Annotated in this window: 59 protein-coding genes, 1 tRNA gene and 2 pseudogenes (1 of these 62 running past the window's edge); 20 read left to right on the top strand and 42 right to left on the bottom strand. The window is 33.0% G+C overall.

Going from position 1 to position 57671, the window contains the following annotated elements; all coding sequences use genetic code 11:
• Positions 1-773, top strand: partial view of a glycosyltransferase family 9 protein gene (locus tag J6569_RS05000; RefSeq protein WP_296301363.1) — the 3' portion only. The gene continues 313 nt to the left of window position 1, outside the view; the window shows 773 of its 1086 coding nt (coding positions 314-1086); its start codon lies beyond the left edge, outside the window; it ends in the stop codon at positions 771-773.
• 65 nt (positions 774-838) lie between these two features.
• On the opposite strand, the gene J6569_RS04995 is transcribed toward J6569_RS05000, so the two are convergent.
• The 17 genes and pseudogenes from J6569_RS04995 to J6569_RS04920 form a co-directional block, all read right to left on the bottom strand.
• Complete coding sequence (locus tag J6569_RS04995; RefSeq protein ID WP_085165028.1) at positions 839-1765, bottom strand: hypothetical protein; 927 nt, start codon at positions 1763-1765, stop codon at positions 839-841.
• Positions 1749-2726: a glycosyltransferase family 8 protein gene (locus J6569_RS04990; RefSeq protein ID WP_296317915.1), complete on the bottom strand. Its 978-nt coding sequence runs from the start codon at positions 2724-2726 to the stop codon at positions 1749-1751. The genes J6569_RS04995 and J6569_RS04990 overlap by 17 nt, the downstream gene beginning before the upstream one ends.
• A gap of 164 nt (positions 2727-2890) precedes the next feature.
• Positions 2891-4639: a lipid A ABC transporter ATP-binding protein/permease MsbA gene (msbA, locus tag J6569_RS04985; protein ID WP_085165054.1), complete on the bottom strand. Its 1749-nt coding sequence runs from the start codon at positions 4637-4639 to the stop codon at positions 2891-2893.
• 45 nt (positions 4640-4684) lie between these two features.
• Complete coding sequence (gene msbA, locus J6569_RS04980; RefSeq protein WP_085165032.1) at positions 4685-6421, bottom strand: lipid A export permease/ATP-binding protein MsbA; 1737 nt, start codon at positions 6419-6421, stop codon at positions 4685-4687.
• A gap of 165 nt (positions 6422-6586) precedes the next feature.
• Entirely contained in the window at positions 6587-8071 is a 1485-nt protein-coding gene (locus J6569_RS04975) for a PfkB family carbohydrate kinase (protein WP_085165034.1), read from the bottom strand.
• Between the two features lie 16 nt (positions 8072-8087).
• Positions 8088-9287, bottom strand: coding sequence for a glycosyltransferase family 9 protein (locus J6569_RS04970; RefSeq protein ID WP_085165036.1), 1200 nt, complete (start codon positions 9285-9287; stop codon positions 8088-8090).
• Between the two features lie 315 nt (positions 9288-9602).
• Entirely contained in the window at positions 9603-10796 is a 1194-nt protein-coding gene (locus J6569_RS04965) for a glycosyltransferase family 9 protein (RefSeq protein WP_085165038.1), read from the bottom strand.
• A 266-nt stretch (positions 10797-11062) separates the two neighbouring features.
• Positions 11063-11371, bottom strand: coding sequence for a hypothetical protein (locus J6569_RS04960; RefSeq protein ID WP_296301358.1), 309 nt, complete (start codon positions 11369-11371; stop codon positions 11063-11065).
• A gap of 214 nt (positions 11372-11585) precedes the next feature.
• A complete protein-coding gene (locus J6569_RS04955) occupies positions 11586-12698 on the bottom strand; it encodes a glycosyltransferase family 9 protein (protein WP_296317913.1) in 1113 nt (370 codons plus the stop codon).
• A gap of 78 nt (positions 12699-12776) precedes the next feature.
• Positions 12777-12939, bottom strand: a pseudogene (locus tag J6569_RS04950) (IS5/IS1182 family transposase); the annotation flags it as partial.
• Positions 12938-13168: a hypothetical protein gene (locus tag J6569_RS11240; protein ID WP_366941245.1), complete on the bottom strand. Its 231-nt coding sequence runs from the start codon at positions 13166-13168 to the stop codon at positions 12938-12940. The gene J6569_RS11240 and the pseudogene J6569_RS04950, both read right to left, overlap by 2 nt.
• 429 nt (positions 13169-13597) lie before the next feature.
• Positions 13598-13696: an HTH domain-containing protein gene (locus tag J6569_RS11235; protein WP_080702376.1), complete on the bottom strand. Its 99-nt coding sequence runs from the start codon at positions 13694-13696 to the stop codon at positions 13598-13600.
• A gap of 179 nt (positions 13697-13875) precedes the next feature.
• Positions 13876-14907, bottom strand: a complete 1032-nt coding sequence (rfbB, locus tag J6569_RS04940; protein WP_296317909.1) for a dTDP-glucose 4,6-dehydratase — start codon at positions 14905-14907, stop codon at positions 13876-13878.
• A 2-nt stretch (positions 14908-14909) separates the two neighbouring features.
• On the bottom strand, positions 14910-16151 hold the full coding sequence (locus tag J6569_RS04935; protein ID WP_296317907.1) for a sigma 54-interacting transcriptional regulator: 1242 nt from the start codon (positions 16149-16151) through the stop codon (positions 14910-14912).
• Positions 16132-17175, bottom strand: a complete 1044-nt coding sequence (gene nagZ / locus J6569_RS04930; protein ID WP_296317906.1) for a beta-N-acetylhexosaminidase — start codon at positions 17173-17175, stop codon at positions 16132-16134. Before nagZ ends, J6569_RS04935 begins: the two co-directional genes overlap by 20 nt.
• The gene (locus tag J6569_RS04925; RefSeq protein ID WP_296317904.1) at positions 17175-17813 is read right to left on the bottom strand and encodes a hypothetical protein; all 639 of its coding nucleotides are present in this window, start codon (positions 17811-17813) and stop codon (positions 17175-17177) included. The genes nagZ and J6569_RS04925 overlap by 1 nt, the downstream gene beginning before the upstream one ends.
• Positions 17814-17820: 7 nt before the next feature.
• Positions 17821-18168 carry an HIT domain-containing protein gene (locus J6569_RS04920; RefSeq protein ID WP_296317902.1) on the bottom strand — a complete coding sequence of 116 codons (348 nt, stop codon included), beginning with the start codon at positions 18166-18168 and terminating at the stop codon, positions 17821-17823.
• Between the two features lie 400 nt (positions 18169-18568).
• On the opposite strand from J6569_RS04920, the gene rpsF reads away from it, so the two are divergent.
• From rpsF to rplI, 4 genes are read left to right on the top strand one after another with little or no spacing between them, the layout of a single operon-like run.
• Entirely contained in the window at positions 18569-18952 is a 384-nt protein-coding gene (rpsF, locus tag J6569_RS04915; RefSeq protein ID WP_065590872.1) for a 30S ribosomal protein S6, read from the top strand.
• Entirely contained in the window at positions 18936-19244 is a 309-nt protein-coding gene (gene priB, locus J6569_RS04910) for a primosomal replication protein N (protein ID WP_065560729.1), read from the top strand. The genes rpsF and priB overlap by 17 nt, the downstream gene beginning before the upstream one ends.
• A 4-nt stretch (positions 19245-19248) precedes the next feature.
• A complete protein-coding gene (gene rpsR, locus J6569_RS04905) occupies positions 19249-19476 on the top strand; it encodes a 30S ribosomal protein S18 (protein ID WP_025314965.1) in 228 nt (75 codons plus the stop codon).
• Between the two features lie 22 nt (positions 19477-19498).
• A complete protein-coding gene (rplI, locus tag J6569_RS04900) occupies positions 19499-19948 on the top strand; it encodes a 50S ribosomal protein L9 (RefSeq protein WP_065590871.1) in 450 nt (149 codons plus the stop codon).
• Positions 19949-20001: 53 nt separating this feature from the next.
• Here rplI and ggt read toward each other — a convergent pair whose 3' ends face one another.
• From ggt to J6569_RS04815, 17 genes are all read right to left on the bottom strand, one after another.
• Positions 20002-21663, bottom strand: coding sequence for a gamma-glutamyltransferase (gene ggt, locus J6569_RS04895; protein ID WP_366941244.1), 1662 nt, complete (start codon positions 21661-21663; stop codon positions 20002-20004).
• 654 nt (positions 21664-22317) lie between these two features.
• Positions 22318-23667 (bottom strand): PTS cellobiose transporter subunit IIC, encoded by a 1350-nt coding sequence (gene celB / locus J6569_RS04890; RefSeq protein ID WP_065590869.1) that lies wholly within the window; start codon positions 23665-23667, stop codon positions 22318-22320.
• A gap of 14 nt (positions 23668-23681) precedes the next feature.
• Positions 23682-24167, bottom strand: coding sequence for a hypothetical protein (locus J6569_RS04885; RefSeq protein ID WP_296301152.1), 486 nt, complete (start codon positions 24165-24167; stop codon positions 23682-23684).
• 15 nt (positions 24168-24182) lie between these two features.
• Positions 24183-24521 carry a PTS cellobiose transporter subunit IIA gene (locus tag J6569_RS04880; protein WP_363319047.1) on the bottom strand — a complete coding sequence of 113 codons (339 nt, stop codon included), beginning with the start codon at positions 24519-24521 and terminating at the stop codon, positions 24183-24185.
• A 14-nt stretch (positions 24522-24535) separates the two neighbouring features.
• On the bottom strand, positions 24536-26545 hold the full coding sequence (locus J6569_RS04875; protein ID WP_296317898.1) for a BglG family transcription antiterminator: 2010 nt from the start codon (positions 26543-26545) through the stop codon (positions 24536-24538).
• Positions 26546-26721: 176 nt separating this feature from the next.
• Complete coding sequence (locus J6569_RS04870) at positions 26722-27039, bottom strand: PTS cellobiose transporter subunit IIB (protein WP_065590867.1); 318 nt, start codon at positions 27037-27039, stop codon at positions 26722-26724.
• A 25-nt stretch (positions 27040-27064) separates the two neighbouring features.
• On the bottom strand, positions 27065-28501 hold the full coding sequence (locus tag J6569_RS04865) for a 6-phospho-beta-glucosidase (protein ID WP_296317896.1): 1437 nt from the start codon (positions 28499-28501) through the stop codon (positions 27065-27067).
• Between the two features lie 214 nt (positions 28502-28715).
• Positions 28716-29000, bottom strand: a complete 285-nt coding sequence (locus tag J6569_RS04860; RefSeq protein ID WP_085164854.1) for a YciI family protein — start codon at positions 28998-29000, stop codon at positions 28716-28718.
• A gap of 83 nt (positions 29001-29083) precedes the next feature.
• Positions 29084-29311 (bottom strand): ChaB family protein, encoded by a 228-nt coding sequence (locus J6569_RS04855; RefSeq protein WP_065590864.1) that lies wholly within the window; start codon positions 29309-29311, stop codon positions 29084-29086.
• A gap of 261 nt (positions 29312-29572) precedes the next feature.
• A complete protein-coding gene (era, locus tag J6569_RS04850) occupies positions 29573-30478 on the bottom strand; it encodes a GTPase Era (protein ID WP_174799066.1) in 906 nt (301 codons plus the stop codon).
• Positions 30475-31149, bottom strand: a complete 675-nt coding sequence (gene rnc, locus J6569_RS04845) for a ribonuclease III (RefSeq protein ID WP_085164858.1) — start codon at positions 31147-31149, stop codon at positions 30475-30477. Before rnc ends, era begins: the two co-directional genes overlap by 4 nt.
• 11 nt (positions 31150-31160) lie before the next feature.
• Positions 31161-32162: a signal peptidase I gene (gene lepB / locus J6569_RS04840; protein WP_174799064.1), complete on the bottom strand. Its 1002-nt coding sequence runs from the start codon at positions 32160-32162 to the stop codon at positions 31161-31163.
• Between the two features lie 48 nt (positions 32163-32210).
• Positions 32211-34007 (bottom strand): translation elongation factor 4, encoded by a 1797-nt coding sequence (gene lepA, locus J6569_RS04835; RefSeq protein ID WP_296317892.1) that lies wholly within the window; start codon positions 34005-34007, stop codon positions 32211-32213.
• A gap of 155 nt (positions 34008-34162) precedes the next feature.
• Positions 34163-35146: a MucB/RseB C-terminal domain-containing protein gene (locus tag J6569_RS04830; protein ID WP_296317890.1), complete on the bottom strand. Its 984-nt coding sequence runs from the start codon at positions 35144-35146 to the stop codon at positions 34163-34165.
• 6 nt (positions 35147-35152) lie between these two features.
• Positions 35153-35731 carry an RseA family anti-sigma factor gene (locus tag J6569_RS04825; RefSeq protein WP_174799053.1) on the bottom strand — a complete coding sequence of 193 codons (579 nt, stop codon included), beginning with the start codon at positions 35729-35731 and terminating at the stop codon, positions 35153-35155.
• Positions 35732-35781: 50 nt separating this feature from the next.
• Complete coding sequence (gene rpoE / locus J6569_RS04820; RefSeq protein WP_034909980.1) at positions 35782-36354, bottom strand: RNA polymerase sigma factor RpoE; 573 nt, start codon at positions 36352-36354, stop codon at positions 35782-35784.
• A gap of 219 nt (positions 36355-36573) precedes the next feature.
• Complete coding sequence (locus J6569_RS04815; protein WP_296317887.1) at positions 36574-39078, bottom strand: class I adenylate cyclase; 2505 nt, start codon at positions 39076-39078, stop codon at positions 36574-36576.
• Between the two features lie 92 nt (positions 39079-39170).
• On the opposite strand from J6569_RS04815, the gene J6569_RS04810 reads away from it, so the two are divergent.
• The 11 genes from J6569_RS04810 to J6569_RS04760 all read left to right on the top strand — a co-directional run bounded on the left by J6569_RS04810 (position 39171) and on the right by J6569_RS04760 (position 48849).
• Positions 39171-39782: a CoA pyrophosphatase gene (locus J6569_RS04810; RefSeq protein ID WP_085164869.1), complete on the top strand. Its 612-nt coding sequence runs from the start codon at positions 39171-39173 to the stop codon at positions 39780-39782.
• A gap of 357 nt (positions 39783-40139) precedes the next feature.
• Positions 40140-40940 (top strand): YdgH/BhsA/McbA-like domain containing protein, encoded by an 801-nt coding sequence (locus J6569_RS04805; protein WP_174799049.1) that lies wholly within the window; start codon positions 40140-40142, stop codon positions 40938-40940.
• Between the two features lie 740 nt (positions 40941-41680).
• Positions 41681-41998 (top strand): ribosome silencing factor, encoded by a 318-nt coding sequence (rsfS, locus tag J6569_RS04800; protein ID WP_034909992.1) that lies wholly within the window; start codon positions 41681-41683, stop codon positions 41996-41998.
• 4 nt (positions 41999-42002) lie between these two features.
• Entirely contained in the window at positions 42003-42473 is a 471-nt protein-coding gene (rlmH, locus tag J6569_RS04795; protein ID WP_065560955.1) for a 23S rRNA (pseudouridine(1915)-N(3))-methyltransferase RlmH, read from the top strand.
• An 18-nt stretch (positions 42474-42491) separates the two neighbouring features.
• The gene (gene ybeY, locus J6569_RS04790; protein WP_174799159.1) at positions 42492-42959 is read left to right on the top strand and encodes an rRNA maturation RNase YbeY; all 468 of its coding nucleotides are present in this window, start codon (positions 42492-42494) and stop codon (positions 42957-42959) included.
• Between the two features lie 116 nt (positions 42960-43075).
• Complete coding sequence (gene corC, locus J6569_RS04785; RefSeq protein WP_174799047.1) at positions 43076-43948, top strand: CNNM family magnesium/cobalt transport protein CorC; 873 nt, start codon at positions 43076-43078, stop codon at positions 43946-43948.
• Entirely contained in the window at positions 43941-45482 is a 1542-nt protein-coding gene (gene lnt / locus J6569_RS04780) for an apolipoprotein N-acyltransferase (protein WP_174799046.1), read from the top strand. Before corC ends, lnt begins: the two co-directional genes overlap by 8 nt.
• A 227-nt stretch (positions 45483-45709) precedes the next feature.
• Entirely contained in the window at positions 45710-46618 is a 909-nt protein-coding gene (locus tag J6569_RS04775; protein ID WP_085164646.1) for a glutamate/aspartate ABC transporter substrate-binding protein, read from the top strand.
• Positions 46619-46709: 91 nt separating this feature from the next.
• Entirely contained in the window at positions 46710-47450 is a 741-nt protein-coding gene (locus J6569_RS04770) for an amino acid ABC transporter permease (RefSeq protein WP_065590847.1), read from the top strand.
• Positions 47447-48127, top strand: coding sequence for a glutamate/aspartate ABC transporter permease GltK (gene gltK, locus J6569_RS04765; protein ID WP_065590846.1), 681 nt, complete (start codon positions 47447-47449; stop codon positions 48125-48127). The genes J6569_RS04770 and gltK overlap by 4 nt, the downstream gene beginning before the upstream one ends.
• Entirely contained in the window at positions 48124-48849 is a 726-nt protein-coding gene (locus J6569_RS04760) for an amino acid ABC transporter ATP-binding protein (protein ID WP_034910011.1), read from the top strand. Before gltK ends, J6569_RS04760 begins: the two co-directional genes overlap by 4 nt.
• A gap of 100 nt (positions 48850-48949) precedes the next feature.
• Here the strand turns inward: J6569_RS04760 and recD are convergent, their stop codons facing one another.
• Positions 48950-50800, bottom strand: a complete 1851-nt coding sequence (gene recD / locus J6569_RS04755; RefSeq protein WP_174799045.1) for an exodeoxyribonuclease V subunit alpha — start codon at positions 50798-50800, stop codon at positions 48950-48952.
• 24 nt (positions 50801-50824) lie between these two features.
• A complete protein-coding gene (locus J6569_RS04750) occupies positions 50825-51043 on the bottom strand; it encodes a hypothetical protein (protein WP_296317881.1) in 219 nt (72 codons plus the stop codon).
• A 237-nt stretch (positions 51044-51280) separates the two neighbouring features.
• Here J6569_RS04750 and nadR point away from each other — a divergent pair, with 237 nt between their 5' ends.
• Together nadR and pnuC are read left to right on the top strand one after the other, a co-directional pair.
• Positions 51281-52513, top strand: a complete 1233-nt coding sequence (gene nadR / locus J6569_RS04745; RefSeq protein WP_296317879.1) for a multifunctional transcriptional regulator/nicotinamide-nucleotide adenylyltransferase/ribosylnicotinamide kinase NadR — start codon at positions 51281-51283, stop codon at positions 52511-52513.
• A 6-nt stretch (positions 52514-52519) separates the two neighbouring features.
• The gene (gene pnuC, locus J6569_RS04740; RefSeq protein WP_065560945.1) at positions 52520-53209 is read left to right on the top strand and encodes a nicotinamide riboside transporter PnuC; all 690 of its coding nucleotides are present in this window, start codon (positions 52520-52522) and stop codon (positions 53207-53209) included.
• Positions 53210-53311: 102 nt separating this feature from the next.
• On the opposite strand, the gene J6569_RS04735 is transcribed toward pnuC, so the two are convergent.
• The 6 genes from J6569_RS04735 to J6569_RS04710 are packed head-to-tail and all read right to left on the bottom strand — an operon-like array spanning position 53312 to position 56826.
• A complete protein-coding gene (locus tag J6569_RS04735; RefSeq protein WP_296209411.1) occupies positions 53312-53938 on the bottom strand; it encodes a protein-L-isoaspartate(D-aspartate) O-methyltransferase in 627 nt (208 codons plus the stop codon).
• A gap of 5 nt (positions 53939-53943) precedes the next feature.
• On the bottom strand, positions 53944-54969 hold the full coding sequence (gene truD / locus J6569_RS04730) for a tRNA pseudouridine(13) synthase TruD (protein WP_366941243.1): 1026 nt from the start codon (positions 54967-54969) through the stop codon (positions 53944-53946).
• Positions 54970-54987: 18 nt separating this feature from the next.
• Entirely contained in the window at positions 54988-55473 is a 486-nt protein-coding gene (gene ispF / locus J6569_RS04725) for a 2-C-methyl-D-erythritol 2,4-cyclodiphosphate synthase (RefSeq protein ID WP_296317874.1), read from the bottom strand.
• Between the two features lie 4 nt (positions 55474-55477).
• Positions 55478-56191, bottom strand: coding sequence for a 2-C-methyl-D-erythritol 4-phosphate cytidylyltransferase (ispD, locus tag J6569_RS04720; RefSeq protein ID WP_065590840.1), 714 nt, complete (start codon positions 56189-56191; stop codon positions 55478-55480).
• Positions 56191-56487 (bottom strand): cell division protein FtsB, encoded by a 297-nt coding sequence (gene ftsB / locus J6569_RS04715; RefSeq protein WP_034910028.1) that lies wholly within the window; start codon positions 56485-56487, stop codon positions 56191-56193. Before ftsB ends, ispD begins: the two co-directional genes overlap by 1 nt.
• Positions 56488-56508: 21 nt before the next feature.
• Positions 56509-56826: a TusE/DsrC/DsvC family sulfur relay protein gene (locus tag J6569_RS04710; protein WP_296317872.1), complete on the bottom strand. Its 318-nt coding sequence runs from the start codon at positions 56824-56826 to the stop codon at positions 56509-56511.
• 194 nt (positions 56827-57020) lie between these two features.
• Here J6569_RS04710 and J6569_RS04705 point away from each other — a divergent pair.
• Positions 57021-57108 (top strand) — tRNA-Ser (locus J6569_RS04705).
• Between the two features lie 204 nt (positions 57109-57312).
• Positions 57313-57540, top strand: a pseudogene (locus tag J6569_RS04700) (transposase); the annotation flags it as partial.
• Positions 57541-57671 lie beyond the last annotated feature (131 nt).

The raw sequence follows: 57671 nt of genomic DNA, 5'->3' as shown, positions 1-57671 counted from the left end.
GACAAACACAGATATTGAAATATTTAGAATGCGATCTTTTTATTGACCCAAATAATAAAACAAGTTACTCAAATTGGGTATTTAAAGTAATAAAAAAAATAAAACCAAAACACACTATAGGTTTTAACTACCCTAAAACGTACCGGATATATGATTCAATTATAAATTATTCTGACTATAGCTCTCATTTTAGCAAAAGATTTATCTACATTCTTAGACATATAAATATTGAAGTTAAAGAAAAGGAATATAAATATGACCTTTATTATCCTAACAAATATGATTTGCAAGTAGAAAGAATCTTATCTAACTATCAAAATAAAAAAATCTGTATCTTTACTCCTTATGCTTCCTCTGAACGTAGAAGTTTTTCTGAAAAGCAAGTTCAAAATATACTCAATTTATTATCAAATTATCCAAATTTAATAACTATAGTTGTAGGTTTACCTGATAAAATAAATAAATTATGCCAATCTCCCAATGTTTTAATAAATTCATTAGATCATTTCTTTTATGCTGTTTCGCTTGTAAAACATTGTAATTTTGTCATTTCAGTTGATACATCAATTGTTCATCTTTCAAATGCATTCAATAAGCCTCTAATTAGTATTTATAGCTCTGAAGTTGATATTTTTGATCCTAGATATGAAAATAACAATGTATATAAACCAAATTATGATAAAGCTATACAGATCATTGCTCCTGGAGATACGGCTAAAAATTTAGACATAAATATTTTACAACAATATATTAATAAATATCTCACTACATAAAAATGAAATCGATAATAATAACAACTTATTAAATAATTAAACAAACTTTAGGATATAAAAATAATTTAGAAATTAAAAATTTCATCATAAGATTTTTTCTCAAATATATGAGAATCAAGTGCACTATCTAAAGACATATTTTTAACTTCTACATTTAATTTTTTCATAACCTCACTAGCATGTTCAAAAGCTGGAAGTATGTTTTTTTCAAAATCCAATGCTAACTGTGAGTAAGTAATATTATCTGGTGTTTCGTAAAATCTTGGTAAATGAAAATTATTTAAATCAACTCCAGCCAAATATAGTTGTTTAAAGCCTAAGTATATAGCAATTTGAAGGGTCCAATAAACCACAGTTTTGGCAGGAAATACACCATGAGCTATATTGGTTTCAAAAGCCAATGGTTCATGCTCTTTATTTTTATTGTTATAAAAATAAATGCTTTTATTTCTTTGAGGATCATTTTCTATTTCAGATAATGTTCTCAAAGGTTCATAAGTAAGTTTAAATGCATCTTCTATCAATGCTATTTTACAAAGAATAGATTTGTATCCAAATAAATTTATTATTTTTACTAATCCATCAACTTGTAAAAATAATAAAAGTTTTTTATTAGATATAATTTTTTTAACTATATCTGAACGCTGAGAAAAAAAATGAATATCCGTTATAACATACAAATTAAAGTTAACTTTGTCTTTTAGACAGTATGAACCATTAACACCAAGAGTAGAAATCAATTGAGAGTGCTTAAATGTTATTTGATTAATCGAGGGACCAGAGGCTATAATAATCAGTTTACCTCTATAAGAATTTTCTAACGATTTAAGATCAACTATGGGTACTTTCCTTCCTTTGTAGGAAAAATCCACAATCTGCCCACACTCTCCACGAGAAATTTTTATATATGGCCAACGCTTTCGATTATGTTTATAACGTTTTGAATGAGCTAGCCTATATATTAATTTGAAAAATTCATCTTTTAATTTCATTATCATTAATATTATTTTTTAATTTTAACTTTAAATATAAAAATGCATATTTTATAGTCTCAAATACACGACCTTGTTTTAAAAATCTTTTGGCATATATTCTATAATCAGAAATTCTCATTTTATCTTTATAACTTTCAAGCGGGCAAGATCTCCATGAAGTAAAATGTTTATAAAAAACATACCAATCTTGAGCCATACCTAAATGTTCTAGGTACCAAGGTTTTCTTGCTCCTGTAAAATGAATAAAATAAGGTATTTTTTTTTCGGTTTTCAAAAATTTATTTTGGTCTTTCTCTGAAATCCAAGTAAATAAATAATTCCAATCATGATCAATGATTAATACATTGTTCTGCAATACTATGTTAAGAGCATCTTGATCGGGATAAAGTAACTGTTTCCTATGCTCTAATAGAATGTTATTAATTTTTTCTTCAGTATGAAAATCATTCCATTTTTTTACATTTATATATAAAAATCCCGAATTAAAATAATTGCTCGTAGATAAATTTAAACGTTGAACATTGTTTTTTATATTTTCTTTATTTAAGGAGTCAACACTAGCAGCGCAAACAACATTATCTATATTAATATTATTAATAGCTGAAATATCTTTAAAACAGAGTATATCAGCATCTAAATAAATTAACTTATCAACCTTTTCTTTTAGTAATCTAGGAACCAAAAGTCGAATATACATTGAACGGTTTAAATGCTTTATAGCATACTCATTATCATACTTATCTAAAAAACCCTCAGGTATAGAATAAACGCTAATATTTAAATACATTCTATTCAATTTATCTATATCTTCTTGTGAAACATCATAAAGAAAAACATGGAATTTTAAAGAGTTATTCAAATTATTAAAATAAATTGATTGAATAGCTATAGCTACGTACTTCAAATAGTTTCTATCAGAGCAAAAAGCAATATTAATGCTATCTTTTTTATCATTCATTTAAGTTTATTTCCACCATCATTCATTTGCTACCGATAATATCTTTATTTGGGCATACTAAAATTATTATTTTCCACCTAACAATATAATTACCATACCCTTTTCTAGATTAAGAAAGTTAATAAAATGTTAATTTTGTATGATAGGAAACCACTATAATTAGACTATTTAAATTGCTTTCCAGTGTATAAATTATAATATATCCCTTTTTTATTTAACAATGTCTTATGATTACCTTGTTCAACAATATGTCCATTATCAAGCACTAAAATTTCATCAGCATTTTCAATAGTCGATAACCGATGAGCAATGACTAAAGAAGTTCTACCTTTTTTTAATTCATCTAGTGCTGTCTGAATAGCTCGTTCTGATTCGGTATCTAGTGCTGATGTTGCTTCATCTAATATTAAAATTGGACTATCACGTAATAATGCCCTTGCAATTGCAATACGTTGCCGTTGTCCTCCCGATAATAGTACACCACTTTCTCCGATTTTTGTGTCAAATCCATTTTCAAATTTCATGATAAAATCATAAGCAAAAGCTTTCTTTGATGCCTCTTCTATCTGAGATCGCGAATAGTAACCAACGCGACCATATGCTATATTATTAGCAATAGTATCATTGAAAAGATAAACATTTTGAGATACTAAACCAATCTGATTTCTCAAGCAAAACAAAGTTAGATCTTTAATATTACATCCATCTATCAATATTTCACCTTCCGTAATATCATAAAAACGTGTGAGTAAACTCGTGATGGTTGTTTTTCCAGAACCTGAACGACCAACAAAAGCAATAGTTCTTCCCGCTGCTACTGAAAAATTAATATCTTGTATCGCTAGTTGCTGCCTAGTTTCATAAGAAAAATTCACATGCTTGAACTCAATATTTCCTTTTACGCGTTCAATATTTATTTTTCCATTATCTTTTTCTATAGGTTGATCCAATATAGCAAATAATGTTTGACAAGCAGCCATACCTTTTTGAAAGCTTGCATTGACACTTGTTAAGCTTTTGATAGGTTGCATAAGTGCTACTAATGATGAAAAAACAACAGTAAACTCTCCAGGCGTAATATTTAAATCAGGATTGCTTGCAGTTAGCAAAACAAAAGCTATAGCAAAAGAAATCACTAATTGAACAATAGGTGTTGATAAGGCAGAAATAGAAACTAACCGCATACTATCTCGACGAAATTTATTGCTTATTTTTTCGAAATTTTTTGATTCTTCATTTTGAGCACCAAATACAATTATTTCTCTATGACCTTTCAACATTTGTTCCACTGACATAGTAACATCACCCATAGAGTTTTGCATATTTTTAGCTAATTGACGAAACTTTATTGAAATAAAAGTAATTAAAGCTATTACAATAGGAGTAATAATAATAAGAGATAAAGATAACTGCCAACTATTGTAAAACATGGTATAAAATAGACCACAAATAAATGCTGATTCCCGAATAATAACTATTAATGCATCAGATGACGATGATGCGACTTGATCTGTATCATAAGTTATGCGCGATAATAATCGTCCATTGGAATTTTGATCATAATAACTTACAGGCGAATCAACAAAATGATTAAAAAGTCTTTGTCTAATTCTCATCACGACTTTACCTGAGATCAATGAAAGAAAAACAGAATAGCCATAATTAGCAAGACCACGTAACAACACTAAACCAAAAATATATACTGGTGCTATTAATAAGAAATTCTTATCACCATCACTAAAGCCTCTATCCAGTAAAGGCTTTAAAATTGCAATTAAAGAAGTATCAGCAAATGCACTTAAAAAAAGTAATATAACAGATAGAAATAAAATTAGTTTATGTTCAACAACATATGGCCACAACTTCAAAAAAGTATTCCACGTAGATGAATCTTTATCTATATCGTTGTGAATTTTTAAATTATTTTTAGTCATATTTTTATAAATAAATTAATAATGTTAAGAATTAAATTGCATTTTATACATTTGCGAATAAAGTCCTTTTTGGGCTATAAGCGATTCATGATTACCATCTTCAACAATTTTTCCATCATTAATAACAATAATTCGATCAACTTTTTTTATTGTCGATAAACGATGGGCGATTATAATAGAAGTACGATTTTTTTGTAATATTTCAATAGCATCTTGAACCAATCTTTCAGATTCATTATCTAAAGCAGAAGTAGCTTCATCTAAAATTAATATTGGATTATTACGTAGGAGAACTCTAGCTATCGCAATTCTTTGCCTTTGCCCACCAGATAATAAAACACCATTATCGCCAATTTCAGTATCTATACCATCCTGTAATTTATCAATAAATTCTAGTGCATTAGCTAATTTAGCTGCTTTTATTATAGCTTCTCGAGAATGTAAACCTTTTTCACCATAAACAATATTATCAGCAATACTACCATTAAATAAATGTACGCGCTGAGATACATAACCGATCTGCTCTCGTAACGATTTTAACTTATAATTCTTAATATTAATAGAATCCAAAAGAATTTCTCCTTGTGAAACATCATAAAACCTAGGAATTAAACTTGCAATTGTTGATTTCCCTGCTCCTGATCGACCAACCAATGCCACTGTTTCTCCTTCTTTGATTCTAAAACTAATATCATTAAGCGAAGGTGTGTTTCGTGTAGGATAAGTATAAGTAACATTTTTAAATTCAATACTTCCTTTTACTTTTTCTTTTACTATAGTACCATTATCTTCTTCCAACGGAGCATTTAAAATGCCAAATAAGGACTCACAAGCAATTGCACCTTTTTGTAATTCAACATGTAGGCTAGTAAGTTCCCGAAGTGGACGCATAACAGCTACCATTGCCGAAAACACAACAGTAAATGATCCTGGTGTAATATCTAAGCTTTCACTCGCAACAAGATATAATATGAATCCCAATCCAAGAGTTGCAATTAACTGAATGATAGGCGTCGATAATCTTGATACTAATTCTATTTTTAAAACTCCTTTTCGAACAGTGTCTGTTATATATCCAAAATTGATTTTTTCATAATCTTTTGCATTAAAAATTAAAACTTCTTTATGACCATTTAACATTTCATCAGCTGCAGTAGTTATCTCTCCCATACCTTTTTGCATAGATTTTATTGTTTCTCTAAATTTTTTAGCAATAAATTGTGCAATAAAAATGATTAGGGGAACTATGATGAATAATACTAATGCTAATTTCCAACTACCATAAAACATAACACAACATAAACCAACAGCATATGTAATTTCACGGACTAATATTATTAAAGCATCAGAAGAGGCTTTAGATAATAGCTGTGTGTTAAATGTAATAATAGAAACAAGATCGCCGACAGAACTTTTATCATGAAAACTGACCGGACTTCTAACTAGATGGTTGAAAATCAACTGCCTAAACTTAGTCACTACTTTACCAGATAACCAAGAAAGACAATATGTTGAAGCATAATTAGAAAGCCCTCTCAACCCAATTAGGCCTATAATAGATAAAGCTATTATCATTAAAAGAGAATAATTTTTATCCATTAATCCATGATCTAATAGTGGTTTAGTAAGGGAAATGAGAGTAGCATCCGTAGCCGCATTTAATAATAAACCAAATATTGCAACAATTAATGCTTTTTTATATGGTGCAACAAAAGGCCACAGCAATCCTAGTGTTTTCCAAGTAGTGTATTTATCCGACATAAAGTTAACTAATAATTTCTAAAATAAGATATATTATACTATAATTTAGCATATCTTGTCAGTTTTATACTACTTTATGGCATATGAATAAGTTTTTTGCTTATTCATATAAACCATTTACACAAAATTACATATGTTTAATATACATAATTTCTTTTTATTAACCTAAATATCCTTTTTACATTTAGCAACAAGCTGAGATGTTGAATAGCCGTCAACTCGATCAAGTATTACTACTTTACCTCCATAGCCTATCACTTTCTGAGCTTCTGGCCAATTATCTATAGAATATCCTTCTTTAGCAATGATATCTGGACGAAGTTCATCAACTAAATAATTAGCATTATCTTCATTAAAAATAATGACATAATCAACAAATTCAAGGGATGCAAGTAAAGTAGCTCTTGTATTCTGATCTTGGATAGGTCTATCATTACCCTTGTATTTTTTTATTGATTCATCGGAGTTAACACCAACGACTAAAATATCACATACCTTTTTCGCTTGCTTAAGAGAACTTAAATGCCCTAAATGTAATAAGTCAAAACACCCATTCGTAAACCCAATTTTTTTACCTTGTTTTTTTAAATTATTAATTATTGATTTGGTTTCTTTAATGCTAATGCATTTATCTATATCATTACAATGATTTTGATATTGTTTAGCTAATAATTTATTTTTTAATTCATCGAAAGATACTGTAGCTGTTCCCAATTTTCCAACAACTATTCCTGATGCAATATTTGCTAATTGCATTGCTTTAGGTAAAGGTATTTTGGCCCCTAACGCAATACCTAAAGTAGCTAAAGATGTATCTCCTGCCCCAGAAACATCAAAAACTTCTTTAGCTTCAGTTGGTATTTTAACAATACAGTTTTTATTTTCATATGGTATATAAGCCATTCCATATTCACTCAACGTAACTATAATATTTTTTATACCATATCGTTGAAAGATAATATCCGCTCCTCGCTTCAGATCTTCATCAAAACTAGCATTCTCGGGGCAAAGCTTAATACCTGTTGCATCAAAAAACTCTTTGATATTAGGTTTAATTAATGTAGCGCCACGATACTTAGAATAATCATTACCTTTTGGATCTACAATAACTGGAATATCAAATTTATTACAAAGAGTAATGATCATTTGTGTTGTTTCTTGATTCAAAACACCTTTATTATAATCAGACAACAAAACGATATCAGTCATCTTAATAGCCTGCATAACTAATTTATAGAACTTTGGCAATAGCTCAGGCATAAAAGGGAACAATTTCTCCTCATCAGCACGAAGTAAATGATTGTGATTCGCAATAAACCTTGTTTTAATAATGGTAGGATGTGCCTTTAGGCTATAAAGATGGCTATGACTCCCTGCATTTTTTAATAGTGTTGCGACAAGTTTGCCATTTATGTCACAACCAACAAATCCTAAAAATGTAGGTTTACAGCCTAGATTTGCTAAATTAGCAGCCACATTACCTGCCCCACCTAACATTACTTCCTCACGTTCCAATTTAAAGATTGGAACAGGAGCTTCAGGCGAAATACGATCAACAGTTCCATATAAAAAGCGATCTAACATAATATCGCCAATAACCGTTACTTTAGTACTTTTAAATTTATCTAGATAAGAATAAAATTCATTCATTACAATATCCCTAGTATTATTGTTTCAATACTTTTTTAATTTCTTCAAAAGGAATAGTTGGTTTAATACTTTTAATACAAATACGATCATTTTTTTTATTAATACAATACGATGCCCAATTATCGTTTATCCACTCACAATTAACAGGACATGCATTTGAAAAAATATTTATATTATTTGAATAACCATAAAAATTTGGTGATGTAGGTCCAAAAATAACGACAGAAACACCACCATTCAAAGATTTTCGTAAATGAACCATTCCACCTTCTCCATCAATATGTAAACTTGAATTTTTCAGAATCGATTTTAATTGATTTAATGAAGTTTTTCCTACTAAATTTAGATCAACATCATCAATAAATTCACATCTTTCTGCTGAGACACCTAATTGCACAATTTTATACTCTTGAAATTCACTTTTTATTAACTTAACAAGTGAATTATAATAATCAAGTGGATAAAGCTTTGTTGACTCACTATGAAGATTTGTTCCGTCAACACCTCGATTAAGAGTAATAAATTTTTGATCGTGTAAACCAAATGCTTCTAAAACTTCTTGATCATTAAAAATAGGAGGTATAAATTTATAACTATCACCAGAAATATTTAAATAACCATAAATATCTGGCTGTTGTATTCTATTTTGTCTATTTATAATAGAGTATTGAATACTTAAGGCATCAATTTTTGGTGGATAATAAACAATTTTTTTATTTAATTGATAGAATTCCTCATACAATTTAACTAATTCTTTTATTTTAGGATTTGAATTAGTATCAAGTAATGATAAATGGTTATTAACAATAAAGGGAAAACGATCAATTTTGAAATCTAATAAATAAATAATTTCAGATTTGTTCCATTCTGTTACAGGATAAATATTAAAACAGGAGTCTCCCATTAACTCTTGAACCAAAAATTGATTTTTTACAAAAATATCAATGCATTTAATTTCATCTTTCAAAAATTCTAATAAATAAGAGCAATAATTAAAGCTAATCAATATATCTCCAATACCTCCAGTGATAAAAATCGAAATTCTATCCAATCTATATTGAATTTCGCGTGACTTATTGAACAGCGAACCTAATTTAAATTCGAAAAGCTTGCAGAAATTCCACCATAGTAATTTTATTGCGGCTTTTTTATATTTATTAGAATAAAGCAATTTATATTTATTAATCTTTTTTTGTAATTTATCAAAGTAGTTCATAATTAGTTTTTAATTTACTCATAACGTGTCAATGTTTTAAGCTACTATTAATAATAGTTATTAATACTCATCGTGTTCAAGTCAATTTTGATACCATGACCCTTTTAGTTCTGTACTAAAATCATATTTAATAATATAACAAAATGGCTCGGTCTTAGAGCGAGCCATTATAACTCAACATGCAGAAAATAATTAGAAAAACTATTTAGAATTCAAATTAATTTTTTAAATTAAGTCTACATAAAAATTCAGCAAAATTATTAACACATTAGTTAACAAAAAACTACACTTTAATAAGTTATATTAATCTATTTGTTAGCACGAATTTTCATCATGATTTAAAACTTTTTTCACCTCTTCGAAAACTTCATAAGGACTTATACTTTCCATACAAATATGTTTATTAACACGATTAATACAGGTTTTGCTCCAAGTTTCATTTAACCATTCACAACTAAAAGGACAAGCTTTTGAGGAAATATTTATATTAGTTAAATATCCATAAAAATCTGATAATGTAGGCCCAAAAATAACAATTGAAACACCACCATTAAGTGCTTTTCGCAAATGAACCATTCCACCTTCACTATCAATATGTAATATCGAGTTTTTCAGTAATACTTTCAGTCCTTCCAGTGAGGTTTCTCCCACTAAATTTATATCGACATTTTTTATTAGTTCACAACGATCAGTAGAAGCTCCTAATTGAATAATTTTAAAATTTTTAAACTTATTTTTAATCAATTCAATCAACTTATTGTAACAAACTATATTCCATAGTTTTGTCGATTCAATTACACTGCCTTGACTATCTACTCCTCTGTTAATAGTAATATAGCTTCCTGGTTCTAAACCTAAGTTATTTAAAATTCTTTTTTCATGAGAAACTTTAGGTGAATATTTAAAATCACAACTAATATTTAAAATATTTCCTATATCAGGCTGTTGTATTCTTCTTTGTCCATTAATGAGGGAATACTGATTTGTCATACCATCCATAAAAGGAAGATATTCAAAAAAACGAGGATTATTTGCATAAAATTCGCTATAAACTTGAACTAATTTCAACAATCTATCATTCTTACGATACTTTGAATAAACAATGTTGTCTTCTAATATCTGAGGATATCGAACCAATCCAATCTTTAATAAATATTTATGAGGTTCCTCGCTAGTATTTGAATAAATATTAAAATCAGATCCTCCATCTAGTGCTTTTACCATTCCTGCATTATTAACGTAAATATCAATACTAATATTGCAGTTTTTTAAATATTCAAGCAAATAACAAGCATAGTTAAAGCCTATTAAAATATCGCCAATACCGCCAGAGAAGTATAAAGCTATTTTATTGTATTTTTCCTTAGGTATCTTTTCTTGTTTATTTCTAAAACTAAATAGTTGAACTAAGTTCCACCAAATTAATTTAATGGCTATTTTTTTACTGTTAAAAAAATATTTATTTTTATATTTATTAACTTTTCGCTGTAGCTCATCAAGATAATTCATACTAGATATTAACCTCTTGTATTAATTTAAACTTAACATTACAAATGTACCTTAGCTAAATTTTAGGCTAAACAAGGAAATAGCATGTTTGCCAATACCCCAAACTTAGTACAAGATTCAAGTAGAAAATTACGCTTCCTATTTTAAGGATTCGTATTCAATTGGTGTCATATTATTTAATACTCATGCAGTCTTTCACCAACAAGTGATGAGCTATTCTTCAGTTACCCTCCTTACTTACTCTAGATTATTAAAAAGATATAAATCTAACAATTCGATTCGATAAGTTCAGTTAAATCGTTCAATATAACCGTTTTGATATAGACTACTTGGCTCAAGATAATCAATGGTAATACCGTGTAATTTTGCTCAGTTGGCAAAAATGAACCACTATAGTTCCATATTTTTAACGAATAACAATGATATTGTGCTAGCTTGTCCAGATAACGCGTTATTCTACCGGTAAGTAAACTGAGCATAATATCAATACCTAATGCTGCTCGGCTAAATCCATCAATAAGGTTGAATTTTCTAAAACAGCATTGATTTTGACTGCTGTCACTCGTAAAATCCATTGACCAATATTCTCCCTGTTTATTAGGAAGCGATACCTTCTTAAGGTAATATAGGAAGTTTATACTATAAATAACTAACTTGAAAAGAAAAATAATTAATGTTATCTATTAAATTTATTTAATTAAAAACCATATAACTAATCAACTATTTTTGTACTGTAGTTTACTTATAGCCTAAAGTACAATTTTGGAACTTAACCTAAACTGCTTTTAATCAATACTTAAAATTAACACTCAACATTTTCTTTATTTTTTCAATGATAAATTGAATATCTAAATTAGAAACAGGATCACCAAATTCGGTTCCTTTATTTTCTTTTGTAAAAACTAATTCAAAATTATTACTTATCGGTGCCCAAACTTTATTTAAGTCAAAGCATAAATTATAACGATTATTATATACCGCTATCATAGGAATATTATATGCAGATGCAACATGAACAATAGATGTATCAACAGTAATAACCAAATTACATAATGAAACTAATGCAGATGTAAAAATAAAAGAAGGATTTTTATTGATATAAACATTAGGTAATTCATGTATAAAAACAATTTCTTTCTGTTCGCCTACAACGATAGTAATACAATCTTTTTGGAGTGTTAAAAACTCAGTGATTTTCTCTATTTGCTCAAACGATAAACTTTTTGTTTTGGAAGACCCAAACGGATTAAAAACAATAATAAATTTATCTAATCCATCACAAATTTTATCTAAAAATTTCTTTGCCAGTTGTAATTCATCATATTGAATATTTAAATGATATTTAACCATATCATAATCAATGTTTAAGAAATCTAAAGCAATACAACTTCTTTCCGTTATATGAGCATCATAATCGGAATAACAAATCGATGTATCATATTGTCTATACATTGACTGGTTGAATCCCAAAGTATGTGTTGGTTTAAAAGAAGATATTATCTCAACTCTTCTTAGACTATTATTTCCCTCATCATATAAATCAATTGCAAGATCTATTTTTATTTTTTCTTCAGCTCTAATAAATTTTTTAATATTCTTTTTGTTAAAGAAAAAAGCATTGTCAACTTGTATAAAATAATCGAATAAAAAATTTAGCCTCTCATCAACTACCACACTAACATTGTAATTATTCTTTCTTAGTTCATAAATGAGAAAAGATGCTACAATTGCATCGCCAATACCATAATCGCACATTACGATTAAAATAGAATTGCATTCATCAATATTAAAAAGATTTTTTACTTTTTTTTGTCTATTTAATTTAGCTGTTTTAAACATCATTTTAATCTTTTTAACTTTATTATTTCTATATCTATTAAGTAGTTTTAAGCTTTCAAACATACCCACAATTCCTATACTTTTATTTCATTTTAGTAATATTAAGGGCTATTAATCTTTTGTATTAATCATAAGCCTTCTTTACATTTTTAGCCACATCATGCAACATACTAATACGTCATACAAATATAATCTATTACCAACTTATCGTAACGTATTGCTATACCTAGGTAATGTTTCAACCTAGCAAATACATTTTCAACCAAATAACAATATTTATATAAACCCAATCAATATCGCTATTACTTTTTTCGTGAGTGTTGGAAAACACCGAGATATTTACACTTTATCATTAAAATAATCCTATAAAAACTCATAAGACCTTTTTCCCAAAATCGCTGAGTGTTAACTGTATTATAATAATTAATAAATCGTTTAAGCTTTTGTTTCCTCTCTTTAGAATCGCTAAATATTTGTTGATTATGCCATATCTCCATTAAAGTTCGTATCACTATTTCGGCTTTCCCATTCATTTGCGGGCAGGCTAGTTTGGTGAATTTTTGATTGATACAGTGGTTATTACACGTTTTAACAAATAGGTGTTCGCTGGTGCATTGATATTCTCGTCCATTATCAGAATAAATACATTCAATAGTATAAGGACATTGGACTAATATATCATTTTGTAAAAACTGTGCTGAGCTAAATTGGGATTTATCGTGGTAAATACCCACATAAAGCTCACGTGAAAAATCATTAATACCAACAAATAAATATTCTCTAGTTTGCTGTTTCATTTCATTTTTAAGTAAAGGTAAACCTGGATAGGTTTTGTTATAGGGTTTAGCTTGCCGTCTTAATTTATCTTCAATCAATTTTTCGACTTTAACCAAACGTTTAATTCCATAACAAATGGTTTTATAACGTTCATTCTTACTGGTTAAAGGCACAAAAAGCTACGATCAGGCTTTCTTTAGTACATTGTAAATGGTAGGCCGAGTAACCATAAAGCGTTTTGCCAAATCAGTGACCGTTATTTTTCTTTGTGATATAAGCACCATATATCTTGTCTGTGATAAGGCGTTAGTTTTGTTTTTTATGTATATTTATTACAGTAGTTTCTCAAATTACTGTAAACAGCACAAGTGATTCATACAATAAGAATTAATTCTTATATTGCTAATATAAAAACACCATTATTATAGGCTGGCATGACAATCGGTACATTAGGTAGCATAAGTTATCCTTGAGTTTCTATATTATTTAAATACCATTCAATAGTTTTTCGCAATCCACTTTCAAACTTTTCTTGTGGCTTCCAGTTTAACTGTTTTTGAATTTTCGATGAATCGATAGCATATCGATAATCATGGCCAGGTCTATCAGATATAAATTGAATTAAATCTTGATATCGTTTGATTCCATTTGGGCGTTTTGGAATAAGTTCATCCATCATTGAGCAAATAATTTGTACTGTATCTAAGTTCGTATATTCGCTATTTGCACCAATATTATAAGTCTCGCCAATTTTACCTTTATTTAAGACAGAATATATAGCTTTGACATTATCTTCTACATATATCCAATCACGTATTTGTAAACCATCGCCATAAATGGATATGGGCTTGCCTGCCAATGCCTTAAAAATTACAGATGGAATCAGTTTTTCAGTATTCTGGTAAGGTCCATAATTATTGGTACTATGTGTTATAATAGTTGGTAACTCATATGTGCGATACCATGCTTTAACTAAATGATCACTTGATGCTTTAGAAGCGGAATAAGGACTACTTGGTGAGTAGGGTGTTACCTCTGTAAAAAATGATTTCGTACTACCTAGATCACCATAAACTTCATCAGTTGATACATGGATAAAACGAAATTTCTCTTTATTCTCATCAGACAAATTATTCCAATAATTTCGAGAAGCTTCTAAAAGTGTAAAAGTTCCTATAATATTACTTTCAATAAAAGCAATAGGACTGGTTATTGAATTATCTACATGGCTTTCAGCCGCTAAATGAATCACAGCATCGGGGGGATATTGTTGAAATACACGATCCAATGCTTGTCGATTACAAATATCAACTTGTTCAAAAATATATCTTTCACTGCTAGAAGCCATTGCTAGCGAGTTCAAATTTGCCGCATAGGTTAATTTATCAATATTAATGACATAATCTTGAGTATGTTCGATAATATATCGAATGACAGCAGAACCAATAAATCCAGCTCCTCCTGTTACTAAAACTCTTTTAGTGCTATTAAACAAATTTACCGCCCTATCCCATAATCCCGCAACTTATTTGCAATCGCTGTATGCGACACACCTAATCTTTTGGCCAGCTTTCTTGAGCTTGGGTATTGATCATATAATTTTAATAAGATCTCTTTTTCAAACTGTTTAGTTATTTCATCAAGAGTTTTATTTTCAATATTGTTGACCCACGATAATTGAGATGTGATTGGAGTCGGTAACACAATGTCTTTGACCGTTAACCTAGGCGAGGTCAATTGCGCTAATGCCGAATAAAGTATGTTTTTAAGTTGCCTTACATTACCTGGCCATGAGTAACGGGTCAAATTATCAATAACATTATCGTCAATTGTTGGTGGTATGATGCCTTGTTTATTGGCATATTCATTTACAAAAATATGCGTAAGTTGAGTTATATCATCTTTGCGTTCTTGTAAAGAAGGTAGATTAAGCGATAATACATTCAGCCTATAATAAAGATCTTTTCTAAATTTTCCTTGCTCAACCAAATCAGCCAAATCAACCTTTGTTGCACAAATGATTCTAACATCGACATAAACCTCGTTATCGTCCCCCACACGACGAAAATAGCCATCGTTAATAAAACGCAATAACTTAGTTTGCATTTGAAACGACATTTCATCAATACCATCAAGCAATACTGAACCGCCATTAGCTTGTTCAAAAAAACCTTTTTTGCTCTCAATTGCGCCGGGATAAGCGCCTGCTGCATGACCGTATAATTCACTTTCAACGACTTCATCAGGCATGGCTGCACAATTTAAGGCTAAAAAAGCCTGATCTCCACGGGGACTATATTGATGACAAGCCTTAGCCAATAAATCCTTACCAGTACCTGTTTCGCCAGATATTAATAACGGTTCACGTTGCATAGAAAACACTTTCGCTTGTGCAATCAGTTTTTGCATAACCACGCTTTGGGTAGCAAAGATCTCAAAAGCATGGCAAGCCACTACGGTTATTTTTGATAAGCGTTTTTTTAGATAATCAATAGGTTGTAAAATAAATATTGTTTTAGATGATTCCATCACCTTTTGCAATAAAAAGTGCTGAGAATTTAAAACAATAATCGTATCATCTTGCTCATCAATATTAACGGTATTATCAAAACTGAAAATCGATTGATAATCAAAAAGTTGTTTTAATACCAAAGCCTTAGGCCCCAACAATACCCTAGCTGTATCATTATACGCAATCAGATGTTGATTATGATCAATTTCAATGATGGCTACTTGCATAATTTGCCCACTTCTCATTAAGTTTGATTAAATTATCTCGGCGATTTTGCCACTTAGGATTTTTTATTAATTCATCATAAGTGATTTTAGTATGAGCTAATAAGCATTTTGCTTTATCTGATGTTAGTGGACTAACCTTATCTAACGCCATTAACTGCTCTAAAATAGCCATCGTTCCTTGCCGATTATTACAAGCCAAAAGCAGATCACAACCAGCTGCTAATGCAGCTTGGGCACGCTCAGCGTGATTCCCCATTACTGAAGCTCCTTCCATTGATAAATCATCAGAAAAGATTACACCATCAAAATGTAATTGCTCACGAAGCACTGTTTTAAGCCAATATGGCGAACCGCTAGCCGGTTTATCATTAAAGGCAGGATAAATCACATGGGCAGGCATAATCGCATCGAGCTTATTATTAGCAATAAGCTTAGTAAAAATCTGCATATCGTACTCAATTAACGACTTTTCACGATGATCAATAGGCGTTTCTTTATGCGAATCGGCAATCACATGACCATGCCCAGGAAAATGTTTGCCCGTAGTTTTCATACCTGCTGCATGCATACCATCAATCATGGCAGAAGCAACTTGATAAGCAATATCGACATCTTGATGAAATGAACGTGTACCGATAGCAAGACAATCATGTCCCAAATCTAAAACAGGGGCATAGCTTAGATCGATATCAAACGCAATTAACTCCATAGCAAGAACCCAACCCGCATCAAAAGCCAAGGACTTTGCTTGCTCTAGGTTATTCAGCGCTGCAAACGATTGCGCAGGGGGAATTGCTGTAAAGCCCTCTCTAAATCGCTGAACTCGGCCGCCCTCATGATCGACCGAGATTAATAAACGTTGTGAGCTAGCTGCTCGAATTTGTTTAATTAATTCGTATAGTTGCGTAGGATCTTGGTAATTTCGGCTAAATAAAATCACCCCTGCCACCAATGGATTTTGTAACAACTTTTTATCGTCTTGAGTTAATGTTAAACCATCAACATCAATCAACAACGGCCCCATTATTGATTATCTCCAATTTGTTTTGATTGTGCATTACTATTGCTATCAGACGGTTTTGGAAAATCTTTCGACGCAACTCTAGTTAATATTTCGCCACTTTTCGTTGAAAGTAATTCCATAGCTAAATCGGCATCAGTACTTTCGCTTGGCACTTTATAAATTGTTGTAAAAAGGACATAATTTGCATTCATCGACTTAGCTAAACCAATCATCTTACCTCGTGACACAAGCTTATCATCAGCCGAAATACCCAGTGATTGTTTAGCTTGGATTATCGCTTGTTGATCAACTACAGTGAACGTATTTTGTTTGTGCATTAATTGATGCAATGCATTAGCAATTTTATTATTGGCAAGATAATCACCACTACGGTTTTGGATATCGCTAATTAAAATCAACTTATTATCTGAGTCTAAAGATGACAAACTCACTAATTTACTGATAAATGGTGATAATATCGAATGCCAATCAGTCTGCCTAACAATTTGCGGTGGCGTATCAATCACGCCAGTACCATCAGGTTGATTAACATCAACAGGCGATTTAACTTCGGTTTTTTGAGAGTTCCCAAGAAGATGACAACCCGCTAACAAAAAAGCTAATGAGCTAACAACAAATATACGTTTGATCTGTTTCATATCATGATTAACCTATTAATCTACCTAAATTTTTACCACCTAATAAATGCATATGAAGATGGAAAATCTCTTGTCCTGCATCTTTATTACAATTCATAATTAAACGATAACCACTTTCATCAATACCTTCTTGTTTTGCAATTTTGGCAGCAACAACCATCATATGCCCAATAATGGTTTCATCTTCTTCCTTAATATCATTAACGGTTGGAATTAGTTTATTTGGGATAATCAACACATGAGTCGGCGCTTGAGGAGAAATATCACGAAATGCTGTCACCTTATCGTCCTGAAAAACAATATCAGCTGGGATTTCTTTTCGAATGATTTTGCTAAAAATAGTTTCCTGAACCATCAAACACTCCTTTTATACATACGTCTATAAGTAAAAATGATAGGTACTCATAAGCATAGCATATTTTGATAACAAAAATGTATAGAAATCGTTACATTTTAAAATGCATTTTTACAACCACAAAAATCGGTCAGGAAAGGTATTGATTTCATTGAAGTTTTTCCTGCTTTTTTTTGACGTTTTTCAAAAGAATTTCATAAAAAACAGTCATAAAAACAGATACTTCCTATCAACTAAAAGTGACACTGTCTTACAAAGAATCTTGGCATATTCATTTGTCAAACCCAATAACTTGATATATAATGCCTCGTCGATTTTAACCGCCTATTTTTCATGTTCCTTGCTTTCAATGGGTTGCGGTTGCCCCGACAGAAAGCTGATTAATCCGTAGGGAGCGATAATGCGTCATTACGAAATAGTATTTATGGTTCACCCAGATCAGAGTGAACAAGTACCTAGTATGATTGAACGTTATACTGGTACGTTAACCACTGATGGTGGCAAAATCCATCGTTTAGAAGATTGGGGTCGTCGTCAATTAGCCTATCCTATCGAAAAACTGCACAAAGCACATTACGTGTTAATGAATGTTGAAGCAACTCAAGAAGCTGTTAACGAGCTTGAAGATAGCTTCCGTTTCAATGATGCAGTAATTCGCAGTTTAATTATGCGCACAAAACACGCTGTAACTGAAGCTTCACCTATGTTAAAAGCCAAAGATGAACGTCGTAGTTCTGAAGAAGATTTTAACGAAGTAACCATGGACGATGATTCCGACGAATAATCGTTTAATGTTATCGGGTATTGTAAAAAAAACTCCGATACGAAAAATCAGTCCAAGTGGGATCTCGCATTGTCAATTTTATTTAGAACATGTTTCTAAACAAATCGAAGCAGAACTTACAAGACAAGCATGGTGCATAATGCCTGTGATTGTTAGTGGACAACAAGAGCTAAGTTACATAAAAAAAGGCAGCAAAGTTTTAGTTAGTGGCTTTATAAGCACACATACTAAACGCAACCAAACAAGCCAACTTGTTTTACATGCTGACCAAGTTAAACTATTAGGAGAATAGCCAAATGGCACGTTATTTCCGTCGTCGCAAATTCTGCCGTTTTACTGCAGAAGGCGTTAAAGAAATTGATTATAAAGATGTTTCTTTATTAAAAAGCTATATCACAGAAAGTGGTAAAATCGTACCAAGCCGTATCACTGGTACTAGCGCAAAATATCAACGTCAATTAGCTCGCGCAATCAAACGCGCTCGTTACTTGGCATTATTACCATATACTGATAATCATCAGTAATTAGCAACAGAGGGAACATATAATGCAAATTATTCTACTCGATAAAGTTGCTAATTTAGGCAGCTTAGGTGATCAAGTTAATGTTAAAGCAGGTTACGCACGTAACTTTTTAATTCCACAAGGTAAAGCTGTATCAGCAACTAAAAAGAATATCGAATTCTTTGAAGCTCGTCGTGCTGAATTAGAAGCTAAGCTTGCAGAAACATTGAAAGCAGCTGAAGAGCGTGTTGCTCAAATCAATGCACTTGGTAAAGTAACTATTACTTCTAAAGCCGGTGATGAAGGCAAATTATTTGGTTCAATCGGTACTCGTGATATCGCTGATGCTGTTAAAGCTCGTGGTATTCAAGTATCAAAAAGCGAAGTTCGCTTACCAAATGGCGTACTGCGTACTACTGGTGAACATGAAGTGTTCTTCCAAGTACACAGCGAAGCATTTGCTAAACTTATTGTTGATATTATTCCTGAATAATCATCCAACAATAAATACAAAAAGACCCGTCATTATGGCGGGTCTTTTATTATCTATTTCACAATAATTGATTTACCTCGACCTCGAATATCTGATACGGCTTCGGGTTTATTGTCGGTAATTTTTATGGCTTGAATATCACCGCTAAAATCTTGCTGTTTAAAATGATAACCCATTTGTTTAAGTTTATCTTTTAACTCTTCGGGAACTTTATTTTGAAAACGCTCAATAAAGATAAGATTCTCTGGTAATAGTTGATGATGATAACGCGGAGCATCCATTGCCGCTTTTAATGACATATGATTATCAAAAACATTTGTCACAACTTGAAAGATTGAAGTAAAAATCCTTGAACCACCTGGTGTACCAATGACCATTGCAACTTTGTTATCTTTAATAAAAATACTTGGTGTCATAGAAGATAAAGGACGTTTATTTGGTTCTATTGCATTAGCATCTTTGCTCACGACACCAAATTGATTAGCAACACCTGGTTTACTACTAAAATCATCCATTTCATTATTTAGAATGATACCAGTGCCTTCTATTACAACAGCAGATCCAAACCAACCATTAAGTGTATAAGTATTCGATGCGGCATTGCCCCATTTATCCACAATCGAAAAATGTGTAGTTTGTAACTTTTCACGATTATTATCTAAACCTGGTTTAACTTTTTCAGTAATCGAAATCGCTTTTGGATTAACTTGTTTCGCTCTCTGCGCTAAATAATTAGTATCAATCAATTCAGTGACAGGTACAGAGATAAAATCAGGATCTCCCATATATTCGGCTCGATCGGCAAAAACACGTTTTTCTATTTCTGCTAACAAGTGAATATATTGCGCTGAATTTACTTTTACCTCTTTGAAATCATTCGCTAAATATTGTTTCATTAATAATAATTGAATTAAACCAACACCTCCTGAGCTTGGCGGTGGAGCAGTAACAATCTGCATATCATGCCAGTTAGCAATTAAAGGATCTCGCCATTTAACCTTATAATTTGCTAAATCATTTTCAGTAATTAAACCTTCATTTTTCTCCATCTGTTGTGCAATTAATTTAGCCGTTTCACCTTTATAAAATCCATCGCTACCTTGCTGGGCAATACGATCTAAAACTTTACCAAGCTCAGGTTGTTTAAATATTTTCCCTTCTTGCATTGAACCAAAGTATTGCTTAAAGTGACCATTAGCAGGCGCAAGTTCTTGTGCCTCTTGATAACGTTTAACTAGTTGTTTGTCTACAACAAATCCTTCATTGGCAAATCGAATAGCTGGTGCTATAACCTCTTTCCAAGGTAATTTACCAAAACGCTGATGAACCGCCCACATACCAGCAACAGTTCCAGGCACTCCCGATGCTTTGTAAGAATATAAACTCAAATTAGGAATCACATTTTTATGATCATCAAGATACATATCTTTATCAGCTTTACTTGGTGCAACTTCACGATAATCAATAAAATAAGGCTTACCGTCCATCCAAAGAGTCATAAAACCACCCCCACCAATGTTACCCGCTTCAGGATAAGTAACAGCAAGAGCAAATGCGGTGGCCACCGCAGCATCGGCTGCGTTTCCACCTTTTTCGAGCACTTCTTCGGCTGCCTTTGCACCATAATAATCGGGCGAAGCAACTGCGGCAGCTGTTAATTTTTGTGTTACGTTTTCGACAGCTAGTACTTGTTGGCTTATCAGTAAAAATACCATAAAGTAGCAATACTTTATCAATTTACGTTTAAGAGAAAACATTTTGTACCTCCAAATTAAAGTATCATTTATCGTACCCACATAATCCCCAAATACATAAAGCGCATTAATAGATCATGCAACAATAAGTTAAGGGTAACCATCAATATAGCATAGAAAACAAAAATACTGATCGAATATTGATCAGTTATATAGTACATATTTACTCTAATTTACCATTTTAATGGAGTAGCAAAGATTACTAGAACTAAAGAATAATTAACGCAATTATAATTTACTCAATAGAGACTGATGATTAAATGTGAAATGCAATCGATGATAATTAAAATTTGTTATAAAATTTCATCTAGAGTTTTAAAAAATACTTTCGTTTGGTGTAAAAAATTTTTTACAAAATTAACTGCAAATGTCAACAATGATATATTTTCTTAACACAGTTAGCGAATAAAATATTCTCCGTCTAAATAAAACTGATTTTTGTTAAAAACTTTCAGGAAACACTACGTTTGAGTATAAATTTGAGTATAAAACAGTAGTGAATTTAGTAGGGATGATTTCTTAAATCTCAGAGAAAATAAGCATAATTGATATTTATGATTTTAGCTAAAAAAGAGCGTAATCTTTAATGAAATGTATACGCCCTTATATAAAAAATTAAGCTGTTTGAATTTGGTTTTCTGACTTACCTTGCTCATCTTTATACAATTTATTGTCATATAATTTGACAAAAGGAATATAGATTAGCAAAGCTAAAATAGCCGAGAATATGGCAACAATAGCCGCTTTATAATCACCGCCAGTACTAATAAATGCCCCTAATCCCATTGGGGATGGCCATGGAATTAATGCGATGATTGGATGAATAAAACCAGTATTAATAGCCAAATAACCTAATGTTCCGCAAGCCATAGGTGCTAAGAAAAAAGGGAGAGCTAAATAAGGATTGTATACAATCGGCATACCAAAAATAACTGGTTCGTTGATATTGAATATTGCAGGTACTGCAGATGCTCGCCCTAAGATTTTTAGTTGGCTAGACTTAGCAAAAAACGCAATAAAAAATGTCATTAATAAAGTAGAACCTGATCCCCCTAAAATCACGAGTGAATTATTAAATTCACCAGCAAAAGGAATATGTGCTCCCGCTGTATTTTCAGTCATATTAGTTAACATAATAGGGGTAATAAATGCTCCAATAATACTGGCACCATGGATCCCAACTACCCATAGCGCATGGATTAAAAATAGGATAACCATAATACCCAACCAGCTTTTGGTAAGATTGGTTACAAAAGCAAACGGTACAGCTATAATATTGAAAATATCAGTACCAAAATAGATGAAAATACCATTAACAATGATCACAAAAAAGGCAATTACAAAAGTTGGGATCAGTGCGGTAAAAGATCGCGAAACACCTAATGGCACTGTTTCAGGCATTTTTACAACCCAATTTCGTCTAACACATAAAAAATAGAGATTAGTTGCCACAATGGCCATAACTATTGCAATAAATATACCTGATGTACCCAAGCGAAAGATAAATGGTTGTAAGCGTAGCCCATTAAAGACTAAATTATTTTGATCATTAAGTAAGGTAATAACCCCGTTTTGCATGATCAGTTCAGGCAAAGTCATGAAAAAGGCAAAAACAGATAACATCGCACCATTAAGAGCATTAACTTTAAGGCCTGTTTCTTCTGCTTCGATTTTAGTTAGTTCATAACCAACAACAAAGTTAAAATAAAGAGCCAAAATACCGATTGTCGCTGTGTTAGCAATCATATAAAGATCACTCACTCTAAAAAAAGTATTTTCAAAAAAAACTTCTAATCCCGTAAATGTCATTGGCAATGTGTTAAATACTAAAAACATTGAACCTACAATAGAAAAAGGTACAGACGCCATCCCCGCAGCCATTACTGCTCGAACAATTTTAAATTGCGATATTTTAGCCATGGGCGTCATCAGATATTTCTGCAAAATAACAAATCCCGTATTCATTTTATTGTCCTCTTTTAATTAATAAATTTTTCGTAAGCTTGGATTCTTTTAAAATGCTGATCCCGATTATGTTGAATATTATTTATTTTTTTAAGCATTAAAAACGTAATAATTAAACTCACCATCAGTAATACCGCCAATACATTTAATACATCTTGAGTCTGTTTTAAAAATGGGCAAAAAAGCTGATACAAAGGTGTATAAAGCATCATCATTAGTGTCACAAAAACTATCGCTAAAGCACGATAAAATAATCTTGCATAAGGCAATTTGTTGCAATGATTACGATAAAGCTTAATTTGTTCCCATGTGGTAAGTATGCCCAAAACAAAAAGAGTAAGCGGTAAAATAGCGACTATTGACAATGAACCTATTAGAAAGGTTGCCCAATAAAGATTCAAAAATAAAAAAAATGCAGTGGTATAGCGAATCACTAAAAATCGATTAAAATAGAGATTAGTTAGGCTGATTTTTTTATGCATTGTTAGATCTTCTGTCATTATGCCACTCCTTATTTAGCTTTTTAGTTTTATTTCTAACTCATGATGTTTTTCATATAGATGTAACATTTCAATTGCCATTTCTCGAAAGCTCATGGTAGTCATTAAGTGATCTTGTGCATGTACCATAATAATTTCCATTGTGATTTTGGTACCATTGGCATAATTTTGCAGTAGTTCTGTTTGGGAATGGTGTGCTTGTAAGATTTCTTTATTCGCTTCTTCAAGAAGCTGATTTGCGCCAATAAAATCAGCTTGTCTCATCGTCTTAAAAGCCTCGTGGATTTTAGTTTTAGCATTACCACTATACAAAATAATATTAAAAGCAATAAGTTGAATATCCTCTGAGCTCATTTCTTTATTCATTGCTATACCTCTTTTTCAATAAGTTGGATAAAAAGTCGTTTAAATTGGTTAAAGTTTTGTGTTTTTAACAGTTTTGTTTGCATTTCTAAATCGTCAATCAATTTGACAATAGCTTTTGTCATCATTGATAAAGTCGGGTTTTGATAAATAGATGGTGAAATCATAAAGATAAAGTGAATTTTTGGATAATTGTGATCCCAAAATAATCCATCGGGAATAATTGCAATACCAATTTTAGACAATTTTCCCACAGGCATTGCTGGATGTGGTACTACGATAGTTGGGCTAAAGAAAATATCACCTAATAGCATACGATTTTCCATTTGTGCTATCATCTTTTGCTTATAATTGTTATCTTCATTTAGTACTAAAAGATCAAGCAAACCATCTAAAACTTGTTCTTTACTTTGGGTACCACTGCATTGGTAGAAATAATCAGCGGATAGTTCATCTACCATTTGTTCAACATTACTAAGATGATCTAAAGTATTTGATGATGCAAATGTTGATATTGGCTCTGTATGTGCCGAGATAAGCATAATTGGTGACGATAAATGACGACGAATTTTTTGTATATCATCTTCTGTAAAAAATACAGAGACGTGAAAAACAGGGACTTTAAATACTTTTGATGATAGATCAACTGACGAGATAATAAAATCAACCTTATCCAATACTTTGGGTTCAATTTCATAATAGCCTTGCGTTGCAACGATTTTGATTCTTTCATTAAACTCGCATTCAACGCGATTTTTTAGTAGTTGAGCACTACCCTGCCCAGTTGCACAAATAATTAACACTTTAGCCTTTTGTTCATTTTTTAACTTTTCTATCGAAGCTAAAAAGTGCAAAGTCAAATAACCCCATTCATCATCAGGAATCGTAAATTTTTTAAGTTCAGGAAGCTGGTTAAGGTATTTTTTAACTAACTCAAACAATTCTGGAGAGTTTGTTTTAATTTCATCAAGCAATGGGTTTTTCAATTTTATATGCTGTTCTAAGCGGACAATCATCGGTTTTAGGTGCTGAATAATTCCATTTTTCAATTGCTCATCGTTTAAAAATAAATATCCAGTTTCTTGCTGTATTCTAAATAATAAATTAGTCAAAGATAAATACAGCTCGGAGTTAAAATCATTCTGAATAAAATTTGATTTACTAATCAAATGCAATGTTAAATACATTTGTTCTTCTTTGGGAAAACAAAAACCAATCACTTTTTCTACTTTATTGATGATTTTTTTAGCGACTTGATATTCCAATTTCTTTTTAGTAGATTGTGGCATATCAAGATTTTGAATAGAAAGCCCTAACTGTAACCGTTTGATACTTAATGATAAATGCAAGACGATATTTTGTATCATTACATCAGATAATTTTATTTTTGCCTCACGACACTCATCTAAAATAATAATGGTTAACGTATCTAAGCCAATTACATCATTGAACTTGTTTAAATAAGTTAGATGCTGCAGAAAATTAATCGATTCTTCATGAAAAAAATAGCTCAAAATAAAATGTCGTTTTGCTTTTTCCTCACCTTCAACATAAAACAGAGATTGACTTTTTTTAATAGTAAGCCCATAAGGTTGGAGTTGGTGTTTGATTTCTAAAATATCTTTATTTAGTTGAGAAGAACTAATAAATAATTGTTCAGCTAATGCTTCTATATCGATTTTTTGGCCTTCTAATAATAATAAATTAAGAATATGGTGCTTTCTCTGACATACTTCTCGACAATTTGCTTGTTCTACATTGCGATCTAATAAATGATGCTCAATTAAAAATAAATTGAAAGCTGTTCTATCTTTAATTTGTAATTTGTAACCATAACCTTGTTTACTAATAATAGATCCACCGTGACTTTCAATTAACGATTTCAAATCATTAAGATAAGTGCGAACAGTACGATCTGATAATGCTAACTCATTCGCTAGTAATGCACTGCTTTTGAATAGATCTTTAGAACGAACCAATAAACTAATAAGGTCACGCTGTTTATTTTTAATCACTATCATCCATACCTGTGTCAACTAAAACCATATTATTAATAATATAGTGAATACTTTTAACTATTACATAACATAAGTACACCACACACCAACGTAAGATAGTAAGGCGCTGCTATTTTAATAATCTATTCACAACGCCAAATCATATCGCTAAAGCCGATATATATTGATTTAAATTAGTTTATATTCTCCTCTACTAACTTAGCCAATTGTTCAATGCCTGATTGAACGGGTATATAAGCCTGAAAAGGAATACTCACAACAGGCTTACCGACTTCTTCCCCCAATTTTTTAAATTTATCAAGCATCATCATAGTTTGCGGGCTAATTAAAAAGAGTGAAAAATCACTATTTTGAATCATATTTCCGCCTTCGGTTGCCGAGACTGCATCAACCAAAATTGTTTTATCTTTGCTAGCAAAATATTCTGTTACTTTTTTAGCCATTAATGATGATGACATACCTGCCGCACAAATGATTAATGCTTTTTTCATAAATTCCCCTAAAAATAGTTATGCTTTATAAGACTTCGCCATTAGACTCAATCACTCTTTTAAACCATGCGAATGAGGCTTTGCGGCTACGTTTTAGTGAACCGTTACCTTTGTTATCTTTATCAACATAGATAAATCCATAACGTTTTTCCATTTCACCTGTCCCTGCTGAAACAAGATCAATACATCCCCAAGGAGTATATCCCATCAAATCAACACCATCTTCTTCAACAGCAAGTTTCATTTGTTTAATATGTTCACGCAGATAATCAATACGGTAAGCATCGTGCACGCTACCATCAGCTTCGACTTTATCGTAGGCGCCAAAACCATTTTCAACTATGAAAAGCGGTAAACGATACATATCAGTTAACCAATTAAGTGTATAACGAAGTCCCTCAGGATCGATTTGCCAACCCCAATCTGATTTTTTAACATATTGATTGCCGATCAGATCGGTTTTTTCGTTATATTCATAGCTTTCATTATTTTCTTTCTTCCTAATTGCATTAGACATGTAATAGCTAAAGCCAATGTAATCAACTGTTCCATTTTTCAAGATCTCAAGATCTTGATTGGTGATATCAAGTTTAAAATCTTTACGTTGCCAATAATTTTTAATATGGTTTGGATACTCTCCATGGACATGAACATCACCAAAAAAATATTTACGCTCCATCGCCTTTTGTGCCATTAGAATATCACCTGGTTTACAAGTCTCTGGATAGATAGGGATCATCGCCAACATACAGCCTATTTTAAAATCAGGATTAATAGCATGACCAATTTGTACCGCTTTAGCACTAGCAACTAATTCATAATGTGCAGCTTGATACATAATCTGCTCGCGATCGTCGCTTTGTTTATAGAAAATACCTGAGTTAGTAAACGGTGCAAAATCTTCATTAAAGTTAGCTTGATTATTGATTTCGTTAAAAGTCATCCAATATTTGACTTTATTCTTATAACGTTCAAAACATACCTCGGCAAAACGGACAAAAAAATTAATTAATTTACGGTTACGGAATCCTCCATACTCAGTAACAAGGTAATAAGGTAATTCAAAATGAGAAAGTGTAACAACTGGCTCAATATTGTATTTTAAGCATTCATCAAAAAGATCATCATAAAATTTTAACCCATCTTCATTTGGTGCAAGTTCATCACCTTTTGGAAAGATACGAGTCCAAGCAATAGAAGTACGAAAACATTTAAAACCCATTTCAGCAAATAACTTAATATCATCTTTATAATAATGATAAAAATCAATAGCTTCATGATTAGGATAATATTCACCTTCAATAACACCTTCAGTAATTTTACGATAACTTTTTGGTGAACCAACAGTCATCACATCAGCGACACTTATTCCTTTTCCACCAACTTGCCAAGCACCTTCTAATTGATGAGCAGCAACAGCACCACCCCACAAAAAATCTTTTGGTAAACCTCTATTTTTCATAATTAAGTACCTGTGTTTATTGATAATTCAAATTTAGTATAAAAGGAAAAAAATAGAATTACTAACCAACTTTTTCCGTATTGATCAGGAAAAATATAAGTATATTTGGGTAGGAAAGGTGATTAATGAAATGTGCAGTTTTTTGTGATATTTACCGAAATGTGATAAATATCACAAAAATGAATAATAAACTTTAAATATTTGAAGTTAACTTTTAAATAAATTCTTCAAACCCATCAGTATATTTTGATGGCACAAACTCGATAATCTCATATTGAGCAATGTGATGAATATAAAACGGATCTTTTTGTAATATTGCTAGCGCTTGCTCTTTATTCTCAGCACGACAAATAATCACACCACCTGTACGAGGGACTTTTGGACCTGATGCAATAAAATGTCCCGTTCGGTAATAGTCCTCAAGATAATCAATATGCTGTGACAAATATTTTTCTACTTCAGTAATGGGTTTCACATAAGTAAGTGTACAAATATACATATATATATCTCCTAAATAAATATACAAAAAATAAATTTTTCAAAATATTAAGCTGTGTTGCTCAACTTAAACCATTTAAATATCTATTTAGCTACCCATTTACCATCTTCACCTTTGTGATAAACCTTTTCGACAGCAGCCCAAGCTACTTTAAAAGCAATCGTTTCTGGTGCACTGTTATCACGCCGTTTATGCGGATCTTGATATTCCTTAATTGCACTATTAAATGCTTCTTTAAAAATATCTTGCGCATGTTCAGGCAAGACATGGCGTACTGAATCAGGTAAATCTTCACGTGTTTTATATGGCATATCACATCCCCTCATAAATTAATCTTAGATGACTGAAAATTTAAAATGGTAATGGTAAAATAGCACATTCATCGAATATATTATCGTCTATAAAATAATATAATTACTAGGGCGTGGATCGGCTACACTAATTAGTACCAGTTTTCAATGCGATAAATAAATATTCTTAAGTCTTTTGTTTACAACATCGAAAAGAGGGAAATAAAATTAAAAAATCAGGCATATTTATGCCTGATGAATAACTAAAATCAAGTAAGATCTTTAATCATCACTATAACCCAAACTCCGCAACGCTCGTTCATCATCAGCCCAGCCTGCTTTGACTTTTACCCAAAGCTCTAGATGGACTTTATTGTCGAAAAATGATTGCATGTCTTTGCGCGCTTCAATACCAATTTTTTTGATTTTTTCACCTTTGTTGCCGATGACCATTTTCTTTTGTCCATCGCGTTCAACTAAGATTAGTCCGTTAATGCGGTACATTCCATTACGTTCGTCAACTTTAAATTGTTCAATTTCAACCGTTACTGAATAAGGTAATTCGTCACCTAAAAAACGCATAAGTTTTTCACGGATAATTTCTGATGCCATAAAGCGTTGCGAGCGGTCGGTAATGTAATCTTCAGGGAAATGGTGTTCACCTTCTGGTAAGTGTTTTTTGACGATATCTTTTATAATATCTACACCTTCTCCTTTTTCAGCGCTAATTGGCACAACATCAAGGAAGTTAATTTTTTGGCTTATCGCTTGAATATGCGGTAATAATTGTGTTTTGTCGGTGACGTTGTCAATTTTATTAATCACTAACAGAACTGGGCTTTTGCAATCTTTGAGTTTGTTGGCGACCATTTCGTCGTCGTCATTCCAATGTGTGCCTTCAACCACAAAAATAACGAGTTCAACATCCCCTATTGAGCTGCTTGCAGCACGATTCATTAAGCGGTTTATGGCTCTTTTTTCTTCAATATGAAGTCCGGGAGTATCGATATAGATAATTTGGTCATTATCCTGCGTGTCAATACCCACAATTCGGTGACGGGTCGTTTGCGCTTTGCGTGATGTAATCGAAATTTTTTGACCAAGCAATTGGTTTAGTAGCGTTGATTTACCTACATTTGGTCGCCCGACAATGGCGACAAATCCACAATGTTGTGTTGTTTCTGTCATTTTATACCTAATTGGTTGAGTGCTTCTTGTGCGGCAGCTTGTTCTGCTTTTCGGCGACTTAAGCCACGACCTAAATATTCATGGCTATCATTGTCAATTTTGCATTGAATTAAGAATTCTTGTTCGTGGTTATCGCCAGTTACTTCAAGAATTAAATAACATGGGCGCGGACGATGAATTCCTTGTAAGTATTCTTGTAATCTTGTTTTGGCATCTTTTTGTTTAATACCAGGTTGAATTTGGGTCAAGCGGCTTTGATACCATGATAAGATAAGTGAACGAACTGTGTCTAGGTTGCTATCTAGATAAATGGCACCGATTATGGCTTCTACAGCATCAGAAATAATCGATTCGCGACGAAAACCACCACTTTTGAGTTCACCCTGTCCTAAAATAAGGTGATCGCCCAATTTAAAATCCTTACCAATTTCGGCAAGTGTTTGCCCGCAAACAAGTGTTGCGCGCATTTGGCTTAGATCGCCTTCATCTTGTTTGGAAAAACGGTGATAAAGTTCATCGGCTATGACAAGACTTAAAATAGAATCCCCTAAAAACTCTAAACGCTCGTTATGCAATTTATTAGCACTTCGATGAGTAAGGGCTAATTCAAGTAGGGATGTATCTTGAAACATATAGCCGATTGATTGTTGAATTTGACTAAATTTTTTCATAATTATAGCTATTAGTGTATACCGCCAATACGACTAAAGCGGATTCCTGTTGGCCATTCGTTTGGTTGTTTTTCAAAGCTGATCCAAATCGCAGTTGCTTTACCCACAAAATTACCTTCGGGTACAAAGCCAAAGTATCGACTGTCACCGCTGTTGTCACGGTTGTCACCCATCATAAAGTAATGACCTTGTGGTACAACCCAAGTGGCTATCGGTTGTCCATCCTGATGATAAAAATAGCTAGGATTTTCTTGTGAACCTTGAGTGGTTAGAATATCATGCGGTGTGTCACCAAGAGTTTCTTGTTGAATATTCATATTTAATGTCATGATAGACTGAGAATCAACAATACCTTTATCCGCATATTGTTCTAGCGTGTAAAAATTAGGGTTTGATTTGAACTGTTCATGCACCTCTTTCCAGTTACTTGGCCTTGGTTCGCTGTAATGCAAATTGAGCGGCTGTGATTGTTGCCCTTCGCAATTTGCATCTGTTGCTTGGCAAGCAGGATAGATTAAGATTTGCTTTTCTTTTACTAAATAGACGATTTTGTCACCTGGCAAGCCGACAACCCGCTTTATAAGATCCATTTGAGGCACATTTGGGTGTTTAAATACGGCAACATCACCACGTTTTGGTTGTCCTGTCGGAATAATGACGGTGTTAGTAATAGGATCACGCACACCATAAGAAAATTTTTCAACCGCAATAAAGTCGCCAATTAGTAATGTTTGCATCATTGATCCTGATGGAATTTGAAACGGTTCATAGATGAATGAACGAATAACAAACACGACAAACAATACCGGAAAAAACGATGCCAAATTTTCAACCCAACCTTTGGGTTTACCAACTTCAGCCAGTATCTTTCCATCAACTTCGCCATTGCTTTGAGTGCGGATTTCTTCAACTTTACGTTGTCTTGCTGGTTTCCATTTGAATTTTTCTAAAAACCAAAAGATACCAGTAATGAGTGTTGCTAGTGTTAATATGATGGCAAATGTTCCAGCCATTTTTTTCCCTCTTTAAATAAATCTTTTTATTGATTTGTTTTTAATTGGTTAATCTTTTCCTACATGCAAAATGGCTAAAAAGGCTTCTTGCGGTAATTCCACATTACCTATTTGTTTCATGCGCTTTTTACCTTCTTTTTGCTTCTGTAAAAGTTTCTTTTTACGACTCACATCGCCACCATAACATTTGGCTAATACATTTTTGCGTAGTTGTTTGACCGTTGATCTTGCTATGACATGATTACCGATAGCCGCTTGTATGGCAATATCAAATAGTTGACGAGGAATAAGATCTTTCATTTTTTCAACTAATTCTCGTCCACGATATGGTGCATTGTCTTTGTGGGTAATTAAGGCTAATGCGTCAACTCGTTCACCATTAATTAATACATCTAACCTTACCATGTCGGCAGCTTGGAATCGTTTAAAACTGTAATCTAATGATGCATACCCACGCGAAGTCGATTTTAGTTTGTCAAAAAAGTCTAATACAACTTCGGTCATTGGGATTTCGTACGTTAAAGAAACTTGATTGCCATGATAAACCATATTGGTTTGCACACCACGTTTTTCAACACAAAGTGTGATGACGTTGCCTAAATAAGTTTGCGGAACTAATATGTTACATTCTGCTATTGGTTCGCGTAATTCTTGAATGTTATTTACTGCTGGTAACTTGGCAGGGCTATCAACGTAGATAATGTCATTTGATGTAGTTAGTACTTCATAAACAACCGTCGGTGCAGTGGTTATCAAATCAAGGTTGTATTCACGCTCTAAGCGTTCTTGAATGATTTCCATATGCAATAAGCCAAGGAAACCACAACGGAATCCAAATCCTAAAGCTCCAGAATTTTCTGGCTCATAAAACAACGAGGCATCATTTAGACTTAATTTGCCAAGGGCATCACGAAAAGCTTCGTAATCGTCAGAACTGGTTGGGAATAATCCAGCATAAACTTGTGGTTTGACCTTTTTGAAACCAGGTAATGGATTTTGCGCAGGTGCTTTTGCTAAAGTTAAGGTGTCGCCCACCGGCGCACCTAGTATATCTTTGATCGCACAAACAACCCAACCCACTTCACCACAATGCAGGCATTGTTTGTCAATTTGCTTAGGGGTAAAAATACCAAGTCGATCAACGTTATAAGTCATACCTGTGCTCATTACTTTGATCTTATCACCTTTGTTTAATTCGCCATTTTTAATGCGAATTAATGAAACTACACCTAAATAATTATCAAACCATGAATCGATAATAAGTGCTTGCAATGGTGCTGTCGAGTCACCTTCTGGTGGTGGAATATCGCTGACCAATTGCTCAAGTACATCAATAACACCAACGCCAGTTTTTGCCGAGCAACGCACTGCATTGCTAGCATCAATACCTACAATATCTTCGATTTCGGCTGCAACGCGCTCTGGTTCAGCCGCAGGTAAGTCAATTTTGTTTAGAACAGGGACAACTTCAAGATCCATATCTAACGCAGTGTAGCAGTTTGCCAGTGTTTGAGCTTCAACACCTTGCCCCGCATCCACAACTAATAACGCCCCTTCACAAGCAGCTAGCGAGCGTGACACTTCATAAGAAAAATCAACATGACCTGGTGTGTCAATAAAATTGAGCTGGTATGTTTCGCCATTTTTAGCATGATAATCAAGGGTTACACTTTGTGCTTTGATTGTGATGCCACGCTCACGCTCAAGATCCATTGAATCAAGTACTTGAGCTTCCATTTCACGATCTGAAAGCCCACCACAAATTTGTATTATGCGGTCTGAAAGCGTTGATTTACCATGGTCAATATGGGCAATAATTGAAAAATTGCGGATATTTTTATTCATATTAATAAATTATAATTAGTATCTTGGTTATTAACGGTTAACTATCTAAAATGCCTTTTGGTTATGACCAATATTGCTAATAATTACATAGTCAGAAAGTAAAATATTTTACACTTTTATCGCTACCAAGCATAGCGTTATTAAGTAGTTTGCACTTATTTCTGAACAATATTTTGTGCAATACGTTCAATAGTAGTACGAGGTAAATTACCTATGATGATAATGTTTTTGTGACCTAAGTTGGTTGAATAAATAGTCCTTCCACCTTGTTGAATAATTTGATTAGCTTGTTTAGCTTGTTCAGATGAGATATTGACCGTAAACGAAAATACGCCATCCGAAAACAATTTAGTCGCGATGTCAGAACTATAAAAATTCAAATTATAAGCAGCCACTTCTTTAAATCCTTTAGGTAACCAAGCTAGTCGCCATTGGTCAAAAGCATTATTTTGTTTTTCAATCGATAATAAGATTGGGTAAGTTCGACTAGCGATATAATCTAGCTGTTCTTTCTTATCAAAATTTTTATCTAGTTGGATTACTTTTATCTGATTAATGATGTCGCTATTTTGATCTAATAAATCGATCCTAATTGGTAAACTGGTTTCATCATCAACCCAAATTACATAGCTATAACGGTCCTGTTCTTTAGCTATGATTTTAACTAATTTTGCGCTTCGATTAGCTGTTCTTGCTTTGCCTAAAAAAATAAAATCGTAAACCTCTTTAAGGTCATTAAAATTATTATAAACAACATCGGGGTAAGCTTCGATAATTCGTGAGCTAGTGATAGAAAATGATGAACTATTAGGCTGAAAGTAACTGGTTATGCCTTTATGTAAGATGATCTCTTTATCAGGACCTTCCAGATAGCGCAAGTAAGCATTAATATCTTCTTTTACAGGCGCACCTATATGGCTATATTCGAATGTGGTTACATATTGATTTTTATCTTCAGATACGAAGTAAATACGGTAATCTTGCGTTTGTACAGCGTGATTCATTTTGTTTAATAACGCAAAGGCATCCTCTGTATCGTTGGCATAAATCGATACTGAAAAAAATGCAAAAAACAGAGCGAATATTATTTTTCGGCTCTGTTTTATAAAATATTTGATAAAATAATTTGATGATTTCATTTAAAATTAGTGTGCATTTAATCTTTTTTGCAATTCATAATCTTGTACAAGCAATCTAATTTTGTCGTATTGTCGTTTTTCAAGTAATTGCTGATCGTTTTGTTGATGAATGCCACCTACAGGAGCCACACTTACACCAACTGGTACTGTATTTAGTGTAGGGCTTGCACTGGTACTATCTGTTTGTCCTTGATTATATTGTACACCTGCAATAATTCCAAGAGTGACACAAGCTGCAAGCCCAACTTGGCTTACTTTGCCTATAAAGTCCTTAACGTGAATCCAAATTAGGTTTTCAGCTTTTGGTGGCGAGGTTGTGTCAATATTAGGTTGATCAGTTGGTTGATTGTATAAATCTTCAGTTGCTATCGCTTGTGCAATTTGGCTAGAGATATCTAAATTTAGTGAACTACTATGATTTAATGAATTACTGTGTAATTCACCTCGCATTGTATCTCTGATAATATGGTAACGATGCCAGCATGATTGCAAACTTTCATCATTTAATACTTCATCAACAATATGGTCATTTGTAAACTCACCATCCATAAGTAATGAAAGTTGCTCTTTCTGTTCTATTTGCATAGTAAATACCTTAAATTTATGACTACTCTTTATTCATTTGTTTGTAGCCATTAACTGAGTAATGGTTTAATTTTTTCATCAATTGCATCACGAGCTCTAAAAATACGGGATCTCACTGTGCCAACTGGTACATCCATGATTTGAGCAATTTCTTCGTAGCTTAACCCTTCGATTTCGCGCAATGTAATTGCTGTTTTTAAATCATCAGGTAATGCTTCGATCGTTGCAAATACTGTTTTTTTTACTTCGTCTGAAAGCGCTAAATTTTCAGGATTATCAAGATCTCTTAATGAATCTGCACCTTCGTAACTTTCGGCTTCACTAGCATCTATATCTGATGATGGTGGCCGTCGTCCTTGAGACGTTAAGTAGTTTTTTGCTGTATTGACTGCAATTCGATACAGCCATGTGTAAAAAACACTTTCACCTTTAAAAAGACTTAATGATCGATATGCCTTAATAAAAGTCTCTTGCACAACATCAGGAACTTCGGACGCTAATACATAACGAGAAACCAAATGAGCCAGTTTATTTTGATAACGAACAACAAGTAAATTAAATGCGTTTTTGTCTCCATTAAGAACGCGATCTACTAATACTTGGTCTGTTACTTGCTCCCCCATTAAAGGCCTTTCCTTATTTTGTTAATAACTGTCAATCGGCCCAAAGTTGTGCAGACATACAGTTAGATTCTTAAATTAGAAAAAAGTTCCCATTATTTTAATAGAAATTTAATTATTTTACTTATTAATTGTAAACTTTTATTATTTTTATACTAAAACACATAGTTACCTGAAACTTTTTGACATGATTACATTCAAGTAAGATCGTTTGCCGATCTTTTAATTAAGCGGGATAATCTGTCTTTCATCATGCTCATTATAGGTGATTTGATAAAATTGAGGTAGATTAAAATTAACTGAGCTACTGGTAGTAAATGAAAAACGATCGTCAGATAAGATATAAAATTCGTTAATATCTTTAACCATATTATCTATTGAACCGTTGCAATTACGGTATATTTCAACTTGGTTATGTTCATTTAGAATGTAAAGATCAAAACCTGAATCAGTATTTTCAAAAAAGAATTGTATGATCCCGGCATAAGCCACGCTATCAATTTCTTTTGGTAGTTCGTTAGTTTCGTCTAAAATGTTTAGTGGTCTGCCTTGTATTTTGTTATTTGATACAGCGCCATAAAAATCAATCGCACTTTCAAATTGATGGCATGATACCCCTAATCGCTCAAAAAATAGATACCATGAAGCTCCACCGATCCTTAATGGTTTTACTTGCGTTGAGTTATTTTGAGTGGTAGTTAAACGTAAATCGATACATTCATCCATTAACTTTTTCATTTGTTGTTTGATTTCATCACTCTGGTACTCGCTATAACAAAATATTTCTAGCAAATTAGGCAAATCAGCATCTTTATGCATTCGATTTAGTAATTCCTTAATCGCCTGAAGCACTGATAGTGCACCGCTGAAATGGAGAACACGAATTTCGTTCCACGAATTGCGATAAAGAAGATCAATTGATCCCACTAAACTTAGCTCATTTTTACCATAATTAAGTACACTATTGGTCACTTCATCGTCTAATTCAATGTTAGCGGTCGGATCATCTTCTAAATTTAAAATAATAGCTAAGTGACGAATTTCGCATGGTCCATATAGCTGTTCTTCAGTTGCTGCTGGCACATCAATAGGAAAGTAATTTTTTAGATCAACGATCAATTTATTAATTTTCGAATTATTTCTGTTTTCACCATCATGATAATAAAAGTGAGTGCTATCAGCAATTAAGCCGTTAAAATAACACCAACCTACTAGTTTTACTAAGTATTTGCTATATTCAAGATATTGATGGCCAATAATTGAGTGTAACATGGGTTTTTGATTGTAAACGTACCATCCTGCTCGATTGATACGATCTTCTGCAACATGAATAAATGTTAATGCTTCTTCTTGTAAATTATCAGATATATTGAGCTTTAAAGTTGTAATCTTTCCCGGTAATACTTCAAAAGCAGCATAGAGCTTTCGTGTTAATATCGCCAGATCTTGAGGACTAATTAATGAGTCTAAATTATTACGACGACCAAAATTGAGTAAATTTCGATAGCCGGACATCATGGTGTGTAATAAGATTTCGTGTATTTCTCGGACTTGCCCTATTTTCCAAGTTTGACAAGAATCTAATTTTGCAATTTGTTGCTCATCCCATCCCCAACTTTTAACTAGGTCACTTAAAATAGAGCGTCGCCATGACGACGATTGCATTGGGATAGAAAGTTTTTCGTTCACTTTTAAATAAAAGCAATTACGAATTAATTCAAGTCGTTCATAATCATTAATTTCAATGAGGTATTTACTGATTCTGTCCAACAGCATGTAATACGAATCAAGATACATTCCTTTATGAATTTCGCCTTTTTGAATCAGCTCCCTCATTTGATAAGCAACTGGTTTATTTTGTGGGTAAATCCATGAGTACGCTTCTAATAACAGGGTTTTAAGTACCGCTTTAAAAGGTGAATCAATACTTTTATAAAGTTGCCATAAACTTGCGCCAAAATACTCTTGAGCTGATAATCCAGTTAGTGGACCAAAATCAATCCATTGCTCTCGCTCGATTAAATTAAGATCAACCATCGCTTGAACGCACTTTTCATAAGTAGGATAAGTAAGGTTATTTACGGTGAAATTATAAGGTATTGCAAACCACAACAAGTATTTGCCAGCTAATAAATTTGCGGAACGGTAAAACTCCTCAAGTAACAAAATATGCTGTGCAGTTCCGCAATTTTCGCCCATTAGGCATTCATGATGTTTATTAATAAAACGATCAGCATCTACCACAAATAACGTTAATTTGACTTGCAAATTTGCTGCCCAGTCTTCGATCAAACGGCATTTTTGTTGTAAGGCTTCTTTTTGTTGATCTGTTAAATTGTTTTCAATGCATATCCAGATATCAAGATCAGATTGAATTGACTGTCCAATAGAACAGGTACTTCCCATTGTATATAAAGCGGATATGGCTGGGATGTTAATTATTTTATTTTCGTTAGTGGATGGAATAAAATCGAATTCAGTTTTAAGCCGTTTACTTACATCATCAGACAATTGATAGCAAGCAATACCTGAAGGTATATCGCCTTCCATATATCCTGGTAATTTAGGTGTGTGATAATGAAAAAGCGCAGGAAGTAATAAAAATACCTGCTGAAATTCAGGAGACATACCAATGATAGCACGCTCACGTTTCAATTTGGCAAGATCTTCAAGCTCTTTTTTTATGTTATTGATATAATATTGCATGGCTTCAATTAGATAAAACACGCGTATTAATTTAACGCTACTATTAAATCTAGCATGTTATTTGTGTAAGGTAAATAGAACAAAAATTTAAACCCTAAATAAAATGAATAATTATGATAACAATTGAAAATATTGCTAAACAGTTGCAAAAAAAAGAAAACACAAAATTTATCGATAATAAAGCTGCAGTATTATTGCCGATTATTGATATTGATCATCAATTGCATCTTTTATTTCAAATTAGATCTAGAAAATTAAAATGGCAACCTGGAGATATTTGCTTTCCTGGTGGGCGTGTGGAATTATCTGATACCAATCCCGAATACACAGCTAAACGTGAAACAGTTGAAGAATTGGGTATCCCCTTTAAGCACATAATAATTTTAGGAGCATTACCCAAGTTAATTGCAACATTAGGTATGGCTATTTATCCATTTGTTGGCACAATCAATTCACTTGATGATTTGAAACTAAATCATGATGAAGTCGAACAGATTTTTACCGTTCCTATTGAGTGGTTTATTCAAAATCCCCCTCAGCGTGCAACAATGTTTGTCGGGCATAAACCTTCTGATGATTTCCCTTTTGATATCATTTTAAACCGATCACCTAAATGGCAAAAAAGAGCTGAGTATTCTGTCTATTATTATCAGTATCACAATCGGGTTATTTGGGGATTAACTGCACAAATCCTTAAATTCTTTATTGAAAGAATTAGAGAATAATCTGTAGGAAAAATATAATTTAGAAAATATTAACATTCTTAATTAGCTCAAATTAACTCTTTTTTTGACAATTCATTTCATTTTAAACAATTAATGCTAGGCACCCTTCTATTTGATTAAAAGAACTTGAGGATTATTACTGAACGTCTTATAACAATAACAAGTTGTTTTACTATTTTTTCCTACCAAAACAACTATTAATGTCTTAACGCTTTTTACAAGTAGACAAGGACAACACATCAGGAGCTCTGCCAGTTCGAATATTTTCGAAGTAATATCAATAAATATATTTGCAAATAAAATAAGCGTTAAACAACGATTTTCTATTTTAATAATTCAAAAATGAAGGAATATATTATGAAACGTTTTACCAAATCCTCTATTGCATTAGCCGTATTGTTATCATTACCTGTTGCTAGTCTTTATGCTGCTGAGCCATTAACTGCTAAAGAAAGTAGTCATTTAGTACCATTAAAAGAAATTTCAGTAACTGGAAGTTATTTACAAGCCGAAAATGCTGCTAAAGATATTTCTCGTGCTGCCGATGAAGCAGGTGCTAAATATTACTATATTACTGCAATGGAAAGTCCAGCTAATGGAACTTCTTCAGATCGTGCGATTGTTTATGCCAATATTTACAAATCTAACGCACCAATAGCCGTACAGAAAGATGAAACTATTTATAATGGCGTGGTTTCTTATGAACGTTCAAAAGCTCTTTACTATTTACCATTTGATGTTGTTAAATTTAAAGGTAATTACAATAACACTTCCGAAATTACCGAAACTGCAAGTAAATTAGCCGCTGAAAAAAATGCCTATGCGTTTTATATCGATTCAATTTCATCTGATGATATTAGAAACCAAGCAGAAAATATCGAAGTTGCTTTATACAAACAAGACGCACCCGTTAGGGATTATATCGTCACAACAGCAATAGCAGGTCAAGATGCCTACGAAATTAGTAGCGAAGCATTTAAACACATGACGCCATTTAGTACTATTAGCTTCCATGGTGTATTTAACAATACAGCAGAAATCAGTGCCGCCGCACAAAAACATGCAGTTGCTAATGGTGCGCACTTTTATTATGTAAAAGAAGTATCATCTAACCCCGCAAGCACTGCACAAACTGTTTTTATAAATCTATATAAATAAGATTGTACGTAACTGAAATAAACCCACGTGAGCAATTTTACTTGCCCGTGGGCTTTGACTAAAAACACCTCAGATTTAGAATTAATTTTATTAAAGTTTTTATTTGTTTACTCCTAGATTATTCCACATCTCAATTCAAATTTCGTATTATTATTTTCATTTTTTAATCTCAAGACGGTATAGAATCCTGAATATTTTTACAAAAATTGGATCAGCAACGCTAATTTTTTGTTTGAAAATGTGTGCCATTGAAATATAAAACTTTGCTTTTTTATTGTTCAAATTTCCTTTAACATCTATATATTTGTATAAGATAAAATACGTGGAAATTATTCCATTAAATTGCATATATTATGAAAGCGATATTTTTCTTACTTTTTTTATTTAGTACCAATTTTGTAGAAGCAGCAACGGTTAGAATCCTTCCGCGCGTGGGTCACGATTACAACCCAATATATCCATCTTTATTAGGTTTATTTTTAGGACTTTTATTCTTGTTGGGTATATCGTCGTTAACAGAGGTGCTAGAGGAATTTAGCATAAATAGAGAAAAAAAGCGAAAAGAGACCAAATAAAGAAAAACAGAAAAGAACAAATAAAAAAATGCGTGAAGATAAACTAGCAAAAAGAAAAGAAAAAAGCAATCCCAATAATCAATAAAAATATGTGTAAGTTATCATCACCGTTATTTTTAAAATATATGCTATAATGGCGCTTTATTTTTAATAAAAAGAGAGATTATTTTGCAGCAGTCGTTACAAGATTTTATTATTGATAAAATTGATGATCTAAAAGGAAAAGACATTGTTACCCTTGATGTTCGTGGCAAATCAAGTATTACCGATTATATGATTATTTGTACTGGCACTTCAAACCGTCATGTTTCCTCTATTGCTAACCATTTACTTGATGAAGCAAAAAAACAAGGCCATTTGGTGTTAGGTAGCGAAGGTAAAAGTGATGCCGATTGGGTCGTAGTTGATATGGATGCGGTCATTGTACATATAATGCAAGAAGAAAGCCGTCAGCTTTACGAACTTGAGAAGCTTTGGAGTTAATCACGTGAAGATACAGCTTATTGCTGTTGGCAATAAAATGCCAAACTGGGTTACCACTGCTTTTAATGATTATCAATCACGATTTCCTAAAGATATGCCTTTAGAGCTTATTGAAATCCCCGCTGGAAAACGTACCAAAAATGCAGATATTGTACGGATCTTAGATAAAGAAGGCGAAGCAATGTTAAGTGCCTGTGGTAAAGGCAATCGCATTGTTACTCTTGATATTCCAGGTAAACCTTACACAACGCATAATTTAGCTGAACAATTAGAACGTTGGAAAGTAGATGGCCGTGATGTGAGTTTATTAATTGGTGGACCTGAGGGGTTATCTCCTTCTTGCAAAACGGCGGCGGAACAGAGTTGGTCACTGTCGCCACTTACCCTACCTCATCCTTTAGTGCGGGTTATTGTAGCTGAAAGCCTTTACCGTGCATGGAGTTTAACCACTAATCATCCTTATCATCGTGAATAATAAAGTAAGGTAAATATGATGAGCGCAATTATTTTAGATTTGCAAATTGCTACAGAAGATAACCAAAATTTGCCTACCGAAGCGCAAATTATGCAATGGTTAGAGGTTATTTTGCCGCAATTTGTGGATAATGCCGAGCTAACTATTCGTATTGTTGATGAGCAAGAAAGTCAGCAATTAAATAATACCTATCGTCATAAAGATAAGCCAACCAATGTATTATCTTTTCCATTTGAGTCACCCATTGAAATTGATGTTCCTTTGCTTGGCGATTTGGTGATTTGTAAGCAAGTGGTTGAAGCGGAAGCAGATCAGCAACATAAATCATTAACTTCACACTGGGCACATATGATTGTGCATGGTTGTTTGCATTTACTCGGTTATGATCATATTCTTGACGAAGAAGCTGAAGAAATGGAAAATATCGAAATTGATATTATGCTGCAGTTGGGGTTTGAAGATCCTTATCAACCCATTGATGAATAGAAATGTACGATAGGTCGTTTAGTTATATGCTATTTTGCAAACTTTTTAGTAAGTAAATTAAGTAAACTAAGCCAAAAATAGTAAATTAATAATAAAGTAAGAAAGGAAAAGCACAAATGAGTGATGATAATCACCGGAGACCTAAAAAAGGGTTTGCATTATGGTTAAGTCAGTTATTTAATTCGGAACCCAAAGATAAAGAAGAATTGATCGAAGTAATTCGCGAAGCCGAAGAAAACGAACTTATCGATCCTGATACCTTGGATATGATTGAAGGGGTAATGGATATAGCAGAACAACGCGTTCGCGATATTATGATTCCCCGCTCTCAAATTGTTACCATAAAAGACAATTATTCACTTGATGAGTGTCTAGATATTATTTCTGAACATGGGCATTCCCGTTATCCTGTTATTAGTGAAGATCGCGATCATATTGAAGGAATTTTATTGGCAAAAGATCTGTTGATTTTTATTCGCCAAGGCGTCGATAATTTTGATTTGAAAAAAATCCTTAGACCAACCGTTGTTGTACCTGAAAGTAAACGTGTTGATCATATGCTAAAAGAGTTTCGTATGCAGCGTTACCATATGGCAATGGCTATTGATGAGTTTGGTGGTGTTTCGGGGCTTGTGACTATTGAAGATATTTTAGAACTCATCGTGGGCGATATTGAAGATGAGTATGATGAAGTTGAAGATCGCGATATTCGTCGCTTAACGCAATCGGTTTATACTGTGCGAGCCCTCACTCTAGTGGAAGATTTTAATGAAATATTTTCAACTGATTTTAGTGATGATGAGATGGATACCATTGGAGGACTGGTAATGCAACATTTTGGACGCTTACCCTTACGCGGTGAAACCATTACCATTGACGGCTATCAATTTAAAGTTACCATTGCAGATCGAAGACGAATCATTCAATTGCATGTGACTATTCCTGATGGGGCTACCGTGCCTAATTTAGAGTTATCTGAAAATGCTTAAAAAAATATTATTAAGCCTAATTTTTGGTGGTATAGCAGTTTTTAGTTATGCTCCATTTCATATTTGGCCTCTAGCTTTTGTATCGTTTGCCGGTCTTTTATGGCTTATTGCTGATAGATCTAAAAAACAAGCTATGTTACTGGGATTAAGTTGGGGCATTGGCTATTTTGCCGCTGGGATCCATTGGGTTTATATCAGTATTAAGCAATATGGAGAGTTACCCGCTCCCATTGCTATTATCATTTTAGGTTTTTTAATCCTATACTTGTCACTCTATCCTATGCTATTTGCTTTTCTATTAAGGATGGCAAATCGTTTTGCTGGACAATTTTCATTTAAACAACTTATATTTCTTGCTCCTGTGCTTTGGCAATTAACCGAATTCTTACGAGGGTATATTTTAACCGGATTTGCTTGGTTGCAACTCGGTTATAGCCAACTAGATAGTCCGTTAAAAGGCTATTTTCCTATATTGGGGATTGATGGTGTTAATTTACTGCTAACAATTTTATGCGGATTATTTGTTTATTGCATAAAGACAATAAATAGCAAAACGCCAAAAAGGCACACGCTTGGTGCATTTATTGCACTACTTGCGATCTTATTTGCACCAATTTTATTCAATAATATTAATTGGACTAAAATTAATGACACTCGTTCAGCTAATTTTGTTTTAATTCAAGGAAATATTTCGCAGTCAATTCGTTGGACAAGAGAACAACTTAACAACACACTACAAACCTATACAAAACTGACTAAACAAAACTTTGGTAAAGATAAAATTATCATTTGGTCAGAGGCTAGCATCACCGATTACGAAATAAATCAACAATCTTTTTTACAATATCTAGATAACGAAGCCCGAGCCCATGATTCTGAAATAGCTGTTGGTATTATTGATTACCGTTTTGGCGAAGATGGGTATCAATCTAATGGATATATCTACAATACTTTATTAGTATTAGGAGAAAAGGAGCATTATCAATATCCAACTATCAACCGTTATAAAAAACACCATCTAGTGCCCTTTGGGGAGTTTACACCGTTAGAATCAGTACTTGAACCAATTGCTGAACTGCTCAACATTCCTATGTCCTCAATGAAATCTGGCGAAACAAAACAACCTCAATTACAAATAAAAGGCTTTAAATTTACCCCAGCCATTTGTTATGAAGTGATTTTATCTAATTTAATATGGCAAAATTTTTCTCCAGATACAGATTTTTTACTTACTGTTTCAAACGATGCTTGGTTTGGTGATAGTATTGGACCTAAACAACATTTACAAATGGCGCAAGCTAGAGCGCTTGAATTTGGTAGACCTTTAATTCGTAGTACTAATACAGGGATTACAGCCATTATTGATCCACATGGTAATATTGTTAAAAAATTACCGCAATTTGAAACAGGCGCATTATCTGCATCTGTATCACCAACAACTGGCCTAACGCCTTATGCTATATGGGGGAATTGGCCTTATTTAGTTGTGATGTCATTAATGTTTATCTCACTTTTTATAAAAAAACGTTTATAGTTCACTATACTGGCATAATTATTGCTTAAATATAATTGGGTTTTAATAAGTCTTGATGTAATCAGCAATCTAATATTGCGTTAATTGCTGGTTACATCTAACTCCAATAAATAGATAAATAAACAGTAAAAAGTACTTTTATGCTAAAAAATAAGTTATAATATATGCCCTTTGTAAAAATGTTAAAATTATTTAATATGATACAAAATAAACAGTAGGAGATGAGTATGAACAAAAAGACAAAATTAACCAAACTAGTGTTATCATTTGCAATGTTAGGTCTAGTAAGTAGTACCGCATTTGCCGATGAATTAACTGGTACACTAGCTAAAGTAAAAGAAAATGGTGTGATTGTCGTAGGACATAGAGAATCATCAGTCCCATTCTCATATTATGGTGATAACCAAACAGTTGTTGGTTATTCTCAAGATTACTCAGATCTTATTATTAATGCGGTAAAAAAAGAGTTAAACATGCCTAACTTGCAAGTTAAATACTTACCGCTGACTTCTCAAAACCGTATTCCACTGTTACAAAATGGTTCTTACGATTTTGAATGTGGTTCAACAACCAATAATCTTTCTCGTCAACAACAAGTTGATTTTTCAAATACGATCTTTATTGTTGGCACTCGTTTTTTAGTTAAAACTAGTAGCAATATTAAAGATATTGACGATCTGAAAGGTAAAAATGTGGTCGTAACTTCAGGTACAACATCCGAAGTTATGCTCAACAAAATCAATACTGAAAAAGGGTTAAATATTCGTATTATTGCAACCAAAGATCATGGTGATGCATTTCGCACACTTGAAAGTGGACGAGCAGCAGCATTTCTTATCGATGATGCATTATTAGCAGGTGAGCGCTCCAAAGCAAAAAAACCTGAACAATGGGAAATTGTAGGTACACCATTATCTTATGAAGCCTATGGTTGTATGTTGCGTAAACAAGACCCACAATTTAAAGCTTTAGTCGATAAAACTATTTCAGAAGCACAAACATCAGGTGTCGCCGAAAAGTCATATAACCGTTGGTTTAAACAACCTATTCCACCAAAAGGGTTAAATATGAACTTTGATATGTCTTCTGAGATGAAAGAACTTTTCGCTCATCCTAATGATAAAGCATTAGATTAATACGCAGATATTTTCCCATAAGGACGTAGGTAACTGCGTCCATCATCTTATTTAGTACTATTTACATTTTTTTTTACATGTTGGAGTATTTATGACAACAAGTTGGAATTGGGGGATTTTTCTTCAACCAGCACCATTTGGGGATACAACGTATCTAGGCTGGTTGTGGTTAGGTTTCCAAATGACCATATTGCTAGTTATTACATCAGGAACTGTTGCCTTTTTGGTTGGTTCGCTATTTGGTGTGCTGAGAACATTACCTAACCGCTTTTTATCTGGCTTAGGTACATGTTATGTTGAAGTTTTTAGGAATATCCCATTAATCATTCACTTATTCTTTTGGATTGAAGTTGTACCAGCGTTGGTACCAGAATCTATCCGTGACTGGTTATATAGCCTTGACCCTATGATATTTACTTTATTAATGTCAACCATAGGATTAGGATTATTCACAGGTGCACGTATTTGTGAACAAGTGAGAGCTGCTATTCAGTCAATCCCTACAGGTCAGAAAAGTGCAGGAATTGCATTAGGATTAACCCTAAAACAAACCTATTTATATATTTTATTACCAAACGCTTATCGACGTGTTCTACCACCGTTAACATCTGAAATATTAAATATGGTTAAAAACTCGGCTGTTGCTTCAACTGTTGGTTACGTCGAATTAACCAAACAAGCAAACCAACTGCTTGAACATGCAGGCCAACCTTATGAATCATTCATAGCTATAACATTTGGGTATGTACTTATCAATGTCGTTATAATGTTTACTATGCAATATATTGAGAAAAAAGTACGACTTCCTGGCGTATTAGGAGGTAAATCATGATGGATTTAGAATGGGGACAAATCCTACCTAATTTACCTTATATCATGAGAGGTATGTTATTAACTTTAGAGATAACACTTACCGCTGTAATTTTTGGTATTATTTGGGGAACGCTACTTGCCATTATGCGACTTTCTTCGATTAAAGTGCTACATTGGTTTGCTTTATGCTATGTAAATATATTCCGTTCAATTCCATTAATGATGGTTTTGCTCTGGTTTTATTTGCTTGTGCCTCAACTATTAGAAAAAATTTTAAATCTTCCGCCTACAACAGATATACGTTTTGTGTCAGCATTGATCGCTTTTGCATTATTTGAAGCAGCTTACTATTCAGAAATTATTCGGGCTGGTATTCAAAGTGTATCTAAAGGACAAATCAGTGCATCATTAGCACTAGGCATGACTAAAGGTCAGGCATTAAGAATGGTGATTTTACCGCAAGCATTTCGTATTATGGCTCCATTATTATTAACGCAGGGGATTATATTATTCCAAGATACAACGCTTATTTATACATTAAATTTAGCGGATTTCTTCTATCGTGCGGTTAATATTGTAGGCAATAGAGATGGTTTAATCGTTGAAATGGTATTATTTACAGGAGCAGTTTATTTTGTTATTTGCTTCACCGTTTCACGTCTAGTTAATTATTTTAAGAAAAGGATTACTCGATGATCTCCTTAGAAAATATTTCAAAATGGTATGGACAATTTCAGGTATTAAAAAACTGCACCACTCGAGTTGGTAAAGGCGAAGTTGTTGTTGTTTGTGGTCCTTCAGGTTCAGGAAAATCAACCCTGATAAAAACTGTAAATTGTTTAGAGCCTGTACAAAAAGGCAAAATTATTATTGATGGAACAGAAGTTACAAATAAAGCGACTAACTTAGCTAAATTACGCTCCAAAGTAGGTATGGTATTTCAACACTTTGAACTGTTTCCACATTTAACTATTTTAAAAAATCTAACACTTGCACAAATTAAAGTGTTAGGTCGAACAGACGAAGAAGCTCGAGAAAAAGCGCTTAATCTTTTAGAGCGTGTTGGTTTACTTGCCCATGCAGATAAATACCCTGCTCAGCTCTCTGGTGGTCAACAACAACGTGTAGCGATCGCTCGTGCGTTATGTATGGATCCTATTGTTATGTTGTTTGATGAACCAACCTCAGCACTAGATCCTGAAATGGTAAACGAGGTGCTAGATGTTATGGTTGAACTGGCTTATGAAGGTATGACTATGATGGTGGTTACTCATGAAATGGGCTTTGCGCGTAAGGTAGCCCACCGAGTTATCTTTATGGATGCTGGTGAAATTATTGAAGATACCTCAAAAGAGCAGTTCTTTACTAATCCACAATCAGATCGTGCTAAAGACTTCTTAGCTAAAATTATCCATTAATTTAATTATTACAGGGCTTTTAGCCCTGTTTTATTATTTCTTCCTCGAATTACACATCATCTTTCAAAAAATAAACTCAAATATTCTTATCAAAACAGAATCAGCTATTATTTTGCAATAAACTGACTAAACCACTATGTCTTTGCGTTTGTGATTTAATTGCTTGTAACAAGATAGCTTCAGTCGCATAAATTGAAACCGTTTTTTTAGCACGGGTAATAGCAGTATAAAGTAAAGAACGATTAAGTAACGGCGAATTATCAGTTGGTAAGATAATATTTACATCATCGAATTCTGAACCTTGTGATTTATGAATTGTCATGGCATAAGCCGTTTCATGTTCGGGTAATCGAAATGGAGAAAATCCTTTAATAGATCCATCAGCAAAAGGGAAATAAACACGCAATTTTGAACTATCATGCTCGGCTTTTAATGTAATGCCAATATCACCATTATATAGCCCTAATGAAGCACTATTACGTAATATCATGATGGGTCGACCAACATACCATGCTTCTTTATTTTTCAAATAAATTAATTTGTTTTTGGCTAAAAGTAATTCAATTTGTTTATTTAAACCTTCGACACCAAAATGTCCTTCTCTGACAGCACAAAGTAAGCGATATTCAGCAAATTTAGATAAAACCAACGCTATATCATCAGTGCCATTCTGCTTAATCACATTTAAATAATGTTTATAATGATTAATACTATCGTGTAAAACATCTTCATAAGCCTGTTGTGAAGAAAGAGCATGATACTGAATATCACTTAATGATTCATCTAATAATAATTTTTTAACAGAAGTTGAGCACCCAGCTTTGACTGCATTAGCCAACAATCCAATACCAGATGATTCGTTAAAACGATAACTTTTTTGTAATAAACAAATGCTATCAGTAATTTTTGCTGTTTGCTGGCAAGCTGGTACATCATAACCAGTCAATTGACTTAGCTCTTTTGCCCGTGCTTTGCTATAACCATGCGAAATAAAGGTACAAAGGTCACCAAACACAGCTCCCGCTTCAACTGATGAGAGTTGATCTTTATCACCTAACAAAATTAAACGAGCAGAATTAGGTAATGCTTCAATTACTCTTGCCATCATATTTAAATCAACCATAGATGCTTCATCAATGACTAACACATCGACATGCAATGGATTATTCTTATCATGCTTAAATGAACGATTATCTGCTTTTGCACCTAATAAACGATGTAAAGTGATTGCTTCTGCTTTTATATTTAGTGGTGCAAAATCGAGTTGCTCGATTGTGCGACTCAGTGATTCGGTTAACCTTGATGCCGCTTTTCCTGTAGGTGCCGATGTAATAATTCGAGCATGCGGATTGGTTAACAAAATTCCGGCTAAAATTTTGGCAACAGTAGTTGTTTTACCCGTACCTGGTCCACCAGAAATAATAGCAACTTTGCGTGTTAACGCAGCAGCAACTGCTACTTTTTGCCAATCAATTTCGGTTTGATTCTGAATAAAAAGTTGATTAAGTACAGTGGTTAAATCAGTATTGTAGCTAAGTTCTTTATCTAAAGCTGTATGATTGAAATATTGAGCTACATTTTGTTCATCTAACCACATTCTTTGAAAATAAAGTTTATTTTCAATAAAAATAAGCGGAGACAAATTTGTTCCATCACTCACAACCTGACTATCATAAGCTTGTTCAAGAGCAATTTTCCAATCTTGCGCATTTGGCGAATCTAATTGTAACCAAAGCTGTGATTCAATCGTTGATTCATCTAAATAAGCAAGATCAAGACAAACATGTCCCGATCTAACCTCTTTACTTAGTGATAGAACCAAAAAACTAAAACGTTTGGTAGTAATATCATCATTTAACATTGCTTTATTCGTCAAAAACGTTGCCAAATGAATATCTAGCAAACTAATTTGGCTATCTTGTTTAAATTGGCTTAACCACTCGTTTAACATTTTCTATTTCTGTTATTAACTTATTTATAAGCCAATTATATCGTTAACTTTATCTTTTGGATAAGTCAGTTTAAAACTTAAGTTAAGATTTTTATTTTCACCTTTGGTCAACAATACTTTTGATTGCCCTTGTAATTCTGCACCTTGCAAAAAAAACTTGACTTTATTAAGTGTTACATTATTGTTTGTAAAAACACTGCTAGAAGCAAATGCATTTAAAAAAGCTAATTTCTGTATTTTCATATAGTTCCTTTGAAATAAAAACTAATTTATAACTATTTAAAAATAATTATGTTATAAGTTAAATGGCACATGATTCTCTCTAACAATGGTAATAAAGTAGTTATTCTATCTGTTTAATTGCTATTAATTTTAACATGATTGTATAAAAAATAAATTATTTTTTGTTTAATATATTGAACGAAAAATAAAAATGGTTTATATTTCGTTTAAGATAAAAAACAAAATAAGGAATATTCTATGAGTAACTTCAATTATCTAAAAAAAGCAATCAAACGTAAGAATATATCTTTACAAACTGTCGCCGATGCTTGCCAAATGACTAAAGGTTATCTTAGTCAACTCATTAATGATAAAATTAAAAATCCGAGCGCACAAAAATTACAATCACTCCATCAATATTTACAAATCGAAAAAACAACCAAAAATAAAAAAGTAGGTGTGATTTTTGGTAAATTTTATCCTTTACATACTGGACATATTTATCTTATTCAGCGAGCAATTAGTCAGGTTGATGAGTTATATGTTATTCTTTGTTCTGATACTCAACGCGACGAAGCGCTTTTTAAACAAAGTGCTATGTCTCGCCAACCAACTATTAATGATAGAATTCGTTGGCTACTACAAACTTTTAAATATCAAAAAAATATCCACATTGAATTATTAGAAGAAGACGGCATTCCAGCTTACCCAAATGGCTGGCATGAGTGGAGTGAACGAGTAAAGAAACTATTTCAAGAAAAAGGCATAAAACCAGATTATGTTTACTCAAGTGAACCGCAAGATGTCGCTATGTATAAAGATTTGTTTGATCTAGAAACTGTCTTAATTGATCCAAAACGACAATTTATGCAAATAAGTGGTACTCAAATCCGTCAAGCACCGCTGAAAAACTGGCAATATATTCCAACCGAAGTTAGACCTTTTTTTGTTAGAACCGTTGCCATTTTAGGGGGAGAATCTAGTGGTAAATCAACTTTAGTTAATAAACTAGCAAACGTATTTAACACAACCAGTGCATGGGAATATGGTCGGGATTATGTATTTTCTCAACTTGGCGGGGACGAACGCGCATTACAGTATGCTGACTACGATAAAATCGCATTAGGGCATGCACAATATATCGATTTTGCCATAAAACATGCCAATAAAGTTTCGTTTATTGATACCGATTTTGTGACAACTCAAGCTTTTTGTAAAAAATATGAAGGTAAAGAACATCCATTTTTACAAGCTATGATCAATAACTATCGTTTTGATTTAGTAATTTTACTCGGCAATAACACGCCATGGGTCGCTGATGGTTTACGTCATTTAGGCAGTCCAAAACAACGTAAAGATTTTCAAAAACTATTAATAACGTTATTAGAAAAAAATAATATCAAATATATAGAAATAGAATCGCCCGATTACGAAGAACGTTATTTACGCTGCATTGAACTAGTTAATCAACTTATTAATGATGAAGAGTAATAAATTATGAATAAATTAAGCAATCTTGCCATTTTAATTGGACGCAATAAATTCTATCCATTCTTTTGTATATTATGTGTAACATTAGCATTTTTATACACTGACCCATTTACTGAATTTGATTTACGCTATGCTACTTCTTACATAGGCGCTTTTTGCGGTCTGCTATGCGTTATCTTATTAGCAAAACGTAAAAACATGGGAAATGTATTAGGTATGTTTGCCGTAGTTGCAGAATGTTGTGCTAATGTTCTTGGCGGCAATATTGGTGCAGGACTACCGCCAGTCTACTATTTTTGTTCACACATCTATGGTTTATTCACTTGGCAAAAGAACCTTGATAATAATAAAAACGTTAAAGTTCGCTCACTCAATGAAACCACATTTTTATATACAATCATATTTCTTATTATTGCCGCTTTTATTAATATTTATTTAACGGATAAAATTGGTGCAACTAATACAACCTACCAACTAATAACTAACTGTTTTATATTTGGTCTAGGCATTGTTGCTCAATTATTATTGATGATGCGATATGCGTTTAACTGGTATTTATGGGTTATATTAAATGTACTGGTAATTGGTTTAAATATCTATACCGACAATATCATTATCGCAACACAATATTTAATTTATCTGTTTAATGCCATTTATGGAATTTGTGAATGGAAACGCTCTGAGCAGCCAGAGTAAATATTCCAATTTTGTTAAAAAGTTTCAGGAAAGACTGTGTTTAAGTATAAAAATAGAAAATAAGTGCTTTATTTTCTATTTTTTATTTGAGATGCAGTCTAATTATTCAACATCCCCTTTAACCAAAGGCACGAATATAACCTCGCCCATATTTTTAGCTACAAAATTATCGCCATCACGCTCAATTAATTGTAAAACCTGTTTATTTTCGCCAACAGGGATAACTAAACGTCCTTTATCGGCTAACTGTTCTAGTAAGCTTTGTGGCACTTCAGATGCGGCGGCTGTAACAATGATGCCATCAAATGGTCCACGTTCAGGCCAACCTAACCAACCATCACCATGGCGTGTTGCAATGTTATGAATATCAAGTTGCTTTAAACGGCGTTTGGTATTCCATTGTAGACTTTTTATTCGTTCTACCGAGCAGACATTTTCGACTAACTTTGCTAAAACAGCCGTTTGATATCCCGACCCTGTTCCAATTTCAAGTACTTTTGAATTAGACTCTAATTTTAATAGTTCAGTCATCTTTGCTACGATATAAGGCTGAGAAATAGTTTGACCGCTTCCTATTGGCAATGGACGATTATCGTAAGCTTGATGCGAAAGCGCCTCATCAACAAAATGTTCACGAGGAATTGACGCAATAGCATCTAAAACGCGCTCGTCTTTTATTCCTTGTTGCCGTAAGAATTCAATTAGGGATTGCATTTTTAGATTTTGCATTTGGGCTACTCATTTTCTATTATTAGTTCACGTATTACACTTGTTGCATAACAACCTGATGGCAAATAAAAATTGAGTTCGAGACTATGCTCATCTAACCATTGCCAATTAAGCTGCTCTGCTCGTAACAATATTGACCGTCTTGCTGTTTCTACTCGCTCTTTTTTAAATAGATCATTAAATTCAGACCAACTTTCTAAACATTTTTGCTCAAACTCCAGTGCATCAAATAATGTACCTAGTGGTGAATCCCCCACCATTGGTGCAGTAATATTGATCTCACCTTGTTCTAAACGCAGTTGTAACTGAACTAGTTCTTCTGCTTGAGCAATAAACCAACTACCACGATGCGCTAATTGTAATATATCGCCATTGAGCACGGTTTGATGCAAACTTTGGGTAATGCGTTGACTGACAATATTATTAAAAATCGCACTTCGCGCCGCAGAAAGATAAAAGCTACGTTTTTTTCGATCCTTAACCGAAATTTCGCCATTGGCCCATTTTATAGCCTGAGTAATATTATTTTCATCACGACCAAAACGCTGCTCACCAAAATAATTAGGCACGCCATGCTGTTTGATTAATGCTAATTTAGATTCAATTTCAGATTGACTATTTAACGATTTTAAAATTATTTTAAAATAATTACCTTTTAATGCGCCAATTTTTAATTTTTTATTATGTCGCGTGACTTTTAATATTTTACAACCCGCCAAATTAAATGCTGAAAAGTCTGGTGTTTGTTGACCTGGCATATGTAAACTGAACCACTGCTCAGTCACCGCTTGGCGATCTTTCAAACCGGCATAACTTACTAGCTTGGTTGAAATTCCCACATATTTAGCCAACTGCTCAGCCACGAAAATGGTATTACAATCACGTTTTTGCAAAAAAACTAAAACATGTTCGCCTTCACCAGTCAACTCAAAGCCAAGATCTTCTGTCACATTAAAATCTTCGTATTGTTGCTTGTATTGCCCTTTAGTGGTCGGTTTACCATATAAATAATTAAGTTGTGCTAACACTATTATTGCCTATTGTATAATTTAAACTGTTTCGGATTTTTTACTTAATAACACTACCGCTTGGCAAGCAATGCCTTCTTTACGCCCAGTAAAGCCTAATTGTTCAGTTGTTGTTGCCTTTACACTAATTTGATCAAAATGAACTTTCAGATCTTCTGCTATATTAACTCGCATTTGATCAACATGAGGTTGCATTTTAGGTTCTTGGGCAATAATAGTAGTATCTAAATTAACTAATTCATAACCTTTAGCTTGAACAAGGGTATACACATCTTTCAATAATATTCGACTATCTATACCTTTATATTTAGGATCTGTATCAGGAAATAGCTTACCGATGTCACCTAATGCCAATGCGCCAATTAAAGCATCGGTTATTGCATGTAACACAACATCACCATCAGAGTGAGCAACAAGGCCATATTGATAAGGAATTTTTACCCCAGCAAGAGTTATAGGACCCTCTCCACCAAACTTATGAACATCAAATCCATGACCTATTCTCATACTTTTACCTATTTGGAATCTGCTTAGTTAAATAAAAAGTAGCCAATGCTAAATCTTCAGGACGGGTTATTTTTATATTATCCCCACGACACTCAATTAATAAAGGATGCCCACCACAATACTCAATGGCTGAAGCTTCGTCAGTGATGGCAACATGATCGTTTAGAGCTTGTTGCAAACATGATTTTAGTTCGCCAGCATTAAACAGTTGAGGAGTAGCAGCGCCCCATAAATAAGTCCGATCTTCAGAATAATCAATAATGGTATCATTATTTTGACAAGCTCGCTTAATCGTATCACTAACACGAGTGGCTAATATACCGCCTTGTTTTTTAGTTGTTACTGTTTCAATCAGCCGAGTAATATCACAATGAGTCACACAAGGTCTTGCCGCATCATGAACTAAAGCCCACTGTTCATCATTTAGCAATTTTAATCCGGCTAAAACAGAATCAGCTCGAGTTTTGCCACCTAAAGCAACTTTAATCTTATCGTGCTGAGCAATTGAAAGGGTATTAAATATATTATCTTCTGAGCTAATCACAACAATAACTTGAGCGATTTGAGGATGCGTTAATAATTTATTTAGAGTATGTTCTAAAACGGTCTTCGAACCAACTTTTAGATATTGTTTAGGGATTTGACTATTCATACGGCAACCAACTCCTGCTGCCGGTACAATAGCAATGATATCATTAAGATTATTCAAGTTATGCATTATCGTTTTTTAGTATCCGAATCAATTATAATTCGATAAAAATATTCATCAGGTTTAACCATACCCAAATGACTACGAGCACGCTCTTCTATTGCCTCATAGCCACGTTGCAAATCGTTAATTTCAGCAAACATCTGTTCGTTACGAGTCTTTAACTTCTCATTATCGGCACGCAAACTGACTAACATTTCTACATTATCTTGATAATCGTACACATTATTTTTGCCATACCATAAAGAATATTGCAGATAACCCAGTACAGCTAATAACAATAAAGGTAGCTTCCATCTTCTCATGAATTTAGTATTATCCTTTATCTATATACATTTAACTGGTTTTGGTAAGCCTGCAAGTTTAGTTGCTTGTTTAGCAGGACCGTCTGGAAATAATTTATACAAATAACGACTATTGCCCTTTTCTGCACCAAACTTTTTTTCCATTGCTTTGACTAAAGCTCGAATAGCTGGTGAGGTTTTATATTCTAAGTAAAAATCACGAACAAATAAAATAACCTCCCAATGGGCATCGGTTAATTCAATGAACTCTTTGGCTGCCAATTCTGGTACTAAATCAACAGTCCAATCCTGCCAATTTTTTAAATAGCCTTTCTCATCAGTTTCTATCTGCTCTAACATTTTTTCAAAGTACGTTATTTTATTTGCGTTGTATTATACTCAATTAATCAAAATCCAACACTAATTTTGCAGGCAAATACGTTATTGTTTGTTTAATTTCTTCAAAATTTGATGAAATTTAAAGCAAACGATAAAAAAAATTAAAATAGCTATTTACAAATAAGCAAGTCTACTTTAATATTCACAGCCATTGCGGAAGTGTGGCTGAGCGGTTGAAAGCACCGGTCTTGAAAACCGGCGAGGGGAGACCCTCCCAGAGTTCGAATCTCTGCGCTTCCGCCATCTTCTTATTGTGGCAAATTCCACAGTTGTCCATAGAAGTCCACTTAAATCCACTATTTAAACGCCCACCGAAATATACTTGAATTATTTTGTATTTTTCATCAAATACTGTAACCATCCCCTAAAAGAGTACAGCAAAAAAGTAGAAAATTCTCTATGATAAAAGTAAAGGGGATTAATTATGAAAAAAATGACTGAACTCAAATCGTGGCTATTTTAAAAGAAGCTGAAGCGGGTATTCCCTTTAAAGAACTGTGCCGTAAATATAGCATGGGTAATTCAACTTTCTATAAATGGCGGGAAAAATACGGCGGAATGGAAACTTCGTATATCAAACGCTTAAAGGAGCTGGAGGCTGAAAACCGCAAGCTTAAGCAGATGTTTGCCGAACTGAGTTTAAAATCCCAGCTGCAGGAAGAAATTATAAAAAAGCTTTAGTGCCCACAAAGGCACGTAAAACGTGGGCACAGCAACTACAATTTATCATTGGTATGTCCACACTTTTTAGTACCAAAAAGATAAGGTCATCGATTTCTTTTGTATTCAATCGGCGACTGGTAATT

It is taken from the genome of Gilliamella sp., from assembly GCF_024104075.1.
Taxonomy (GTDB): domain Bacteria; phylum Pseudomonadota; class Gammaproteobacteria; order Enterobacterales; family Orbaceae; genus Gilliamella; species Gilliamella bombi.
Note: the sequence above shows the minus strand (reverse complement) of the source record. Positions and strands in the feature narration are given on the sequence as shown.

What these genes read in the sequence shown, in the direction of transcription:
- lepA (WP_296317892.1), bottom strand. Translation starts at nt 34,007, where the DNA reads ATGAATAAAAATATCCGCAATTTTTCAATTATTGCCCATATTGACCAT.
- msbA (WP_085165032.1), bottom strand. Translation starts at nt 6,421, where the DNA reads ATGTCGGATAAATACACTACTTGGAAAACACTAGGATTGCTGTGGCCT.
- gltK (WP_065590846.1), top strand. Translation starts at nt 47,447, where the DNA reads ATGATGGATTTAGAATGGGGACAAATCCTACCTAATTTACCTTATATC.
- recD (WP_174799045.1), bottom strand. Translation starts at nt 50,800, where the DNA reads ATGTTAAACGAGTGGTTAAGCCAATTTAAACAAGATAGCCAAATTAGT.
- J6569_RS04710 (WP_296317872.1), bottom strand. Translation starts at nt 56,826, where the DNA reads ATGTTAGAGCAGATAGAAACTGATGAGAAAGGCTATTTAAAAAATTGG.
- J6569_RS04760 (WP_034910011.1), top strand. Translation starts at nt 48,124, where the DNA reads ATGATCTCCTTAGAAAATATTTCAAAATGGTATGGACAATTTCAGGTA.
- ispD (WP_065590840.1), bottom strand. Translation starts at nt 56,191, where the DNA reads ATGCATAACTTGAATAATCTTAATGATATCATTGCTATTGTACCGGCA.
- J6569_RS04955 (WP_296317913.1), bottom strand. Translation starts at nt 12,698, where the DNA reads ATGTTTGAAAGCTTAAAACTACTTAATAGATATAGAAATAATAAAGTT.
- pnuC (WP_065560945.1), top strand. Translation starts at nt 52,520, where the DNA reads ATGAATAAATTAAGCAATCTTGCCATTTTAATTGGACGCAATAAATTC.
- celB (WP_065590869.1), bottom strand. Translation starts at nt 23,667, where the DNA reads ATGAATACGGGATTTGTTATTTTGCAGAAATATCTGATGACGCCCATG.
- nagZ (WP_296317906.1), bottom strand. Translation starts at nt 17,175, where the DNA reads ATGGGGCCGTTGTTGATTGATGTTGATGGTTTAACATTAACTCAAGAC.
- J6569_RS04750 (WP_296317881.1), bottom strand. Translation starts at nt 51,043, where the DNA reads ATGAAAATACAGAAATTAGCTTTTTTAAATGCATTTGCTTCTAGCAGT.
- rnc (WP_085164858.1), bottom strand. Translation starts at nt 31,149, where the DNA reads ATGAAAAAATTTAGTCAAATTCAACAATCAATCGGCTATATGTTTCAA.
- lnt (WP_174799046.1), top strand. Translation starts at nt 43,941, where the DNA reads ATGCTTAAAAAAATATTATTAAGCCTAATTTTTGGTGGTATAGCAGTT.
- lepB (WP_174799064.1), bottom strand. Translation starts at nt 32,162, where the DNA reads ATGGCTGGAACATTTGCCATCATATTAACACTAGCAACACTCATTACT.
- J6569_RS04825 (WP_174799053.1), bottom strand. Translation starts at nt 35,731, where the DNA reads ATGCAAATAGAACAGAAAGAGCAACTTTCATTACTTATGGATGGTGAG.
- J6569_RS04735 (WP_296209411.1), bottom strand. Translation starts at nt 53,938, where the DNA reads ATGCAAAATCTAAAAATGCAATCCCTAATTGAATTCTTACGGCAACAA.
- priB (WP_065560729.1), top strand. Translation starts at nt 18,936, where the DNA reads ATGATTCCGACGAATAATCGTTTAATGTTATCGGGTATTGTAAAAAAA.
- rpsR (WP_025314965.1), top strand. Translation starts at nt 19,249, where the DNA reads ATGGCACGTTATTTCCGTCGTCGCAAATTCTGCCGTTTTACTGCAGAA.
- J6569_RS04920 (WP_296317902.1), bottom strand. Translation starts at nt 18,168, where the DNA reads ATGGTTCAGGAAACTATTTTTAGCAAAATCATTCGAAAAGAAATCCCA.
- J6569_RS04995 (WP_085165028.1), bottom strand. Translation starts at nt 1,765, where the DNA reads ATGAAATTAAAAGATGAATTTTTCAAATTAATATATAGGCTAGCTCAT.
- ispF (WP_296317874.1), bottom strand. Translation starts at nt 55,473, where the DNA reads ATGAGAATAGGTCATGGATTTGATGTTCATAAGTTTGGTGGAGAGGGT.
- J6569_RS04830 (WP_296317890.1), bottom strand. Translation starts at nt 35,146, where the DNA reads ATGAAATCATCAAATTATTTTATCAAATATTTTATAAAACAGAGCCGA.
- corC (WP_174799047.1), top strand. Translation starts at nt 43,076, where the DNA reads ATGAGTGATGATAATCACCGGAGACCTAAAAAAGGGTTTGCATTATGG.
- ybeY (WP_174799159.1), top strand. Translation starts at nt 42,492, where the DNA reads ATGAGCGCAATTATTTTAGATTTGCAAATTGCTACAGAAGATAACCAA.
- J6569_RS04810 (WP_085164869.1), top strand. Translation starts at nt 39,171, where the DNA reads ATGATAACAATTGAAAATATTGCTAAACAGTTGCAAAAAAAAGAAAAC.
- J6569_RS04975 (WP_085165034.1), bottom strand. Translation starts at nt 8,071, where the DNA reads ATGAATGAATTTTATTCTTATCTAGATAAATTTAAAAGTACTAAAGTA.
- J6569_RS04990 (WP_296317915.1), bottom strand. Translation starts at nt 2,726, where the DNA reads ATGAATGATAAAAAAGATAGCATTAATATTGCTTTTTGCTCTGATAGA.
- J6569_RS04925 (WP_296317904.1), bottom strand. Translation starts at nt 17,813, where the DNA reads ATGAAACAGATCAAACGTATATTTGTTGTTAGCTCATTAGCTTTTTTG.
- ggt (WP_366941244.1), bottom strand. Translation starts at nt 21,663, where the DNA reads ATGGTATTTTTACTGATAAGCCAACAAGTACTAGCTGTCGAAAACGTA.
- rplI (WP_065590871.1), top strand. Translation starts at nt 19,499, where the DNA reads ATGCAAATTATTCTACTCGATAAAGTTGCTAATTTAGGCAGCTTAGGT.
- J6569_RS04770 (WP_065590847.1), top strand. Translation starts at nt 46,710, where the DNA reads ATGACAACAAGTTGGAATTGGGGGATTTTTCTTCAACCAGCACCATTT.
- rpsF (WP_065590872.1), top strand. Translation starts at nt 18,569, where the DNA reads ATGCGTCATTACGAAATAGTATTTATGGTTCACCCAGATCAGAGTGAA.
- J6569_RS04805 (WP_174799049.1), top strand. Translation starts at nt 40,140, where the DNA reads ATGAAACGTTTTACCAAATCCTCTATTGCATTAGCCGTATTGTTATCA.
- J6569_RS04865 (WP_296317896.1), bottom strand. Translation starts at nt 28,501, where the DNA reads ATGAAAAATAGAGGTTTACCAAAAGATTTTTTGTGGGGTGGTGCTGTT.
- J6569_RS04860 (WP_085164854.1), bottom strand. Translation starts at nt 29,000, where the DNA reads ATGTATATTTGTACACTTACTTATGTGAAACCCATTACTGAAGTAGAA.
- J6569_RS04965 (WP_085165038.1), bottom strand. Translation starts at nt 10,796, where the DNA reads ATGAATTATCTTGATGAGCTACAGCGAAAAGTTAATAAATATAAAAAT.
- rpoE (WP_034909980.1), bottom strand. Translation starts at nt 36,354, where the DNA reads ATGGGGGAGCAAGTAACAGACCAAGTATTAGTAGATCGCGTTCTTAAT.
- J6569_RS04880 (WP_363319047.1), bottom strand. Translation starts at nt 24,521, where the DNA reads ATGAGCTCAGAGGATATTCAACTTATTGCTTTTAATATTATTTTGTAT.
- era (WP_174799066.1), bottom strand. Translation starts at nt 30,478, where the DNA reads ATGACAGAAACAACACAACATTGTGGATTTGTCGCCATTGTCGGGCGA.
- ftsB (WP_034910028.1), bottom strand. Translation starts at nt 56,487, where the DNA reads ATGAGAAGATGGAAGCTACCTTTATTGTTATTAGCTGTACTGGGTTAT.
- J6569_RS11235 (WP_080702376.1), bottom strand. Translation starts at nt 13,696, where the DNA reads ATGGTGCTTATATCACAAAGAAAAATAACGGTCACTGATTTGGCAAAA.
- J6569_RS04970 (WP_085165036.1), bottom strand. Translation starts at nt 9,287, where the DNA reads ATGAACTACTTTGATAAATTACAAAAAAAGATTAATAAATATAAATTG.
- J6569_RS11240 (WP_366941245.1), bottom strand. Translation starts at nt 13,168, where the DNA reads ATGAATGGGAAAGCCGAAATAGTGATACGAACTTTAATGGAGATATGG.
- J6569_RS04885 (WP_296301152.1), bottom strand. Translation starts at nt 24,167, where the DNA reads ATGACAGAAGATCTAACAATGCATAAAAAAATCAGCCTAACTAATCTC.
- J6569_RS04960 (WP_296301358.1), bottom strand. Translation starts at nt 11,371, where the DNA reads ATGGATTTTACGAGTGACAGCAGTCAAAATCAATGCTGTTTTAGAAAA.
- nadR (WP_296317879.1), top strand. Translation starts at nt 51,281, where the DNA reads ATGAGTAACTTCAATTATCTAAAAAAAGCAATCAAACGTAAGAATATA.
- J6569_RS04870 (WP_065590867.1), bottom strand. Translation starts at nt 27,039, where the DNA reads ATGAAAAAAGCATTAATCATTTGTGCGGCAGGTATGTCATCATCATTA.
- J6569_RS04935 (WP_296317907.1), bottom strand. Translation starts at nt 16,151, where the DNA reads ATGCAAGTAGCCATCATTGAAATTGATCATAATCAACATCTGATTGCG.
- J6569_RS04855 (WP_065590864.1), bottom strand. Translation starts at nt 29,311, where the DNA reads ATGCCATATAAAACACGTGAAGATTTACCTGATTCAGTACGCCATGTC.
- J6569_RS04775 (WP_085164646.1), top strand. Translation starts at nt 45,710, where the DNA reads ATGAACAAAAAGACAAAATTAACCAAACTAGTGTTATCATTTGCAATG.